At 45.9% G+C, this 56,617-nt stretch carries 57 protein-coding genes and 2 pseudogenes (2 of these 59 only partly in view); 22 read left to right on the forward strand and 37 right to left on the reverse strand.

All coding sequences use genetic code 11. From position 1 onward, the window contains the following. From htpG to rpsF, 6 genes are all read right to left on the reverse strand, one after another. On the reverse strand, window positions 1-199 hold the 5' end (the start) of the coding sequence (htpG, locus tag NC994_RS15405; RefSeq protein ID WP_190439206.1) for a molecular chaperone HtpG. 1,814 nt of this gene lie to the left of the window's left edge; only the first 199 of its 2,013 coding nucleotides appear in the window; the start codon lies at window positions 197-199; the stop codon falls past the left edge of the window. 461 nt (window positions 200-660) lie between these two features. After that, on the reverse strand, window positions 661-1,830 hold the full coding sequence (locus tag NC994_RS15410) for a glycosyltransferase family 4 protein (RefSeq protein WP_190439210.1): 1,170 nt from the start codon (window positions 1,828-1,830) through the stop codon (window positions 661-663). Between the two features lie 52 nt (window positions 1,831-1,882). After that, complete coding sequence (locus NC994_RS15415) at window positions 1,883-3,043, reverse strand: glycosyltransferase (RefSeq protein WP_190439213.1); 1,161 nt, start codon at window positions 3,041-3,043, stop codon at window positions 1,883-1,885. Between the two features lie 188 nt (window positions 3,044-3,231). After that, complete coding sequence (gene hpsE / locus NC994_RS15420) at window positions 3,232-4,242, reverse strand: hormogonium polysaccharide biosynthesis glycosyltransferase HpsE (RefSeq protein ID WP_190439217.1); 1,011 nt, start codon at window positions 4,240-4,242, stop codon at window positions 3,232-3,234. 97 nt (window positions 4,243-4,339) lie between these two features. Beyond that, window positions 4,340-7,003 (reverse strand): ATP-dependent chaperone ClpB, encoded by a 2,664-nt coding sequence (clpB, locus tag NC994_RS15425; protein ID WP_190410637.1) that lies wholly within the window; start codon window positions 7,001-7,003, stop codon window positions 4,340-4,342. A 187-nt stretch (window positions 7,004-7,190) separates the two neighbouring features. Continuing rightward, on the reverse strand, window positions 7,191-7,523 hold the full coding sequence (rpsF, locus tag NC994_RS15430; RefSeq protein WP_190439222.1) for a 30S ribosomal protein S6: 333 nt from the start codon (window positions 7,521-7,523) through the stop codon (window positions 7,191-7,193). Between the two features lie 237 nt (window positions 7,524-7,760). On the opposite strand from rpsF, the gene NC994_RS15435 reads away from it, so the two are divergent. Then, on the forward strand, window positions 7,761-8,552 hold the full coding sequence (locus NC994_RS15435) for a fumarylacetoacetate hydrolase family protein (protein WP_190410635.1): 792 nt from the start codon (window positions 7,761-7,763) through the stop codon (window positions 8,550-8,552). 25 nt (window positions 8,553-8,577) lie between these two features. On the opposite strand, the gene NC994_RS15440 is transcribed toward NC994_RS15435, so the two are convergent. The 3 genes from NC994_RS15440 to NC994_RS15450 all read right to left on the reverse strand — a co-directional run bounded on the left by NC994_RS15440 (window position 8,578) and on the right by NC994_RS15450 (window position 9,812). Further along, window positions 8,578-9,051: a Tic20 family protein gene (locus tag NC994_RS15440; protein ID WP_190410634.1), complete on the reverse strand. Its 474-nt coding sequence runs from the start codon at window positions 9,049-9,051 to the stop codon at window positions 8,578-8,580. Between the two features lie 237 nt (window positions 9,052-9,288). Further along, a complete protein-coding gene (locus NC994_RS15445; RefSeq protein ID WP_190410633.1) occupies window positions 9,289-9,486 on the reverse strand; it encodes a hypothetical protein in 198 nt (65 codons plus the stop codon). 83 nt (window positions 9,487-9,569) lie between these two features. Then, entirely contained in the window at window positions 9,570-9,812 is a 243-nt protein-coding gene (locus NC994_RS15450) for a hypothetical protein (protein WP_190410632.1), read from the reverse strand. A gap of 282 nt (window positions 9,813-10,094) precedes the next feature. Between NC994_RS15450 and glyA the strand changes: the two genes are divergently transcribed. From glyA to aroQ, 4 genes are all read left to right on the forward strand, one after another. Beyond that, window positions 10,095-11,378, forward strand: a complete 1,284-nt coding sequence (gene glyA, locus NC994_RS15455; RefSeq protein WP_190439225.1) for a serine hydroxymethyltransferase — start codon at window positions 10,095-10,097, stop codon at window positions 11,376-11,378. 210 nt (window positions 11,379-11,588) lie between these two features. Continuing rightward, window positions 11,589-12,647, forward strand: a complete 1,059-nt coding sequence (locus tag NC994_RS15460) for an MraY family glycosyltransferase (protein ID WP_190410630.1) — start codon at window positions 11,589-11,591, stop codon at window positions 12,645-12,647. Window positions 12,648-12,683: 36 nt separating this feature from the next. Next, a complete protein-coding gene (locus NC994_RS15465; protein WP_190439228.1) occupies window positions 12,684-13,955 on the forward strand; it encodes a competence/damage-inducible protein A in 1,272 nt (423 codons plus the stop codon). Between the two features lie 334 nt (window positions 13,956-14,289). Further along, window positions 14,290-14,748, forward strand: a complete 459-nt coding sequence (gene aroQ, locus NC994_RS15470; protein ID WP_190410627.1) for a type II 3-dehydroquinate dehydratase — start codon at window positions 14,290-14,292, stop codon at window positions 14,746-14,748. 265 nt (window positions 14,749-15,013) lie between these two features. Here the strand turns inward: aroQ and NC994_RS15475 are convergent, their stop codons facing one another. Further along, window positions 15,014-15,484, reverse strand: a complete 471-nt coding sequence (locus NC994_RS15475; RefSeq protein WP_190439231.1) for a tetratricopeptide repeat protein — start codon at window positions 15,482-15,484, stop codon at window positions 15,014-15,016. On the opposite strand from NC994_RS15475, the gene NC994_RS15480 reads away from it, so the two are divergent. Next, window positions 15,483-15,989 carry a DUF1499 domain-containing protein gene (locus NC994_RS15480; RefSeq protein WP_190439234.1) on the forward strand — a complete coding sequence of 169 codons (507 nt, stop codon included), beginning with the start codon at window positions 15,483-15,485 and terminating at the stop codon, window positions 15,987-15,989. The genes NC994_RS15475 and NC994_RS15480 overlap by 2 nt on opposite strands. Before the next feature lie 129 nt (window positions 15,990-16,118). Beyond that, window positions 16,119-17,630 (forward strand): FAD-dependent oxidoreductase, encoded by a 1,512-nt coding sequence (locus tag NC994_RS15485; RefSeq protein ID WP_190439238.1) that lies wholly within the window; start codon window positions 16,119-16,121, stop codon window positions 17,628-17,630. On the opposite strand, the gene NC994_RS15490 is transcribed toward NC994_RS15485, so the two are convergent. Beyond that, on the reverse strand, window positions 17,611-18,687 hold the full coding sequence (locus NC994_RS15490; protein WP_190439240.1) for an alpha/beta hydrolase: 1,077 nt from the start codon (window positions 18,685-18,687) through the stop codon (window positions 17,611-17,613). The two genes, NC994_RS15485 and NC994_RS15490, sit on opposite strands and share 20 nt — an antisense overlap. A gap of 188 nt (window positions 18,688-18,875) precedes the next feature. Here NC994_RS15490 and NC994_RS15495 point away from each other — a divergent pair, with 188 nt between their 5' ends. The 5 genes from NC994_RS15495 to NC994_RS15515 all read left to right on the forward strand — a co-directional run bounded on the left by NC994_RS15495 (window position 18,876) and on the right by NC994_RS15515 (window position 21,024). Further along, window positions 18,876-19,529 (forward strand): Uma2 family endonuclease, encoded by a 654-nt coding sequence (locus NC994_RS15495; RefSeq protein ID WP_190439243.1) that lies wholly within the window; start codon window positions 18,876-18,878, stop codon window positions 19,527-19,529. A gap of 71 nt (window positions 19,530-19,600) precedes the next feature. Then, window positions 19,601-19,981 (forward strand): calcium-binding protein, encoded by a 381-nt coding sequence (locus NC994_RS15500; RefSeq protein ID WP_190439246.1) that lies wholly within the window; start codon window positions 19,601-19,603, stop codon window positions 19,979-19,981. Between the two features lie 13 nt (window positions 19,982-19,994). Then, window positions 19,995-20,336, forward strand: a complete 342-nt coding sequence (locus NC994_RS15505; protein WP_190410620.1) for a 2Fe-2S iron-sulfur cluster-binding protein — start codon at window positions 19,995-19,997, stop codon at window positions 20,334-20,336. 15 nt (window positions 20,337-20,351) lie between these two features. Beyond that, entirely contained in the window at window positions 20,352-20,528 is a 177-nt protein-coding gene (locus tag NC994_RS15510; protein WP_190439248.1) for a hypothetical protein, read from the forward strand. 58 nt (window positions 20,529-20,586) lie between these two features. Further along, window positions 20,587-21,024: a hypothetical protein gene (locus NC994_RS15515; RefSeq protein ID WP_190439251.1), complete on the forward strand. Its 438-nt coding sequence runs from the start codon at window positions 20,587-20,589 to the stop codon at window positions 21,022-21,024. Between the two features lie 60 nt (window positions 21,025-21,084). Here the strand turns inward: NC994_RS15515 and NC994_RS15520 are convergent, their stop codons facing one another. The 9 genes and pseudogenes from NC994_RS15520 to NC994_RS15560 all read right to left on the reverse strand — a co-directional run bounded on the left by NC994_RS15520 (window position 21,085) and on the right by NC994_RS15560 (window position 27,775). Beyond that, a complete protein-coding gene (locus tag NC994_RS15520; protein ID WP_190410617.1) occupies window positions 21,085-21,369 on the reverse strand; it encodes a DUF2470 domain-containing protein in 285 nt (94 codons plus the stop codon). A 26-nt stretch (window positions 21,370-21,395) separates the two neighbouring features. Next, complete coding sequence (locus NC994_RS15525; RefSeq protein ID WP_190439349.1) at window positions 21,396-22,346, reverse strand: alpha/beta hydrolase; 951 nt, start codon at window positions 22,344-22,346, stop codon at window positions 21,396-21,398. A 215-nt stretch (window positions 22,347-22,561) separates the two neighbouring features. Next, window positions 22,562-23,497, reverse strand: coding sequence for an aldo/keto reductase (locus tag NC994_RS15530; RefSeq protein ID WP_190439253.1), 936 nt, complete (start codon window positions 23,495-23,497; stop codon window positions 22,562-22,564). 70 nt (window positions 23,498-23,567) lie between these two features. Beyond that, entirely contained in the window at window positions 23,568-24,737 is a 1,170-nt protein-coding gene (locus NC994_RS15535; RefSeq protein ID WP_190439256.1) for a pyridoxal phosphate-dependent aminotransferase, read from the reverse strand. 245 nt (window positions 24,738-24,982) lie between these two features. Continuing rightward, window positions 24,983-25,804, reverse strand: a pseudogene (locus NC994_RS15540) (SDR family oxidoreductase). Then, window positions 25,801-26,229, reverse strand: coding sequence for a DUF1824 family protein (locus NC994_RS15545; RefSeq protein ID WP_190439258.1), 429 nt, complete (start codon window positions 26,227-26,229; stop codon window positions 25,801-25,803). Before NC994_RS15545 ends, NC994_RS15540 begins: the two are co-directional and overlap by 4 nt. A gap of 12 nt (window positions 26,230-26,241) precedes the next feature. Then, complete coding sequence (locus NC994_RS15550) at window positions 26,242-26,727, reverse strand: glutathione peroxidase (protein WP_190439260.1); 486 nt, start codon at window positions 26,725-26,727, stop codon at window positions 26,242-26,244. Window positions 26,728-26,768: 41 nt separating this feature from the next. Continuing rightward, the gene (locus NC994_RS15555) at window positions 26,769-27,524 is read right to left on the reverse strand and encodes a phosphatase PAP2 family protein (protein WP_190439261.1); all 756 of its coding nucleotides are present in this window, start codon (window positions 27,522-27,524) and stop codon (window positions 26,769-26,771) included. Between the two features lie 20 nt (window positions 27,525-27,544). Further along, window positions 27,545-27,775 carry a hypothetical protein gene (locus tag NC994_RS15560; protein ID WP_190429539.1) on the reverse strand — a complete coding sequence of 77 codons (231 nt, stop codon included), beginning with the start codon at window positions 27,773-27,775 and terminating at the stop codon, window positions 27,545-27,547. 229 nt (window positions 27,776-28,004) lie between these two features. Here NC994_RS15560 and NC994_RS15565 point away from each other — a divergent pair, with 229 nt between their 5' ends. Continuing rightward, the gene (locus tag NC994_RS15565; protein WP_190439264.1) at window positions 28,005-30,248 is read left to right on the forward strand and encodes a flavin-dependent dehydrogenase; all 2,244 of its coding nucleotides are present in this window, start codon (window positions 28,005-28,007) and stop codon (window positions 30,246-30,248) included. Window positions 30,249-30,417: 169 nt separating this feature from the next. Here NC994_RS15565 and NC994_RS15570 read toward each other — a convergent pair whose 3' ends face one another. Together NC994_RS15570 and csaB are read right to left on the reverse strand one after the other, a co-directional pair. Next, the gene (locus tag NC994_RS15570) at window positions 30,418-31,974 is read right to left on the reverse strand and encodes a hypothetical protein (RefSeq protein WP_190439267.1); all 1,557 of its coding nucleotides are present in this window, start codon (window positions 31,972-31,974) and stop codon (window positions 30,418-30,420) included. Window positions 31,975-32,295: 321 nt separating this feature from the next. After that, window positions 32,296-33,345: a polysaccharide pyruvyl transferase CsaB gene (gene csaB, locus NC994_RS15575; protein ID WP_190439271.1), complete on the reverse strand. Its 1,050-nt coding sequence runs from the start codon at window positions 33,343-33,345 to the stop codon at window positions 32,296-32,298. Window positions 33,346-33,489: 144 nt separating this feature from the next. Between csaB and NC994_RS15580 the strand changes: the two genes are divergently transcribed. Further along, the gene (locus NC994_RS15580) at window positions 33,490-33,831 is read left to right on the forward strand and encodes a DUF2499 domain-containing protein (RefSeq protein ID WP_190439275.1); all 342 of its coding nucleotides are present in this window, start codon (window positions 33,490-33,492) and stop codon (window positions 33,829-33,831) included. Next, the gene (locus NC994_RS15585) at window positions 33,831-34,124 is read left to right on the forward strand and encodes a DUF3593 domain-containing protein (RefSeq protein WP_190410606.1); all 294 of its coding nucleotides are present in this window, start codon (window positions 33,831-33,833) and stop codon (window positions 34,122-34,124) included. Before NC994_RS15580 ends, NC994_RS15585 begins: the two co-directional genes overlap by 1 nt. On the opposite strand, the gene NC994_RS15590 is transcribed toward NC994_RS15585, so the two are convergent. Together NC994_RS15590 and NC994_RS15595 are read right to left on the reverse strand one after the other, a co-directional pair. Further along, window positions 34,117-35,622, reverse strand: a complete 1,506-nt coding sequence (locus NC994_RS15590; protein WP_190439279.1) for an adenylate/guanylate cyclase domain-containing protein — start codon at window positions 35,620-35,622, stop codon at window positions 34,117-34,119. The genes NC994_RS15585 and NC994_RS15590 overlap by 8 nt on opposite strands. Window positions 35,623-36,136: 514 nt before the next feature. Next, window positions 36,137-36,742: a CPBP family glutamic-type intramembrane protease gene (locus NC994_RS15595; protein WP_190439282.1), complete on the reverse strand. Its 606-nt coding sequence runs from the start codon at window positions 36,740-36,742 to the stop codon at window positions 36,137-36,139. Window positions 36,743-37,150: 408 nt separating this feature from the next. Between NC994_RS15595 and NC994_RS15600 the strand changes: the two genes are divergently transcribed. Together NC994_RS15600 and NC994_RS15605 are read left to right on the forward strand one after the other, a co-directional pair. Beyond that, a complete protein-coding gene (locus NC994_RS15600; protein WP_190666646.1) occupies window positions 37,151-37,495 on the forward strand; it encodes a hypothetical protein in 345 nt (114 codons plus the stop codon). Window positions 37,496-37,636: 141 nt separating this feature from the next. After that, the gene (locus tag NC994_RS15605; protein ID WP_190439289.1) at window positions 37,637-37,933 is read left to right on the forward strand and encodes an acylphosphatase; all 297 of its coding nucleotides are present in this window, start codon (window positions 37,637-37,639) and stop codon (window positions 37,931-37,933) included. Between the two features lie 8 nt (window positions 37,934-37,941). On the opposite strand, the gene ggt is transcribed toward NC994_RS15605, so the two are convergent. Then, window positions 37,942-39,498 carry a gamma-glutamyltransferase gene (gene ggt / locus NC994_RS15610; protein ID WP_190439292.1) on the reverse strand — a complete coding sequence of 519 codons (1,557 nt, stop codon included), beginning with the start codon at window positions 39,496-39,498 and terminating at the stop codon, window positions 37,942-37,944. A 591-nt stretch (window positions 39,499-40,089) separates the two neighbouring features. Between ggt and NC994_RS15615 the strand changes: the two genes are divergently transcribed. Further along, window positions 40,090-41,136: a 3-deoxy-7-phosphoheptulonate synthase gene (locus tag NC994_RS15615; RefSeq protein ID WP_190439294.1), complete on the forward strand. Its 1,047-nt coding sequence runs from the start codon at window positions 40,090-40,092 to the stop codon at window positions 41,134-41,136. Window positions 41,137-41,231: 95 nt separating this feature from the next. On the opposite strand, the gene NC994_RS15620 is transcribed toward NC994_RS15615, so the two are convergent. The 4 genes from NC994_RS15620 to NC994_RS15635 all read right to left on the reverse strand — a co-directional run bounded on the left by NC994_RS15620 (window position 41,232) and on the right by NC994_RS15635 (window position 45,742). Further along, entirely contained in the window at window positions 41,232-41,489 is a 258-nt protein-coding gene (locus tag NC994_RS15620) for a hypothetical protein (protein ID WP_190439296.1), read from the reverse strand. Between the two features lie 362 nt (window positions 41,490-41,851). Next, window positions 41,852-43,018 carry a pyridoxal phosphate-dependent aminotransferase gene (locus NC994_RS15625; RefSeq protein ID WP_190439299.1) on the reverse strand — a complete coding sequence of 389 codons (1,167 nt, stop codon included), beginning with the start codon at window positions 43,016-43,018 and terminating at the stop codon, window positions 41,852-41,854. A gap of 317 nt (window positions 43,019-43,335) precedes the next feature. Continuing rightward, the gene (locus NC994_RS15630; protein ID WP_190439302.1) at window positions 43,336-44,418 is read right to left on the reverse strand and encodes a class I fructose-bisphosphate aldolase; all 1,083 of its coding nucleotides are present in this window, start codon (window positions 44,416-44,418) and stop codon (window positions 43,336-43,338) included. A 205-nt stretch (window positions 44,419-44,623) separates the two neighbouring features. Next, complete coding sequence (locus NC994_RS15635) at window positions 44,624-45,742, reverse strand: aldo/keto reductase (RefSeq protein ID WP_190439307.1); 1,119 nt, start codon at window positions 45,740-45,742, stop codon at window positions 44,624-44,626. A gap of 146 nt (window positions 45,743-45,888) precedes the next feature. On the opposite strand from NC994_RS15635, the gene NC994_RS15640 reads away from it, so the two are divergent. Beyond that, a complete protein-coding gene (locus NC994_RS15640; RefSeq protein ID WP_190439310.1) occupies window positions 45,889-46,266 on the forward strand; it encodes a VOC family protein in 378 nt (125 codons plus the stop codon). 114 nt (window positions 46,267-46,380) lie between these two features. Here NC994_RS15640 and NC994_RS15645 read toward each other — a convergent pair whose 3' ends face one another. Further along, on the reverse strand, window positions 46,381-46,680 hold the full coding sequence (locus NC994_RS15645; protein WP_190410594.1) for a hypothetical protein: 300 nt from the start codon (window positions 46,678-46,680) through the stop codon (window positions 46,381-46,383). A 112-nt stretch (window positions 46,681-46,792) separates the two neighbouring features. Then, window positions 46,793-47,509, reverse strand: coding sequence for a phosphoribosyltransferase family protein (locus NC994_RS15650; protein WP_190410593.1), 717 nt, complete (start codon window positions 47,507-47,509; stop codon window positions 46,793-46,795). Between the two features lie 262 nt (window positions 47,510-47,771). Here NC994_RS15650 and NC994_RS15655 point away from each other — a divergent pair, with 262 nt between their 5' ends. Beyond that, window positions 47,772-48,479, forward strand: coding sequence for a uracil-DNA glycosylase (locus NC994_RS15655; protein WP_190439312.1), 708 nt, complete (start codon window positions 47,772-47,774; stop codon window positions 48,477-48,479). Between the two features lie 10 nt (window positions 48,480-48,489). On the opposite strand, the gene NC994_RS15660 is transcribed toward NC994_RS15655, so the two are convergent. Next, window positions 48,490-49,254 (reverse strand): HEAT repeat domain-containing protein, encoded by a 765-nt coding sequence (locus NC994_RS15660; RefSeq protein WP_190439351.1) that lies wholly within the window; start codon window positions 49,252-49,254, stop codon window positions 48,490-48,492. A gap of 1,332 nt (window positions 49,255-50,586) precedes the next feature. On the opposite strand from NC994_RS15660, the pseudogene NC994_RS15665 reads away from it, so the two are divergent. Further along, window positions 50,587-50,685 (forward strand): annotated as a pseudogene (locus NC994_RS15665) (IS1 family transposase); the annotation flags it as partial. 180 nt (window positions 50,686-50,865) lie between these two features. Here NC994_RS15665 and NC994_RS15670 read toward each other — a convergent pair. The 5 genes from NC994_RS15670 to argF all read right to left on the reverse strand — a co-directional run bounded on the left by NC994_RS15670 (window position 50,866) and on the right by argF (window position 54,906). Beyond that, complete coding sequence (locus NC994_RS15670; protein WP_190429519.1) at window positions 50,866-51,405, reverse strand: GNAT family N-acetyltransferase; 540 nt, start codon at window positions 51,403-51,405, stop codon at window positions 50,866-50,868. 1 nt (window position 51,406) lies between these two features. Continuing rightward, the gene (locus NC994_RS15675) at window positions 51,407-51,631 is read right to left on the reverse strand and encodes a hypothetical protein (protein WP_190429526.1); all 225 of its coding nucleotides are present in this window, start codon (window positions 51,629-51,631) and stop codon (window positions 51,407-51,409) included. 57 nt (window positions 51,632-51,688) lie between these two features. Next, window positions 51,689-52,948, reverse strand: a complete 1,260-nt coding sequence (locus NC994_RS15680) for an AmpG family muropeptide MFS transporter (protein WP_190439355.1) — start codon at window positions 52,946-52,948, stop codon at window positions 51,689-51,691. A gap of 262 nt (window positions 52,949-53,210) precedes the next feature. After that, window positions 53,211-53,849, reverse strand: a complete 639-nt coding sequence (gene lexA / locus NC994_RS15685) for a transcriptional repressor LexA (protein WP_190439316.1) — start codon at window positions 53,847-53,849, stop codon at window positions 53,211-53,213. 136 nt (window positions 53,850-53,985) lie between these two features. Next, window positions 53,986-54,906 (reverse strand): ornithine carbamoyltransferase, encoded by a 921-nt coding sequence (gene argF / locus NC994_RS15690; RefSeq protein ID WP_190439317.1) that lies wholly within the window; start codon window positions 54,904-54,906, stop codon window positions 53,986-53,988. Between the two features lie 637 nt (window positions 54,907-55,543). On the opposite strand from argF, the gene NC994_RS15695 reads away from it, so the two are divergent. Further along, window positions 55,544-56,617, forward strand: partial view of a response regulator gene (locus NC994_RS15695; protein ID WP_190439319.1) — the beginning only. The gene runs 1,980 nt beyond the window's last position; only the first 1,074 of its 3,054 coding nucleotides appear in the window; its start codon is at window positions 55,544-55,546; its stop codon lies off the right edge, out of view.

Here is a 56,617-nt window from a genome sequence, read left to right on the forward strand (position 1 = left end):
CAATTGCGATTTTGATTTCTGGTTCGCCCAGTTCGCCGGTGAATTCGCCTGCGAAGGAAACCATCTTGAGTTTCTGGATGGCATCCACAGCGTTTGAAACCAGTTCCCGCAAGAAGATCTCGTGGTCTGTGTAGAGAGATTTCTTGATAATCGGGAAAATATTCTCGGTATGAATTGTGATTGTGCCTTGTTCCAGCATAGTTAGGGATCTCTAATTCGCTTGCTTGGAGTATCTTAAATATTGATTGTGAGCGATCGCTGTTCGTTCTGAGTAGAGGACAAAGCTGCTTAACCCTATGGGATTCCCGCCCATCGAGATGCGGATTTCCCTACTTTCTAGTTTAGTAAGGGAAATTGTAACTGGGCGCGATCGCTCAATCCCCACACAAAATGCTGATTATTCAGTTTTTTTAGTTCCAATTAGTAGTTATAGAGTTTCAAGAGGGGGATATTTTTTCAATTGTCGGACTTAATTTCTTGAGTAAACTTTATAGCTTCATCTGCCAATAGTGTTTATTCAGTCAAAGCGTTTTTGCTCTACAAGAGCTAATAAACTATTTTTTTATGTTCGCTACTAGTCGCTATAGTCATGTTGATGACGGACATCAATGCAGCTAAACTCCCAATAGGCAATATGATTTAAATTTTACTCTCTTTTCTTTAGGAAACTAAGTTTATCAATAATTGTTTAACGCTTTGGCTAACACTTGCCCAATTTAACCGAGATTGATACTCATCAAAAGCTGACATAGCTAGTTTTTTATAATCTGTATAATCTTCCATTATAGACACTATATAGTCGCAGTAATTTGAAACACTAGCATCTATTGAAAAAGTTCTACCATTAACCTTTTCTTTAATAATGGTTTTAATACCGCCTACATCACTTGCCAAACAGGGTACTCCAAAGGAATTTGCTTCAATTAAGACGTGGGGGGAACAATCTGCTAAAGTAGGCAAAATTAAAAAATGGGATTCAGTCATAAGTTTATTCAATTTATTTAATCCTGCTTGGGTAGATTTATCAATGAATCCTTGAACTTCAACAAAATTGGGCAGAGGCTCGTTAAGAGTTGGTTTACACCCAACTACTGTTAATGTTGTATTCAAGCCCATTTGGTTTAATTGCTTCGTTACATCAAGGGCTATATTCCCCCCTTTGCGGAGCCAATCAACACCCACGAATAGTAATTTACATGGACGGGAAATTCTAGATTCCAATATCTTATAAATATCATCTTTTGTCCGATTACACTCTATATTAGCTCCCCAAGGAACGACTTGTACTTTAGACGGATTCATCCCATAGAGTTTAATCGCTGTTTGAGCAGCCCAGTCTGACGAAAATATTATTAAATTGCATCTATCTAATGCGTATTTTTCTAAAATATATATATTATTTCTAGTGTTGTTACATAAATTGCTTAAATAAGGATAAAAATCAATCAATCCTGCCAAAGTTGTATCTATCCATAGCACAATAGGTTGCTCACAGTTAAGATAGGCAACCGGCAGTGCATTTTCTGTACACAACACAATATCTGCGTTTATACCAGATATTTTTTTCGAAATTTGAGTTGCATAATCTCTTACGACTAAGGGTTCTGACCAGCCGTAATAATCTTTCTTAAATAAATATCGATAAAAGCTCCACTTAATTTTGGTTATCAATGTAAACTTTTTTTTCAAAGGGCTAATATAATTTAAGCCGATTGATTGAGATTCTAAATTTTTTGAAATGTAATGAGCTGCTCCCCATATACCTACATGATTTTTGGGAGGCTTAGAATACCTGGTTAATTCAAAGGTTGTTACATAAGCAATTTTCATGAATTTAAGCTAATTTTAGGTTAGATAAAATTAAGTTGATTTATAACTTAAGCTACAGTAATTCTGTTAATAGACTTTTGACAGTTTTTCCGGCTACGCTCCAATTTAATCGAGACTGATACTCATTAAATGAAGAAATTGCTATCCTATCATATTCATAAACTTGCTTAAAGGTTTGTAAAATATAACTACAATAATCTGCCACGCTAGCATCTAATGAAAATATTTTACCATTGAAATTGTCTCGAAGAATGGTTGGTATACCACCAACATTTGTCGATATGGATGGCAATCCAAATGAACTTGCTTCCCGAATAACAGCGGGTGTCCAGTCTTCCCTTGAAGGTAAAATAAGAAAATGTGATTCCATAAATAATTGTTCCAGTACTTGCTGACCCTCCTTTTTCGCTCTATCTATAAAACCAAACGTTCGCACAAATTTGGGTAAAGGTTCATTACTTATAGGTTGACAGCCTGCTATACTTAATTCAGTAGTTAAACCTGATTTATTTAGCTCTTTAGCAATCTCCAGAGCTATATCACCGCCTTTTCTCAACCAATTAACTCCCAAAAAAAGCAATTTACATGTTTTTGAGCTTTTTGATATTAAAATACTTTTAATATCATCTAACGTTCGGTTACATTCTATATTTGCGCCGCTAGGAACTACTTTTATTTTTGATGGATTAACCTCATAAGTTTTTATTACTGCTTGAGCAGCCCGTTCTGATGAAAATATAACTAATTTACATTTTTTTAAAGCTAATAAATCCATATGAGTTAGATTCTTAATCGATTCTCTACAAGGAACTCCATTCGGTAAAGAATTTAGAATTCCAGAGTAAAGAGAGTCAGTCCACAGAATAATATGTTGCTTGCACTCTAGATAAGCAACCAAATTTATGTTTGGAGATACAACTATATCAGCATTGGTATTCAATAGCTTTTGGGAAATTTGATTAGCGTAATTCCTACCAGCAGATGGTTCTGCCCAATACTGATAAGTATCTTTAGTTATAGGTTTATATAGACGATACTTTAACTTTGCTAGCAATGAATGTTTTTCTTTTAAACAACCAATATATTCAAAAGAATCGAATTGTTCTTCTAGTGTTTTATACATATAATAGCTACTTCCAAAGTGACCAAGTAGATGATGAGGAATGTTTGCTTTTTTTGAAAAGTCGTATTGAGTCAAAAATGCTATTTTCATTGCTTTTTTAATATTTATTTTGAGTTCATCTATAGTTATTTTTCAATAAACACCTAAATATTAAGGCAATTAAACTGAAACCTCAAGAAGTATTTCCGAGAATTGTCTTTAATAAACTAGAATTTGCTTATTGACTAAACCCGATATGACTCTATTAAAAATATCATGATAAGTAGTGCATGCTATGTTCATTGACTTTGTTCAAAGTTTGCGTTTACGTTAATAAAATCTTTGACTGGCAATTTTTTATATATTCCTAAAAAAGGGCTATAAAGTTGCCCTAATTGGGACTGAAGTTCACAAGCTTGAACAACATTATTGGGTAAAGAATTTTTATTTTTTAGGTAGTAAATTAATATTTTTAAGCTATTGCGTAATGTAAAAAATGGTATCAAAAAAGGTAGGAAGGGACGCTGCCATCGATAAAACCGAGTGACTCGCGTGAGATGATTGGAAAGGCCATATCCATGAGCCAGTCTGAGTAGATAGGCTTGTTCTAATCGATATGGGGGAATATGATGCCAAATCTCCATTTTGGGATTGTGCCAAACTTCCCACTTACTATTTTGAATATAGAACATTATTTCGGCATCTTCTCCGGCAGCCATTGTTTTCTCGTCTCTGCCAGGTATTAGGAGTTTTTCTGGAGGAGGAACGGCGTCTTGCCATGCCTGCTTCCGGATGACTGAACCGGGTGCAGCAGGAATTCGGCGCGGTTTATCGGAACGCTTGTAGTGAAAAGGCGTTGCACCTCGGTTATAGATAGTAAGATACCCTTTTATTTGCTCAAAGTAGGGGGGTGGTAGTTCATCGAGTTTGGCATGAATAATGCCACCATAGGCTCCCACTTGAGGGCGATCGCAACCAAAGCGATAAGCTTCGGCTATCCAGTTGTCTGCTGGTAGATTATCGTCATCCAAAAATCCAATCAAGTCGCTGCTTCTAGCTTCCTGCACGGCTCGATATCGAGCATAGGTAGCGCCTTGTTTGGCTTCAAAAACATATCTTAACTGGCTATCTTGACGCCAATTGGTTGCATAGCGAGCAACGACAGCAGCAGTATCGTCATTGCTGTTGTTGTCAACAACTAGCACTTCCCATTCAATATCCTCTGTACCAACTTGATGAAGCAGTTGATCTAGAACTTCGGGCAGACGTTCTGCACCGTTATATGTGCAAATGGCTACAGTAAAGTCCACGGATATGTTCTTGGCGTTGTCGCATCAATTTTGGATGTTGTATTGCTTTCAGACTAACAGTAGAGACGTTTAGAGGCAACGTCTCTACTGATGATTGTTAAATGATTTGAGCTTCAAGGAGGCTGAGGGACTGTTTTTTGCTGAAAGTCAGCGTATTGTCCACACAATCAACCAAGATGGTGTCGCCACTCACGAAGGTATTTTCTAGCAGCGCTGTGGCAAGGGTATTTTGCAATTCACGCTGAATGGCGCGTTTCAAAGGACGAGCACCATAGATTGGATCGTAGCCGACTTCTGCCAAGTGGTCTTGGGCAGCTGCCGAGAGTTCGATGGTGATTTTTTGATCGGCTAGCAGCTTCTCAATCTGTTTGATTTGAATACTAACAATCTGGCGCAGTTCCGAGCGTTCCAGCCGGTGGAAGAGAATAATGTCGTCCACGCGGTTGAGGAATTCGGGGCGGAAATGCGATCGCAAAGCATCCGTTACTTTCTTCTGCATCAATTCGTACTGGTCCTCGTTCCCCCCCAGATCGAGAATATGCTCGCTGCCGATGTTGCTTGTCATCACAATCACCGTATTCCGGAAATCTACCGTCCTGCCTTGGGAATCGGTAATTCTTCCATCATCCAGCACTTGCAGCAAGATGTTGAACACATCGCGGTGGGCTTTTTCCACTTCATCCAGCAGCACGACCGAGTAGGGGCGACGGCGAATTGCCTCAGACAGTTGACCGCCTTCTTCGTAACCGACGTACCCTGGAGGGGCACCTACGAGGCGAGAGACAGCGTGTTTTTCCATATACTCGGACATATCAATCCGTACCAGGGCGTCCTCGCTGTCAAACAGGAACTGAGCTAAGGCACGGGCTAGCTCGGTTTTGCCCACCCCTGTTGGCCCCATAAACAGGAAAGAACCGATCGGGCGACTAGGATCTTTCATCCCCGCGCGGGTGCGACGGATAGCAGCAGAAACGGCGGCAACGGCTTCTTGCTGACCGATCACCCGTTCGTGGAGATGAGATTCAAGCTGGAGTAGCTTTTGCCGTTCCGACTCTAGCAGGCGGTTGACTGGGATACCCGTCCATTTAGCGACAATTTCGGCAATGTCGTCTTCGCGTACCTCTTCCCGCAGCAAGGCAGCACCGCGAGATTGCAGTTCCAACAGTTGGGCTTCTTTGGCTTCCCGGTCGCGTCCTAAAACCTCCAACCGTCCATACTTCAGCTGAGCAGCTTTGTTAAGGTCGTAGGCGCGTTCTGCCTGCTCTATTTGCACCCGGAGTTTATCTTCTTCCTCCTTCACTGCGTTAATGTCTTCTAAGAGCTGTTTTTCTGATTGCCACTGGGAACTGAGTTGAACTTGTTTTTCGCTCAGGGAGGCAATCTCTTGTTCAATACGCTCTAAACGCTCTTGAGAAGAACGGAAGGCACCCACAACGGTTGTTAAACCCGTCCGTTGACCTTCTCCTTGCAGGGAGAGCTTTTCCATCTCTAGCTGCATCACCCGTCGGTCAATTGCCTCTAGTTCTACCGGCTTGGACGTAATCTCCATTTTCAGCTTGGCAGCAGCTTCATCGACCAAGTCAATTGCTTTATCTGGCAAAAACCGCTCGGTGATGTAGCGATCGCTCAAGCTGGCGGCGGCAACTAAGGCAGAATCGGTAATCTTCACGCCGTGGTGGACTTCGTAACGTTCTTTCAGCCCCCGCAGAATCGAAACCGTGTCTTCTACGCTGGGCTGATTAACATAGACTTGTTGAAACCGGCGTTCGAGTGCCGCATCTTTTTCAATGTGCTTGCGGTACTCGTCTAGGGTCGTCGCGCCAATGCAACGCAGTTCTCCCCGCGCCAGCATCGGTTTAAGCAAGTTACTCGCATCCATTGCCCCTTGAGTGGCACCCGCACCAACCACCGTGTGCATCTCATCAATAAAGAGGACAATCTGACCGACTGAATCGATGACTTCTTTTAGCACCGATCTGAGGCGGTCTTCAAATTCTCCCCGATATTTGGCTCCCGCAATCAGACTCCCCATATCCAGGGCAATTAGGCGGCGGTTCTTCAAAGATTCAGGTACATCGCCGTTGATGATGCGCTGGGCTAACCCTTCTGCGATCGCTGTCTTACCTACTCCTGGTTCCCCAATCAAAACGGGGTTGTTCTTACTCCGGCGAGATAGCACCTGCACCACGCGGCGAATTTCCTCATCTCGCCCAATTACGGGGTCTAACTTACCGGATTTGGCTGTTTCTGTCAGGTCGCGCCCGTACTTTTCCAAGGCTTCATAGCGAGCCTCGGGATTTTGGTCTTTTACTTTCTGCGTACCCCGAACCTCTTTGATCGTTGCTTCTAGCTTTTGCCGATCGAAGTTGAAGCTTTTAAGCAACCGGCGTCCGATGCGGTCATCTTCGACGAAGCCGACTAATAGATGTTCTACCGAGATGAATTCGTCCTGCAAGGTAGTTCGTGAGGCTTCAGCTCGGTCTAACATGACATCTAAGCCCCTCCCCAGGTACAACTGGTCAACGACAGCGACTTTGGGCTGGCGTTGGGTGAAGGCTTCGAGTTGCGACTTTAACGCCTGGATGTCCACATTGACTCGACTCAAAATCCGATTTGTCAGCCCTTCTTCTTCTTCCAGAAGCGCGATCGTTAAATGCTCTACCTCTAGCTGCTGATTTTTGAATCGACGCGCCACATCTTGAGATTTGATGATGGCTTCCCAGGCTTTCTCAGTAAACTTGGCAGGGTCAGTAGGCTGCATTTTATAAAACGAATCTCAGTCGAATACCGTGTCTCACACGTCAGTATAACAATCTGGAGTCAATGGCTCATTGCCAGATTGCGAATTAAAAAAAATTCCCTCCCTGGTGTGAGGGAAGGAATGGAGGGTGGGATGAAAGTCCACCTTTCGACTCAACAAGGGCGGAGAGACTCCACCCCAATCGCACTTAACTGACTACTTCTGCCTCAACAGGCTCTGGCTTCGGTTCGCGCACTTCCTGCTTGATGGTGAGGTAGCGGATGACTTCTTCCGACAGACGCATTGCCCGTTCCATCGGCGCTATCTGGCTGCCATTGCATTGGTAATTCATCTGGACATAAATGCCTTCCCGATGCTTGCCGATATCTTGAGCTAGACGCCGCCGACCCCGATGCTGGATTTCGATGTCGTGTGCCCCATTGTCGCTCAAAATACCTTGATACTTGGCGATCGCCAAGTTTACTTGTTCCTCGGTCAAATCGGGACGGAGGATGTACATAGTTTCGTAAACGATCTGCATTGCTGTTAATCTCCTTATGGACAAGACGGCTTCTTCTAGCACTGGGACTAGGAAGTTTGGGATTGGGAATGGAAGTCGCACCTTGAAAATCTCAACTCGCTAGCCTATAGCGTCTAAAGATGAAGAAGCAAGGAATTAAAATCTTACTACCAGTCCATCAATTGTACAAAGTTACCAGGGTAAATTCACCTCAACGTCCAGACCACACATCAGCATAATCAAATAGCAGTCAACATTATGGCGCAGCGCTACGTCCGAGTCCGAACCGCAAAAGGACAGACTTACTACGGTTTATTGCAACTAAGCCGAGGCGTTCAGGTGCTTGATGCGCCTCCCTGGTTACACGGGCAACCTACGGATTTGCAGTTAGAACCCGATACTTATCAAATTCTGGCTCCTTGTGCCCCGTCTAAAATTATCGCGGTGGGCAAAAATTATGCCAGCCACGCCGCTGAAATGGGGACGGATGTGCCAAAAGAACCGTTACTATTTCTCAAGCCGCCAACGTGTGTCACCGCAGCGGGGACAGAAATTCACTACCCCCCGCAGTCACAGCGAGTGGACTACGAGGGCGAATTAGCTTTAATCATTGGCGATCGCGTTTATTGCTGTACGCCAGAAGAGGCACAAACTAAAATTTGGGGTTACACCATTGCCAATGATGTTACCGCCCGCGATCTGCAAAAGCAGGATCTTCAATGGACGCGGGCAAAAGGATTTGATACTTTTTGTCCTTTGGGACCGTGGATCGTCCGTGAGTTGAGTCCGGCTGCCCGCTTGCAAACTTTTCTCAATGACGATCCCCAGCCGGTGCAGTCAGCACTGATTAATCAGATGGTATTTGCGCCCGATTTTCTAGTGTCTTACATCTCTCAGGTGATGACACTGTTGCCGGGAGACGTGGTGTTGACTGGAACGCCTCAAGGGATTGGTCCGATGCAGGTGGGCGATCGCGTTCGCATCGAAATTGAAGGCATCGGTCACATGGAAAACACGATTGTGTCACGTCCCACACCAGCCGCGCCCTAACGAGGATTCTGCCTGCGGCAAGAAACTAGGGAACTTGGCTGTAAACTGCCTCTGAAATCCCAGGAATTTCTGCGTAACGTCCTATCACAGACTGAACAACTGAATAGGCGCAGGCAGCAAGCGTTCCTAGAAAAACAACATTAAACAGCGTTTGTCCTACCAAGCCAGTTCCTAGCGCTGGAGTCAAAATTTGCAATGCCATAGTACACAAAAATAGAGCAATGTCTATTAAGAGTGCCTGCATGGTGTTAAAACGAATGAAATGGCTAATCTTTTCGTTTCTAACTACGCCTAAGAACAAGACAAAGAAAATGATTAAACTGGCAAACGGTATACTGTAAATTGCTAGCAACGGTTGTAGCGGCAATAAAATCAGTGCTAAGACAGGAAACTGTCTAAACAGATACGCCCCAAAGGGAAGCACAGAAAGCAAAGGGAGTAAATAAGGAAGGCAAGCGAAAACCCGGTCTTTCGCTGTTGCTGAACCACGCCAAGTCATCGTGCGTTCTCCTGAAATAATATATTTATCGCCAGTTATTACTAAGTTCAGGATAACGCAGATGCGATGTCAACCAGGACACCCCTAGGTCAGACGTGCCTCATCAAAGACAAGGAGCCTGTAGCGTAGGCGCACTCTTGTTTGTCAGAGAAAGTAGCGATCGCCATTAAACCCCAAATCGCAAATAGCACCTCAGCAGGCTTTAAAATTCAGCAAATAAACTTGAGCAAAACGAGATTACTCAATATTGGCAATCCGGAAGCCCATAAGACACTCGTATTGATCGGGTTGATTTTCGGTAAGCTTGTGAATCGCTTGAGCGCAGCGGAGCTGCCCCTGACGCCAGCGGGGTTGACCACTTTGATCGGCAAGTAAACAGGTCTGACAAACTTGTTTGGGGGAGAGTATCTGCTCATCCGTAAGAATGACTAACATTTAATACCTCCACGAGAGCTTTAATTCGCCCGCATCCATTCTAGGTCAGGTTTTCGGCGAAATATGGTAAATTAACATACAGCTTAATGTCCTCTCCTAAAAGTAGGAGTGAGGATGGTTACTAAAGCGACGCTTTGTGCGTGTGGGAAGAGAGGAGGGCAGAAAATAAATTTGGCACCTAACTTTGGGAGCTGAACAGTATGGGCGTCTAATCCCTCTAAAGTCTTGCAGTTTGCGATCGCATCGGTTGCCAAGTGGGTAAGGTTAACATCATGGGCAACTTTTTCTAAACCCCAATTTATCCGGGGTTGGCGATCAAATGTCAAGCAAATTTTTCCAGATCCTCTAGCCCCTTATGAATGGGCGAGAGAAATACAGCAAAATTGCATACTGCGCCAGGTTAGCTAGTTTGGATGAAAGGTTGCCAAAAATTGTTCGCTTCAAGTGTTAACAGAAAAGTTGGGTAGAGACACGACTCCAACAGCGTTAAGATTGAAGACTCCCGAAAATACTGACCTGGGCTAGTAGCGCGGACATGGCGTTGACCGAAAGCGCACCCGAATCAAAGTTTGAAAGGAAGACTGACACTATTTCTAGGGGTTCACTTTGTGAGTAAAACAAACTTAGACTTTCTAGCCGAAACCGATCCTACCGTTGCCAGCTTTGTCCACGAAGAACTCCAGCGCCAACGCGCCCACTTGGAGCTAATTGCCAGTGAAAACTTTACCTCCGCAGCAGTGCTGGCAGCACAAGGCTCGGTATTAACAAATAAGTATGCCGAAGGTTTGCCGGGGAAACGCTATTACGGCGGCTGTGACTTTATCGACAAAATTGAGCAATTGGCGATTGACCGCGCCAAACAGCTATTTGGAGCAGCCCACGCGAACGTGCAACCGCATTCGGGGGCGCAGGCGAATTTTGCTGTTTTCCTGACCCTGTTGCAGCCAGGAGACACGATTATGGGGATGGATTTGTCCCACGGGGGGCATTTAACCCACGGTTCGCCAGTAAATGTGTCGGGGAAGTGGTTTAAGGTTTGCCACTATGGAGTCAGTCAGGAAACCGAGCAGCTAGACTACGAGCAAATCCGGGATTTGGCGCTACAACACCGTCCTAAGTTAATCATTTGCGGCTATTCAGCTTATCCACGCATCATTGACTTTGAGAAATTCCGCGCGATCGCTGATGAAGTCGGAGCTTATCTATTAGCGGATATCGCCCATATTGCGGGTTTAGTTGCCACAGGTCATCACCCCAATCCTCTACCCCACTGCCACGTCGTCACCACCACCACCCACAAGACCCTGCGCGGTCCTAGAGGTGGCTTAATTATGACCAGCGACCCAGAACTCGGCAAGCAACTAGATAAAGCCGTGTTCCCCGGTACTCAAGGGGGTCCCTTAGAACACGTCATTGCCGCTAAGGCGGTGGCATTTGGGGAAGCATTGCAACCCGCGTTTAAAACTTATTCGGCGCAAGTAATTGAAAATGCTCGTGCTTTGGCAACTCAGTTGCAAAAACGCGGCTTCAAGATTGTTTCTAACGGGACTGACAATCACTTGATGCTTGTAGACTTGCGCTCTATCAGCATGACTGGCAAGCGAGCAGATCAGCTAGTGAGCGGAGTGAACATTACCGCGAATAAAAATACCGTACCCTTCGATCCAGAGTCGCCGTTTGTAACCAGCGGCTTGCGGCTGGGTTCGCCAGCAATGACGACGCGCGGGATGTCTACTGGTGAATTTACAGAAATCGGGGATATTATTGCCGAACGGCTCCTGAATCCAGAAGAGGAAGCAGTGGTGGCGGAATGTCGGCGGCGAGTGGCAGCATTATGCGATCGCTTCCCCCTGTACCCCCACCTGACAATTCCCGTACCAGCCTTGGCATAGAAATCTTAGGGGCATAGTAAGGGCGGCTATGCCCCTACTTCCCATTCCCTCGCTTAATTCCCCATCCCCCTCTGCCTCTTCCCGTCTGAAATGTAGTAGACTCTGCCTGACGATTGTTTTGAAGGATGAAAGATCAATAGCGATTAGCAATCAGCTAACAGCTTTTTTTGATTTCTCCCTTCTGATGTCTAGTACCCTACTTAATTTCAGATGCCCCCCCAGCTGTATCACCTGGTTGCCTTTCTCGTATCTGCCTGTGTTGTCCTCTGGGCAACACCCGTTGTGAACAAAATTGGCCTCCAAAAGGGACTGGTTGATTTACCCAGTGAGCGCAAAGTCCATAAGCATCCTATCGTGCGGGTGGGAGGTGTCTCTATCTTTGCAGGCACCATTATTGCCCTACTGATTGTTTGGGGAACCGGGGGATTTGGCGCTTTGAGCGCAGAGAAATCCCTAGAAGTTTGGGGCGTTATCTTGGGTGGTCTTGGTTTTTTCCTGGTTGGCTTAGCCGATGATTTGTTTAGTTTGTCGCCTTTCTTGCGGCTGTTTCTGCAAATTATCATTGCCAGCTGGGCTTGGCACCTCGGCGTCCAAATTGACTTCCTCACCGTTCCCTTCGCTGGACTGGTCACATTGCCAGACACAATTAGCTGGCCGATTACCGTCATTTGGCTGGTCGGTCTGACTAATGCCATCAATTGGATTGATGGTCTAGACGGTCTAGCTGCTGGTGTTTCTGGCATCGCTGCCGTGGTGATGCTGATTGTGAGTTTGTTTATGAACCAACCGGCGGCAGCACTGATTGCCGCAGCGCTTGCCGGTGGCTCATTGGGATTTCTTCGATATAATTTCAACCCCGCTCAGATTTTTATGGGGGATGGGGGAGCCTATTTTATGGGCTTTACCCTTGCTGGTGTCGGCGTAATTGGCTTAGTAAAAAGCACTGCTGTCACTGCGGTATTACTGCCTTACCTGATTCTGGCTGTGCCAATTGTGGATATGTCAGCGGTGATTGTGCAACGGCTGTTGCGAGGCAATTCGCCTTTTATTGGCGATAAATTCCATCTGCATCATCGGCTGCTGCAAGCGGGTCTGCCACAACGTTTAATAGTTTTGTTTATCTACGCTTTGACGCTCTGGGTGGGAAGTTTAGCCCTGGCTCTGGCTAAAATACCAAGCGGACTTGCTTATGCGATGGGTGCAACGTTGTTGTTGGGGTATACCAGCTGGCAAGTTTGGCGAAATTCGCGTATGAGGAGTGAGGAATGAGGAAAAATACAAAATTAAAAAATAAAAAACTTTTGCATGAGTGCTGAAATTATTTGTGTTGGTACAGAACTGCTACTCGGCGATATTCTCAATAGCAACGCCCAATTTTTGGCGCAGCAACTAGCCTCTCTGGGAATCCCCCACTACTATCAAACGGTGGTGGGAGATAATCCTGGCCGTCTCAAGCAGGTGTTGGAGATTGCTGCTGGGAGATCCCATCTGCTGATCTTTACTGGCGGTCTGGGTCCCACTCCCGACGACTTGACCGTGGAAGCGATCGCTGATTTTTTTGGCGTTCCCTTGGTAGAACAACCGGAAATCGTCGAAGACATTACTCGCAAATACGCTATGCGGGGGCGTCAGATGACCCCCAGCAATCGGAAACAAGCGCTCATTCCCCAGGACGCCTCAATTTTACCCAATCCAGGCGGTACAGCCCCCGGCATTATCTGGCAACCCCGCACGGGTCTGACGATTTTGACTTTCCCCGGCGTCCCTTCAGAAATGAAGCGGATGTGGCAGGAAACCGCCGTCCCCTTTCTCAAGAATCAAGGCTGGGGCAAAGAAATCATCTACAGCCGGATGTTAAAGTTCTGGGGAATTGCGGAATCGGCTCTAGCTGAAAAAGTCGCGCCCTTCCTCGACCTCCCTAACCCCACCGTTGCTCCTTACGCCCTTCACGGAGAGGTGCGGCTGCGAGTCTCGGCAAGAGCGGCGTCAGAACCGGAAGCGCTAGGACTAATTGAGCCAGTGGCGCAACAACTGCGGCAGATAGGAGGGCTGGATTATTACGGCACTGACACTGACACCCTTGCTTCTGTTGTCGGCTTTTTGTTGCAAGAAGCAGGGGAAACGCTTTCGGTGGCAGAATCCTGTACGGGTGGAGGATTGGGGCAGATGCTAACCAGTATCGCTGGGAGTTCCAATTATTTTTTGGGCGGTGTCATTTCTTATGACAACTCGGTGAAAATTTCCCTTTTGGGCGTCAATCCAGAAGACTTAGCCCAAGTCGGTGCGGTGAGCGACGCGGTCGCCAAGCAGATGGCAGTGGGTGTAAAGACACGCCTCTCAACCACTTGGGGACTTAGTATCACAGGGATTGCTGGGCCGGGAGGTGGTACGGAAACCAAGCCGGTGGGATTAGTATATATTGGTCTAGCAGGGCCGGATGACACGGTAGAAAGTTTTAAGCACCATCTGGGTCAAAATCGAGAGCGAGACTCGATTCGGTACGCCAGTGCTTCAATTGCCCTTGACCAACTGCGGCGAACAATGTTGAAGAAAAAGTTAACGACGGATGTGTCTTAAGACGGATAGACGCCGCCCGGTCACACACATCCATAGTGAGATTACTCACCTGTTTCTCCATGTGCTAGGGTTAGAATAAATCTTAACCACAATAGGATTCATAAACTCTCACGTTTGCCCTGTTGTTAAGTACTCATCCTGGTTGTATTGCAGGAGTTTTCAATTCAATGGACTATATAGAAAATGTGTTGGAAAAGCTCAAAGAATGGGCACGTAAGCTCATCGAAACGCTCCTGGGACCGGAAGCTGAGCCGGAACCAGAACTGATTCCAATTCCAGTGAATGAGAGATCGTCGCGCCGGCGTAGTTAGTCTATTGAGTTGCTGCTGAAACCTTGGGCATAGTTACTGTTCTGGTGCTGCACGGACCAAACTTAAACCTATTGGGACTCCGAGAACCAGGGATTTATGGCTCTGTGACGTTGGATGAGATTAATCGCCTGTTAGAACAAGAAGGGCAAACGCTCGACTGTAAGGTCTTTACTTTACAGTCAAATCATGAAGGCGTCTTAGTGGATGCAATTCAGAATGCCGTTGGGCAGCACCAAGGAATTTTAATTAACGCTGGGGCATATACTCATACCAGCGTAGCGATACGGGATGCGATCGCGGCTGTTAACCTTCCGACTGTAGAAGTGCATCTGAGTAATATTTACCGACGCGAAGCTTTCCGACATCATTCTTATATCGCACCCATTGCAATTGGACAAATCAGCGGCTTTGGTGCAGAGAGTTACCGCTTGGGGTTAAACGCTCTAGTTCACCACTTGAGACAAAAAAGTGGCGGTGAATAAACTTCGTGGCGAATGATTGTCTTTGTTTGAGGAACAGATGACCGACCCGATTCGGCGTTGCTTCCCGGCGTAACAAGCGATCGCCTGAAAACGAGCTTCATTAAACGCATAGCATCTTGGCTCGGTCGTCTTAGCAGCGACCGGGTTTTTTTTGGAGTTTATTCCCTCCCCGTCAGGGAGCCATTTACTGCCAAACTCCTTATGTATGGGTGTTTTGAGTAACCAGTGCTGTTGCTTGTAGCTGAATCGTTCTTAGCTTAAATTCTTAGCTCAGCTGTGCGGTACATTCAAGAATCAATCTTTGATTTTCTAAGGCGTAAGGCTGAATTTCCAACGCTTGTCGAAAAGCTTGAATAGCAGCACTGTAGTCTTCGAGTGCGATATGGCACAACCCCATCCCATGCAGCGCCCCAAAATGGAACGGGATGAGCTTAACCACCATCTGGCAGTCTTGGAGCGCCTTTTTGTACTCCCTGAGAATATAGTAAAGAACGGCTCGTCTATTCCAGGCTTCCGCGAAATTTGGTTGAGTCTCAATCAGGTCGGTGAGTAACGCCTCTGCTTTGGCAAGCTCTCCTGCCTCCAGCATTGCCTGCGATCGCCCAAGTAGTTCAAACCCGACCACACCCTTCTGATGAAACCAGACGCGCCACAGCTCTGCTGTAGCCTCATAGCGGACGGTTTCATCAGGATTTTTTAAGTCTTCTAGTAACGAATTGATAGAAAATTCATTCATGAATATCACTTCCAATCGGTCGCGTTGGCTTCTAATCTCTCTATCCTTATGTTTAGCAGCTATCTGTTGGATAGGGGCAACTACCGCTTTGTCAGGAGGAACGATCGTGTTTGCCGGAAAACCACCCACTAATCTCGGTGTCCAGTCAGGCCAACTAGCGCCTTGCCCTAGTACGCCCAACTGTGTCAGCAGTCAAAGCCAAAATGCCCAGAATAAAATTGAGCCTTTGACCTACAACTCTTCCCCAACGGAGGCGATCGCTAATCTCAAAACAGTTATCAACTCCCTCCCGAAAACCAAAATTATCACTGAAACTGAGAATTACCTCTACGCGGAATTTACTAGTGCGCTGATGGGGTTTGTCGATGACGTGGAATTTTATCTCGATGAAAGCGCAAAAATCATCCACGTTCGTTCAGCCTCCCGCCTAGGACAGTCGGATTTGGGCGTGAACCGCAAAAGAATAGAGACAATCAGAGCCAAACTCAACGAACTGAGAAGCTAGGTATAAGTAATAAAACCCCTTCAATCGGTTCTCCCCCACAGAAAAGCTCCTCTTCGCCCCCTCCTTGCTTGCGGGGAGGGTTGCGGGTGGGGTTCTTGTCATCCTGAAAACAGAATGGAGATGTGCGTGATGCCAACAGAAACACAAACCCCAAAAATAGTCGTCGTTGGTGCTGGTTGGGCAGGGTTGGGGGCTACCTACCACCTAGCGCGTCAAGGCTATGACGTAACCCTTCTAGAGGCTGGCCCCTATCCGGGTGGCTTGGTGGCGGGCTGGAAGACCGCAGGGGGGCGCTCTGTAGAAGCGGGGATTCATGGTTTCTGGTATCCTTACCGAAATATCTTTTCTTTGGTAAAGGAATTAGGGCTGAGTCCGTTTACGCCTTGGACTCGTTCCTCCCAGTATTCTCCAGCCGGTTTAGAAGTCGAATCTCCCATTTTCCAAGACTTACCGCGACTTCCCACTCCACTTGGAACTTTTCTCTACACGCAATTTAAACGGTTGCCATTAAGCGATCGCCTATCAGCTTTACCGCTACTCTACGCAGTTATTGATTTTGACAATAGCGACGAAGCTTGGCGACGCTATGACTCTGTAACGGCGCGAGAACTCTTCAAAGATTTTGGGGTTTCGGCGCGGCTTTACCGCGATTCCTTTGAGCCGATGCTGCTGGTTGGTTTATTTGCCCCTGGAGAACAATGTTCCGCCGCTGCCGCGCTGGGTATGCTTTATTACTTCATTTTGGCTCACCAACCCGATTTTGATGTCGTCTGGTGTCGCGGAACAGTTGGTGAGATGATCTTTCGCCCTTGGGTGGAACGCATCGAACAAGCAGGGGGAAAATTACTCGCTAACCGACGAGTCAGTGACGTAATTGTTGATAGCAATAATCAAGCGACAGCAGTTGTCTGTGGGGATGAATTTTTTGAGGCAGATGCGGTTATTTTTGCCGTTGGTATCAGCGGTATGAAGAAGATTGTGTCTGGTAGCCCCAGCTTACAAAACCGTAAAGAATTTCGAGATATTCACAACTTGGGCGCGGTTGATGTGTTGGCAACTCGCCTATGGTTTGACCGCAAAATTAATATTCCTCATCCTTCCAATGCCTGTTTTGGTTTTAATGCAACAACTGGATGGACGTTTTTCGATTTAAATGCCATACATGATGAGTACCGCGATGAGCCAGGGACAGTTATTGAAGCAGATTTTTATCACGCCAATCAGTTTCTTCCCTTAAATGATGAAGAAATCGTTTCGCTTGTACAACAAGATTTAGCAACTTGTATCCCGGCTTTTCGAGATGCGAAAGTAATCGATAGTAGTGTAATCCGCTTACCGCGTGCAGTGACTCACTTTTTCCCTGGTAGCTATCAGTATATGTTACCCGGAGAGACAAGTATCAAGAATGTATTTATGAGCGGTGATTGGATTGTGACTCGTCACGGTTCTTGGTCGCAAGAAAAGGCTTATGTCACTGGTTTGGAAGCGGCAAATTTGGTTATTTCTCGCTTTGGGCGTGGGAGTAAGGCTTTGATTCTACCAATAGAGGCGGATGAGCCGCATATTCAAGTTGGTCGGTCAATTAACCAAAGCATACGTAATTTCGGTAAAACATTCTTACCTAATATTTGGCTCCCTTAGAACTATTTAGCTGTGTTTTTTTCTTTAGTCCAAACACTGCACCAAAACCACTTAGCAACATCAATGCAGATGTCAAAGAGGATTCAGGAACTGGCTTTGATTGGCTAGTTACATTCACATTTGCATCGAGAGCATCCCCTGTAGAATACACATAATTAAAAGCATCTTTGTCATCGAGAACGCTGGCACGCAAGAAAAGTGCGCTCCAGCGAGCTACCGTTTCTACTGCTACATCTTGAGTTACTGTCGGAGTGTTGCTGTCTGGTCTTGCACCTATAGGGTTGTTCATATCTGTGATGCCATAGTGGTTAGCACCCAAAATGGTAATCAATGCTTTAGGAGGATTTTGGATCTGATTGTAGGTTTTTTGGGCGTTGACAGGAAGAGCAATACTATCAAGATTTCCCTGTAAGAGAGCAGTGGGAATTTTTGAATTGTTGATGGGAATAAACTCTTGAGTATTGAAGTTCCGTAAATTTGCACCGAAAAACGCTCCTGCTACGAGTTCATTAGGTCGGCTGAAGGAGCCTTCACATAAAATAGGAAGGCAGAGGTTGGCAATAGCAGATAGTCCGACAGCACCCCCTTGGGAATGACCGAGTAAGGCTAGTTTCTGTGTATTGATAACGCCAGCAACAGGTGAAGTAGAGTTAGAGTTTTCTTTCACCATTTGTGCTAGAACGGCGTTTAATTGTGACGTTTCGGGTAGAAGTCCCGTAAATCCTAACTCTGGCAGTGACTTCTGGTGATTGGGTACAACTACTACGAATCCGTAGCTTGCTACTGTACTAGCAAAATTTGTGTAATTTGATTTATCAACATTCGCACCTTGCAAGAGCAGCGCAATGGGAAACGAATAGTTGCCAGTTTTAAGGTTTGATGGGTTTGGAAAGTAAATATCGGCTAAGTCATTATTAGCGGAGATTGTTGTGCTGTAGCTACCTACATCGTTGAATAAAGGAGCATCGCTGAACTTTGCAGCGGCAGTTTCCGCGATACCAGCAACAATAAACACTGCACCAGCAGAAGCGATTGATAACACTTTTAGGGTAGTCACAGAACTTACTCCTTTATCAACTACGTATGCAGAATGAGAGATTATCAAATAATCTTACTGATAATATTGCTGACAGCAACGTTCTTTAGATACAGAATGCGACGCCCAAGAAAGCAGCCGCTTCGCTTCACGCATCCACACTGCCTACTCAACTTGATATCTTGGTAGAAAACGCGGGGTTAAGTCCTATGGTGACGACAACGAAAACCACTCAAGGGCGGGGTGTACTTAGAAACATTAGTTGGCAGACTTTTGAAACAATACTTGCAGAGATGGGGGAAGATCGTAACACTCGGCTGGCTTACGATCGCGGAACGCTGGAAATTATGACTCCTCTGATGCCTCATGAGCATAATAATAGGCTGCTAGAACACTTGGTTTTCGCTTTAGCTGAGGAACTGAACCTCAATCTCAGAAGCGCTGGATCTCTCACTTGTAAGCGTCCAGACCTTCAGCGGGGTGTTGAACCAGATTCTTGCTTTTATATTCAAAATGAACCGCTAATCAGACAGAAAAGGGATATTGACTTAACAATTGACCCACCTCCTGACTTAGCAGTGGAGGTGGACTATACCAGCGCTTCGGTTGACAGACTTTCAATTTATCTGGCTTTAGGTGTTCCGGAAGTTTGGCGTTATGACGAACCAGTGATGCAAATTTATAAATTGCGAGATGGAGTGTATGTTCCTGGCGCAGGTTCTCCTACTTTTGCAAATTTACCCTTAACAACAGAAATTCCAGGGTTTTTGGAAGAAAGCCTAAGAATTGGGGAAATCCCCATGATTCGGTCTTTTCGCGCTTGGGTAAGACAGCAAATAGAGCATCGTGACGACAATTGTTGAGGAGAATTGAGAACGCGATCGCTCGAAAGATTTATTATATTCAAAGTTTAATTATCCGGAGCTAATGTCTTATGCCTAACGTTGAGGAAGACGAAATCCGAGAGAATCGCATTGCAATGGAAATAATCGTCGATGCCTATGACGAAGAAGAACAGGCGATGGGATGGTACTACTACCTTAACGATAATCTCAACTTCCCCTTTAAAGCTAAGTGGGTGAGAAAGGGAGGCAAATCATCCTCACCTGAAGGCAAAGAAGTTGAGGTAGTGGAAATGTCATCAGAAGATGAATGCTTGCACGATATGTTTGTGGAAGTGCTTTACAAAGATGCTACAGGTGAAGATACGTTCTCGGCTCGTTTATCAGAAATAGAACCGATTGATGCTGATAGCGAAACCTTGGAAGCAATCGCAGACTGGCACTATTGGCTTGACAGAGGATACGAGTTTTAAAGGAGTCGTTTTAATGGCAGTTTATCAAGTCCGGCTGGTAAATCCAGCGATCGCGCTTGACCGTACCATCTCAGTTCCAGACGATCAGTATATTCTAGATATGGCTGAAGACGCGGGCATTCGATTACCTTCTGGGTGTAAGCAAGGGGAATGTTCGGCTTGTATCGCCAAGTTGGTGAGTGGTGAAGTAGACCAAAGCGAACAAAAGTTTCTACGTCCAAAAGAACTAGAGGCTGGGTACACTGTTACCTGTGTGGCTTATCCGCTGTCGGATTGCACTTTAGAAACCCACCAAGAACAAGTGTTATATAAATCAGCTCTTTACTTTCAGCCAGATACTGCTAAATCTGAATAATTTTTGTGCGAATGCTTGCAATATTTCGGAACTAGCAATCAGTCAGTTTTAACTAAAGATACAGATGGTTTTGTTGCCATGTTTTTAGGTGGCAATTTGGTTAAACTTGCCGCTACAAAAGTATTTACAGGGAAGATTATTGAGTGCGATCGCGTGACGTATATGAAAAAGCCGAAAAATAAAATTTTTTAAAAAAGAATACATTGTTTTGAAGAAATGAAGAGTGAAATAGCCAGTACGGAGGATAAAAATGAGCCGGTTACTCTACGAAAATTCAGTCTCTTATAAAGGATATCTGATCATCCCATTTGTTTTTGGGATAGCGGATGGTCAAAATATTTACTCTTATAGTTTACTTTCTGAATTAGGGCATAAAGGTAGATTTCATAAATTGGAAAATCCGGCTGGTATTTATTCAAGTTGCATTGATACGATTATTGAGGCAGCCAAAGAACATCTAGATGAGAATTCAGATGTTGTTAGCCAAAACGATTATTTTAAAAATAGATACATTTATCAAGATAATTTGATTATTGTTTATCAATTAGCAAGTAAATATTTTTACGATCATTATAAATCTGATAACTTAAATAATGTTGCCGCGCCAAAAATATTTGGAACTGAACAAGAGTGCATTACCTGGATAAAAGAGGGACTAGATAAGTCACAGATTAATCAACAAGTTTAAATTTTACGAGCATAGAAGTAAGGTGGGCATTGTCCACCTTACTCAACGTTCTTTTTGGTACTATTTTGAATGAGAACGCGCTTGTTTCACCATTGCAATGAGCGTATGGTGAGCATCTTCGGCATCTTTGAGAATATGATCGAAGTGAATGCGTATCGGCACATCCGAACCTTTGACTTGTGCCATGAGATTCATACCTTCTGGATCTACTGAAACCATTTCTGCCTTTGCAGCATCGGGAGAATTACCATAAGTTTGGGCGTAAAGAACGACAGCATCAGCATGATCGTCGTTCATGTGAGCGCAAATGCGATCGCTTATTTCAGACGTTATTGCATCGGACATTAGATAGCATCCTCTGATGTAATTAATTAAGAATGTTTAGCGACAAAATTGGTAACTACATTGACAAATTCAACCGTTGACTCATAGGGTAGAACATTACGACCTAACATTTTGATACCCTCAGCGTTGGGTAAAGACTTCTGATAGTCAGCCAAGCGTTCATCGGGAGTTTCACCTTTGCCAGCTTGACTAATGCTGGATGCCGTGTCGCCGACAACTACTAGAGTGGGTTGAGAGATAGATGCGATCGCGTCTCGATAATCTTGCCGCCAAAACCCTGCTAGGAAGGAAAAAACAGCATGGCGAGTCTTTGGATCTGTCGCACCTTTCTCCAAAGTTTGCAGCCACTCCCGATCGACTGAATCAGCCTTTTCAAAGAGTTGTTTAGTTGAGAAAGAACGTAGGAACTGTTCGCGCCGCGCATAGCGATAAAAGGCACTCCCAAAAGGAGAGTCTAACAGATTCCAGGTAAGTTTTTGCCGCCAATTTGCTCTAGGTTTAGCAAGCAATGTCAAAGCGGGAGGGCCAGCCAGCACCAAGCCTCGAATAAAATTAGAATTCGTTTCTAGACGAACTAACTCAATTGCTACCGGCAGCAAAGCCCCTTGTACCACTACAATCACAGGTTTTTTGACTACAGTCTGCAAAAAATGTTGCAATTGCTGTGCCCAATCAAGAGGACTATAAGCCACATGAGGCATATCGCTCTCACCACATCCCAGTAAGTCTGGATTATAAATTGGATTCCGGCGACCCGCTTCATACCATTCTCGACAGAATCGCTGCCAAAACTTTCGGGATAATCCTACACCAATGGGATGAATTAATAGGAGGGGAGTCCCATTATTTGTATTTGGATTAATTGCGGTATGAACTTCGTAGGCGCAGCGATAATTTTTCCAAGTGTAAAACTGCGTAGGAGTTACAGTTTCAGTTGCAGAAATTTGTAGATTTTGAGTTGAAGACAAGGGTTGCATAATTATCCAGAAAGCAATTAGGGTTAGAAGCATCCCAATCAGAGTAAAAACTCCTGATGGCTAAAATCGCGGATATACAAACGAAGCCTGATGAAAGCAGGTTTCAGCTTGTAGGCTTGTTTTTAGAAAAATGGGATGCACTTTGCTCATTTTTTGGGTTGATGAGCTAAATTTTGAGTTAACTTAACAGTGCCTCCTGGCAAAGCTCAGCTCATCTATCGCTCGTAAGAATAAATATCTCCCGGTTGTTTGAATAGGGTAGATGAACGATCGGAAAGCAATTGGAGATCGTCCTTATCTAGTTGAAGACTCAAAGCTTCTACATTCTTTTGAATCTGCTGACGATCTTGAGTAAAGCCTGAGATGACAGCCGCAACACCCGGCTGCTGCTTAACCCAGTTTAAAGCTACTTGAGAAATTGTTTTCTCATATTTTTTTGCCACCTCTGCCAAAGTGTCCAACATCTCTAAGACAGGTTGCCAGCCGCCGTGGGCGCGGATCATACTGTTGTAGTAGAAGCCACGGGCATGAGAGCCTTCGCTGGGGGGTGACGAGATGCCCCGGAACTTATCCGACAAGAAGCCGCCTGCTAGAGAACCGTAGGACAACAAAGCAATATTATGCTGGAGGCATAGACTTTGCATTGAGTTTTCTACGCGTCGGTCAATTAAGCTGTATTGCACTTGATGAGTGCTAATTGTGGCGTATTGCAAAGCTTTTTCTAACATTGGCGTATTGAAATTAGTAACGCCAAGTTTGCGAATCTTACCTTGTTCTAAAAGTTCTGCGAACACCCTAAAAGTAGAGGCAAAATCTAATTCTGGATTGTGCCAGTGGATTTGTACGCAATCGAGAGTATCGCGCTGCAAATTGCGGAGAGAATTCTCAATTTTGCTGCGAATTTGTGTTGGATTCGGAATATTGTCGAAAAAGACGGCTTTGGTCAAAATGGTGCAGTCGCTTCCTTTGAGCAAGCGACCGAGAACACTTTCGCTGCGTCCGTAGATGTCTGCGGTATCAAAATGAGTAGTACCCAGCGCTAAGTAAATATCCAAAGCACGGGCAATATCGGTTTCTGGAATTCGTTTCCAACTGCGATCGTCGAGTTGCCAGCAGCCGACAATTAAAGAGGATTTTTCTTGACTATTCATGCTTTCCGTCAATATTCCTTGCAATTCATGGCAAAAAGGTGTAATTCTTCGCTAAATGCCCCCTTGACGATTATGCGCTTAAAATCGCTGACAAACCCCTCACGAATCGCCCAATCCCCTCGGCTGCGGTTTCTTTTTGCAGGGCACCATAGGCAACGCGCAGATAACACCCGTCTTCCATGCCAAAGGTTGTACCTGGAATAACCGCGACACCATGTTCGCGGATCAGTCTTTCTACCAAGTCCATTGCAGGTAATTTTGTATGGACTCTCAGCAGAAAATAAAAAGCTCCATCTGCTGGGGGAATGGTGCATAAATGTTGGATGCGATCGCATTCGTTGAGGACAATTTCTCGCACAGAGGCGATCGCTTCTAGCTTTTCCTTGCAGTAGCCTACTCCCGCTTGTAATGCCCCGAATGCGGCATACTGGGAAATCACCGGGGGACAAATCAAAATCGTATCCTGAATCTTCTTGACGGCGATGAGGAGGTGTTTCGGCATCACCATATACCCGATGCGCCAGGATGCGAAACCGTAAGCTTTAGACAGCGAGAAGAGGGAAATTGTATGGGGGTGGCTGTCTGGAATCGCTGCTGGGGAAAAATGCTGCACGCCGTTGTAAGTAAAGTATTCATAGGCTTCATCGCTGATGTGATAGATGCCGCGATCGCGACAAATTTGATTCACTTCCCGCAATGCAGCTTCCGAATACACGGCTCCCGTGGGATTATTAGGTGAAATTGTGACAACTGCCCGCGTTTTTTCGGTAATTGCTTGCCGAATCGCCTCCGGACGGAGTTGATAATTCTCATCCGTCGCGACCAGAACCGGACGACAACCCGCCATTGTAATTGCCATCTCTTGGTTGAAGTAATAAGGCGTTTGAAGAATAATCTCGTCGCCGGGATTTGCGATCGCTAACACCACGTTCACGAACGCCATATTACTGCCAGCCGTGACTACAATGCAGTTCTCAGCATTCAGGTCAATCGCGTTCTCAAATTTTAATTTTTGAGCGATCGCCTCCAGCAACGGCGAGATACCTTGTACGGGTTTGTACTTGTGATTCTCTGGATCTGCCAGGAAATGGGACAGTTGCGCGATCGCTTCTGGCGGCGGACTATAATAAGCAACGCCTTGTCCCAAGGAAATCGTTCCCGGACAGCTACGAATCAATTCCCCAACAACGGGAATAATTGGCGACTGCACCACCTGCATTCGAGAAGATTCGGTAAGCATACAAAACTCATCGTTCAGGGTTTATTGTGCGTATTTCATATTATTTAAAATTTAACAATTACCTTTTTCTTGTTCTCCTTTTTAAAGGGGTTTAGGAATCAAAGGGTGAATTGTACAAGCTTAAATCCCTTAGCCCACTTTAAACGGGAAAGCTGGAAATTTGCATACAGTGAAGCCGAGATTCCCGACTTCTTAGAGAAGTCGGGAATCTGAACCGATGGCATCTCATAACTCCAATAAGATTGCTATATTGTTTCTGGATGGCTTAATTGAAACCCAGCGGCTTTTAGCTTCTGAGTTGACACTCGCGCATTCTAAGGTCGAACACTTTTCTGGGATTCATCCCAAGAAACTTTGGGTAGATTATGTTGGTTGCACACTCGCTCAAGAAGTTCTCGATAGGTCAAATGTGCATCATCCACCAAATTGTAAATACCTTGCAATTGATGCTTGCGGGCAAACTCGATAGCAGCAACAATGTCCTTTAGGTGAATCCAATTTGTTGTGTCTTCGCCGTTTCCTGGGCGAGTTGTACCAACAACTCGACTAAATATTTTGGATAATTCACGACCTGGCCCATGAATTCCCCCTAGACGAAGGATACAAACGCCTAACTTTTCAGTGGAAGCTGAGAGCAATATTTGCTCAGTATCACAGAGAACTCGACCATTTTGGTTAGCAGGTGTAACGGGTGATTCTTCATCCACCCACTCCCCATTTTTATCCCCGTAGACCGCATAACTTCCGGTGTAAATTAGCTGTCGCACCGAAGGAGTTTGTTTCAAGGCTGAGACTAAGCTATGGGCAGTTTTTAAATAAGTTTCTTCGTAAACATCGGCATTTTTTGCTCCAATACTTAGCAGTACAGTATCCCGATCTTCCAACACCGATTGTAGCCCTGCCAAATCATCACCTTTTACAAGGACGACTCGTTGGGCAACTGCTTCTAATTCTGAAACTCGTTCGGGAGAAGTTGTAGTTGCGGTGACAGTAAATCCTAACTCCTGACGCCAATATTGGGCAACTGCCTTACCCACATAACCACAGCCAATGATTGCAGCGTTCATGAAGATCCCGATGTAAATAAATCTAGGGGTAAATGACCGTACATCTCGTTAATTCCGTCTTCATTCGCAGACTGGCAGGATACCAAAACTCCGCGATGTTCTCCTATGTACGGATTGAGATAACACAAGTTAGTCTTAGGGTTAAACTTAATATAAACAGAGCCATCAATCGGCACTAAATTTTTATTGACTTCATAACCTAAAGCCGTTGCATAGGTTTTTAAAGCTTTAATCCCTTGCTCTGTTGTATCGGCACAAACCCCTAGTATTTGGTTATCAGAAAGCTCACTTACCAAAAGTAGCGCTTGGCGAATTGAATCTTTATCCGGTGCATCTTCACTGGAATCTATCCTTAAGCAGTCGAAAACTTTGAGGATTTTATGTGCTTCTTGAACGGTTAAGTTTGACAAATTCTGGACAGACATAAATTCCTTGACTTACTGGGCTAATTCCCGCTCAATCGCTGCAATCAATTCTGGTGAATCTGGCTTCACACTGCTATTAAATCGAGCCACGACTTCACCTTGCTTACTGACTAAGAATTTCTCAAAGTTCCAAGAAACATTTCCCGTAGGCTGTACTGCACTGGTAAGCCGAGCATACAGCGGATGCTGTTCTTGACCTTTGGCATGAACTTTGTCAAACATCTCAAAGCTGATGCCGTAGTTGGTCGTGCAGAAATTCATAATCTCTTCATTGCTACCGGGTTCTTGCGCTCCAAAGTCGTTGCAAGGGAATCCTAGAACGCGCAATCCCTGATCCTGGTACTTTTGGTTTAACTGCTCTAATCCTTTGTACTGAGGCGTGTAGCCGCACTGGGAAGCGACATTCACGATTAAAAGTACCTTTCCGCCGTACTCGGAAAGTTGCTTATCTTCACCGTTGATAGTTTTTACTGCGATATCAGAGACTGTACTGCTCATTAATTTCATTCCTATACACCCTGATTGAGCTGTGCTTTCCCTTATCTGCGGTTAGCGATATTGGATTCTTCTTCGTTAGGGATGGGCGTTTTTTGAGGGGCTGGCTTGTAATATTCTTGCCAAATTTCTAGGCTGAGGATACAGGTCATCAACCACACAATCCCTGCTGCATAGCCAGCGACGACATCCGTAGGCCAATGGACGCCAAGATAAAGCCGACTCAGACCAATACCCGTAACCAATAGCAGTGTCCCGCTAGCGATCGCTATATGCCATTTACTCAACTGCTTGACCAGTAAATAGCCAAGTGCGCCGTAAACAACCATTGAAATCATCGCATGACCGCTAGGAAAGCTGTATTGACCCACATCAATGACCCGATCCCAAAGCGCCGGACGGGCGCGACCAAATACCACTTTGAGTAAATAGTTTAAGCCAACCGCACCCACTCCAGCGATCGCAAGTGTTATGGCTTGCCCTCGCCGACCGTCTCGGTACAGCCAAATCCCGAAGCCCAAGCAAATGACCAGCAACACCGTGGGTTCTCCCACAAATGTGAATCCCAGCATTAGCCGATCGAGCAGCGGCGCGTGCAGGCTTTTGATAACCACTAGAATTGCCGTATCAATGGCTTGGGTTTCTTTGTCTAAAACTTCGTCAGCAATTTGGGCAAATCCCCACAGCCCTAGGGCAGCAACGAATAGACCCGCTGCTGGAATCGTAAATAACAAGGGCAATATGTGCGATCGCCACCACTGCGGCAACGCGGAGATAACTCGCTTGGCAATTTCGCGCATGATCTGGCGGTTCTAATTTGCTAGAGGCTAGCCCAAGCTTGGGCAACGATGTCGCTAAGCCAGTGTCTTTGTGCCTGATCCAGCAGACTATCTTCTTCTAGCACTTGAGCGGTTAATTCGTCTAAAGACTGCCCCTCTTGACGGGCAATTTGAACGACTCCAGCGATCGCTGCTGCCACTAATTCTTCATCAACGGGCTTTTGCCGCAAGGCGACAATTTCTTGAGGACTGGCTGGGATGGGATAATTCATGGCGTAGGTCATAGTCTATGGGCGGGTTTAAAGGATTCATCGCTCAGGGCTTTCGTCGTGAGCGGTTCCCCGCCCGTCCAACAGTTGCACCCCTGTACATTAAGAAAATGAGAATTGTGTAAAGTTTTTTAATCGATTCTAAGCAATTCGTATCCGGAAGTTTAGCGCACTTTGACCCCGGTTCACTCTGTCTTTCTCAGGAATAGGTTCCCTAATGCAGATCGCCAATATGAGAGAAATACTTTACTTAGAAGTTCCTACCCCGGATATAGCCGCCGTCCGCGCCTGGTTGCAACAAGAGTACGATCCAGGAGCAGGGGAGAAAATGTTCACGCCTGACGGTATCAGACTGCAATTTCCCAATCCTGAGAGTCTTAAAAAAACGGATACAACCCAAAATCCCGCGATTCCGCAACCCGAACTCTCAATTTTTATTTGGTCGGTGCAGCGAACCACGTATCTGAAGGTCTTCCGTTGGGCACAGCAGGCTATCCCCGGTGAAAGAGAGATCCTGAAACAACTTACCTCGAATCTGAGAAGCCGGTTTCCCCAACAATATCCAGAACCACCGGCGATTGATTTGTCAAAGCAATCTATCTTTGAAGCTTTGGCTCACGATTACCCGGAAACCGTCCGCTTCTTTCAAAAAATGCCGAACGGGGAATATGACCTGAATCGCGTCTATTGGTGGGAGAAACGTTGGCGCGAGAGCGTTCGCAATCCGAAACAGCCAGCGCAGGTTATCTTCCGAAGAGACAGGGCAATCAGGAATCAAAAGGGAGATGAAGCCTTCACTGACTCCTCCTCCCTCCCCTCTGAGTCCATCCTTCGGGAAGGCGAAGCGCCCTCAGCCCTCAGCCCTCAGCCCTCAGTCCTCAGTCCTCAGTCCTCAGTCCTCTCCCGTCAGTCCTCTTCCTACGACCTGATTTATGTAGGTGGTGCCTTGGGCGTCATCCACGCTGCTGTCATGGCTCAACTCGGCTACCGGGTGCTATTGCTGGAACGGCTCCCTTTCGGGCGCATGAACCGGGAGTGGAACATTTCCCGCGATGAATTTCAAAGCTTGATTGATTTAGGCTTATTTACCCCGGCGGAATTTGAAAGCATTATTGCCGCGGAGTATGTAGACGGGTTTCACAAATTCTTCGATGCCAATAATCCGCCCAAGCTCAAAGCACAGGTATTGCATACCCCAACCGTGCTGAATGTGGGATTGGACGCCGAGAAACTGCTGCGTCTGTGTGGGGAAAAACTCACCAAAGCCGGTGGGGAAATTTGGGATGAGACGGAGTTTATCCGGGCTGATATTGAGCGATCGCAAGTTACCGTGCAAGCGAAACATCTGCCCAGCCAAGCTCAGCGCCAAGCCAGCGGACGCCTGCTAGTAGATGCGATGGGCACTGCTTCGCCGATTGCGTGGCAGTTGAATGGGGGTCGCACTTTTGATAGTGTTTGCCCAACCGTTGGGGCTGTGATTGCCAGCGGGTTTGAGCCGGGGGTGTGGGATGCCCAATACGGGGATGTGCTGAACAGTCACGGCGATATTTCGCGGGGACGGCAGCTGATTTGGGAGTTATTCCCCGCTGAAGGTGAAGAAGTGACCTTCTACTTATTCCACTATCATCAAGTGCATCCCGATAACCCCGGCTCGTTATTAGAAATGTATGAAGATTTTTTCAACATTTTGCCGGAGTATCGCCGCTGCGATATGGAGAAGCTGGTGTGGAAAAAACCGACATTTGGGTATATTCCGGGTCACTTTAGTGTTGGAAGTCGCGATCGCAGGGTTGCTTTCGATCGGCTAATTAGCATTGGCGATGCCGCCTCTCTCCAATCTCCCCTCGTTTTTACTGGGTTTGGTTCCCTGGTTCGCAATCTCTCCCGTTTAACCAACCTTCTAGATACCGCCCTGAAACATGACTTGCTCCAAGCCCATCACTTAAACCAGATTCGCGCTTATCAAAGCAACGTCTCCGTTACCTGGCTCTTTTCTAAAGGCATGATGGTTCCCACCGGCACCTACTTACCGCCGCAGCGAATTAACTCGATGCTGAATACCTTTTTCGGGCTTTTGGCGACAGAACCCCCAGAGGTGGCAGACACGTTTATTAAAGACCGAGTGAATTGGCTAACCTTCAATCGACTGGCGCTAAAAGCCGCTTGGATCAATCCAGCTTTGCTGTTATGGATTTGGCAACTCGCCGGTGCTAAAGATATCTTCCGCTGGCTGGGCAGCTATTTCAGCTTTACACTTCATGCCCTAGTTGTTTGGTTGCTGGGGGGTTGGTTTCCGGGTGCCCTCCGGCGTCTACAACCTTCACTAGAAGAACACTATCCTGCTTTGTGGTTATGGCTGCTGGCTCAGAGCTATGCCCTCACTGCTGGGATGGGGCGTCCTCAAAAGAACCATCAGCTTTCTACGCGGAAAGAGCAGAGGCAAACGTCTTCCGAGCGAGTCGCGATTAAAAATTAAAAATGCAAAATTAAAAAGAACAATGTTTAATTTTGTATTTTTAGGACTTACGCCGAGATCCCCCTTGCATCTCCCTTAAAAAGGGGGAACCGGAAAAGCCCCCTTAAAAAAGGGGGCTAGGGGGATCTAGATTTCAAGCTTTCAATGCGTAAGTCCTGATTTTTAATTTCTACGCGCCAGTTTTTCTGGGAAACGTTGGCAATTCTATCGACGCCAAGGATTTCCGCCCTTTCGGGGGACGTGTCGGATAAAGCAGAGGGGACGGCCAGTTTGGTTGGGAGAGGATGGCATCAGGGCGCTGGGTGGGCACAGCAGCCGGAAATTCTCTGCGGGATATTACCTCCTCTTCTTGCTCAGCATTGTCTCCACTCGCATCTTCTGACCAGATTGCCTCTGGTTCAGAAGGCTCAAAGATGTACGAGGAAGGAGAAGCTGATTCGGTATTTTCTAGGGCATAGATCGTTCCAGCTTCATCGTTCTCATCTGGCTCGAAACTGACAGCCAGCAGCAGGTCTTCCAGTTCGTTCTCAATCGCGATACTTTCCTGGGTAGAAGCGATCGCTAATTCATCGCTGAAATCATCGTTACCAGAGATTTCCAGCTCAGGGGGCATGAGAAAATCATCCATGAGCGGATCGGAGTCTGAGTCTAGCATTCCCCATTGCCATATCTCCTCTTCATCGGTGGCTTCGAGGCTCTCAGAGGCGGGTATTTCTTCTAACGGCTCCCATTCCCTCGAAACGAAGGCAGTTGCCTCTGTAATCGGTGCATAAGCCGGAGATACTGAAATCTCCCAATCTTCCTCATTCTGGGCGGGGTCTTCCTGAAATGCCGGTTGCGCTGACCAAGGTTGAATAGGCGGCGCTTTGGGGAGCAGAGATTGAGAATCGTGGGCGTTTTTAAGATGGCGATGCGCCCAAGTGGGAGAAGGTCTGGTATCTGGTTCGATTTGGGTGGGGGGAGGCATTTCCAGACACTTTTCTAACGCCGACTTGAATTGCAGGGTTTGGCGCTGCTGGCGTTGCAAACGGGTACGGAGTTCGCGGATTGTATTTTCGCTTTGCAACAGCGCGTGAGATTGTTCGTTATAGCGTTGCTGGGTGAAGGCACATTCCCGTTCTAGCTGGGCGATGCGTTCTTGGCTGTTTTCCAGCTGTTCTGTTACGGTTTCAATTAAGATTTGTTGGCGCTGGGCAGCTTGATGAGACGATTCTAGTTCTCGGAACATCCGGGTGACTTGTTCTTGCGTCCCGTTGAGTTCCTGGGTTGTAGAGGTGAGGATATTTTCTTGAGCTTGCGATCGCTGTCTTTGCAATTGCAACGCCTCCTGACAATCCCCCAGTGCCTTCTCTAGGTGATTCACTCGGCTGACTAAGTCCCGATTGCGCTGACGCAACTCAGCCAACAGTGGAAACAAATTTCCCGCCTCTGCTGGCAATGACTGCGGCTCAGACTTTTCCCGATGCACCCCATCCCCATCATCAGTTGTCTTTGCGGCATTCGCCTCATCGTCTACTAGCGCGGGTGAACGATGCACTAAGCTGACGACTTCTATTACTTCCACGATAGTCTCGTCCTGTGCCGGTGCTGTCTCCTGTACAGGATCAAGGTTAGGATCTGTTTCATCCTTCACCGGATCTTCCAAAGGATCGTCCATTGGAGGATCGGTTGATTCGGGGAAGGACTGGGACTGGTTAGCTTCTTGGGGGGTGTCAGCTTCACTCATTGCTCTGATTTAAGAGAAGGTCATGGGTGCTTGAAATGGACTGGCTGTCGCTCGATCAATTCACAGCTTTAGAAAGCGCCTAGATTGCAATAATTCTAATTAAGATTATTCCACGACGCTCTCGGAGTCACTCTACCATTTTCAAATTTCGCATCGCCGAGGAAATCGAACTCAAATTGCTTAAGGTGCGACATCTAGAAGAAGTGTATGCCTTGATTGATTCTTGCCGCACCTTCCCTCGGTAATGGCTTTTTTGAGTTGATGGATCGAAAAGTCTTGAAGATACCAAGTTTTTCATTTAGGGTGTTGTATCCCGACAGGCTATTCTGCCGTTAAAGCGTCATTCAACAAATCCCGATGCATCAATGCCCGGTCAACTAAGGACTGTATTTGATGGGGTGAGAGTGGGTCGCCGTTGACGTAGTGTTCTAACCAAGTTTGACTAATCAAGTTGGGGTCGTCAGGCAATTGCGTTAAGTCCCACCCTGGCATATTGAGTTCTTCCATCAGCAAGCTAACTTTGGGGTCATAGCTGAGGGCGAAACAACGGCATTCTTGTGCTGCCGCCATAATTAAGCTGTGGTAGCGCATCCCGATTGCCATCTCGACACCCTGAAATAATCCTTTCAATTCTCTAGGGTCTTGAAGAGAAAAAATATGGCTGGCACCCGTTAATTGCGGTTGAATTGACTGAGCGATCGCTAGATCCTGACTTGCTTGAAATGGCACCAGTAAAATGCAGGTCTGAGTAGCTTTTTGAAAGTCAATCAAGGCGCGAGTTAAGTTATCAAGTCGGGCGGGAGTCAGATGGGGATGCGATCGCAAGGTGACGGCGACTCTGGGTGCTGGTAAATCCCACAGTCCCTTCACTGGCTTCGCGTCTAACGCCCAAACCGGGTCTGGGGCTTGGATATAGGGGATTTTCCAATCCATCAGCAGGGCAGCAGAGGCGCGATCGCGCACGCTGACGGCATGGCAACCCGCGATCGCTTTTCGCGTTATCCAGCGAGTCAAATTGCGGTTTAAAGGGCCAATTCCCTGCGCCCAAGCAATGGTTTTTAAGCCCCGCTTCTGGGCTAATCCCATTAATCCCGCGTAGTAGAGGGGACTTAGGGCACTGGTGGCGTCTTGCATCAGACTCCCGCCGCCCCAGATGAAAACATCCGATTTACGGAGTGCTTGCTGGACTGGCAAGAAAGCTTTGCGCGAGCAACTTTCTACGCCATAGCGATCGCGCGTCTTTTTCGGATTCCCAGAAAGCACAATCGGCGGCACATCAGCCGGTAACATTTGCAGCAACGATGCCAGCAATGCTTCATCGCCTGCATTGCCCTGCCCATAATATCCACACAAAACCGCTCGAATTCCCATGCTCAAACTTTACCAGCAAAACTGAGCGGTACTATAAGAAAAAGAGTGATGAGTTTTGAATTTTGTTAGCGAAGCGGTGCCTAGCACGGGTTGAGTTAAGACTTCTAATTCAAAACTTCCAACTCAACCCTCAAAAACTTCTTTATGCACGCACTCTCAATTCCTACCTGGATTATTCACGTTTCCAGCGTCATCGAGTGGATTGCCGCCATTTGGTTAATCTGGATCTACGGCGAAGTGACTCGCAATCGGGCTTGGTGGGGATTATCCTTTGCCATGCTACCCGCATTAGTTAGTGCCATGTGTGCCTGCACTTGGCACTATTTTGACAACCCAGAATCCTTAGAATGGCTGGTTACGCTTCAGGCGGCAATGACTTTGCTGGGTAACTTCACCCTTTTGGCGGCTGCTTGGTGGATTTGGCGTTCATCACCCGTGGCTAATCAAAAAGACGATGCGCCAATTATCTCTCCAAAATCACGGTAATGTCTAAAGAAACCCTTTTTGCACTCTCTCTATTCCCCTATTTAGGCTTTCTCTGGTTTCTGACGCGAAGCGGGCAGATGCCGCGTTTAGCTTTAATTGGTTTCTACATGACCTTGGTTTTTGTGGGCGTCACAATTCCGGCTGGAATTTATGCCCAAGTTGCCTATGGGGAATCCTTAGCAAATGTCGATTGGCTGCACGGTGGCGCAGAGGTTTTTCTGACGCTTTCTAATATTCTGATTGTGTTGGGATTTCGGCAGGCAGTGATTCAAAAACGCCAAGTCATTAAGTAAGGGAAACCTCACGCTTTCTCCCTTTTAGAAGGTAAGTTTCCATTTCTCCTTTGCCTTTGACATGAATCGAGCCTCTCTGCTCCAACGCATATCGATTCTGTAAGTATTCGTAAGTTGTAGCCGTTACTTGAATTTCACCTGGCAATCCGTGGGATTCCATCCGGCTGGCGATGTTCACGGTATCCCCCCAAAGGTCATAGATGAACTTTTTAGTGCCGATAACTCCAGCAACTACCGGGCCAGTATTAATGCCAATGCGGATACTGAGTGTTTGATGATGTTTGGCGTTGAATTGGTCAATTTCTTTTTGCATATCGATTGCCATTTGGGCGATCGCTTCTGCATGATCGGGTCGGGGTTCGGGAAGACCTCCTACCACCATGTAGGCATCGCCAATTGTCTTGATTTTCTCCAAGTTATGCCGTTCGGTGAGGCGATCGAACCCGGAGAAAATTTCGTTCAGCAACCAGACAAGTTCTTTCGGTGATATCTTTTCTGAAAGCTGAGTAAAGTTAACCAGATCGGCAAATAAAATCGTCACTTCAGCAAATCCATCGGCAATGTTACTTTGCCCGTCTTTGAGTTGTCTGGCAATCGGCTCTGGCAAGATATTAAGTAACAAGTTGTCAGACTTCTCCTGTTCTACCGTCAGTTGCTGATTTGACTCTCGCAATTGCGCCGTGCGTTCGATGACGCGCAACTCTAGCTCCTTGGAAGTTTGGCGCAGCCTGCCGATCACCAGAGCAATTCCTAACAGCCCCAATAGAGATAGGAGCGCTAACATTACGAAAGTTCCTCGCAGTCCTGCATGAGTTTTTGCCATGAACTCATCCAGAGGACTGGAGATTTCCAAAATCCCTCGAACATCCCCTACTTTCCAGTCTTTTTTAGGGCTATCTGGGTGAGTATTGTGGCAAGCAACGCAGCTAGCCTTCATGAGATCGGCTTGTGCATATCGCAATGACAAACGCCCTTGAAACTTCTCCAAGCGAACAAAGGGTCGATCGGGATGTTGCCTCAAGGCGCGAAGCGCTTCCCACTCAAAATTGTCTTTGGGGCCACCTGTCGCTTGCCGCTGGCGAAAGGGATACTCACTATAAAGTCGGACTGACATCCCAGGGTTTTTTTGAACGAGGCGGTGACTGAGTTCTATCAAGAATGTCGCTGGTACGGGAATTGCCTTTTCTAGAGCAGTGTAGTTGTCGGTAATGGTGATTTCAGGAACTGCTTCTATCCGCTTCAGGATCTCGGAGCTGTAGAGAGTGCGTGCTTCCTCTATCGCTTGGGCATACAAGGCTGCATTCTGAAGTGCTTGTGATTGAATTAGGTTTGACGAGAGATGGGACATATTCCACAAAGCTCCCGCTACTCCAGCACACAATAGGAGTGTCAAGACCAGAATTGTCTGTTTATTTAGCAGTTGAATGATTTTTGCTAGACTTTTCGCAATTGACTGGCGAATTGTACGCCTATCTACACGGGAGCCTTGCAGCGTCATCGAATCTCTCCTACTGTTTCATATAGCGATACCTTATATTCCAAGCAGAACACCCTTTAGCTTCTGTTTTAAGCTACGACAAGCCTAACTAGACTACCGCAGTCAGGCTAAATTTCCGGAGACTTTGCAAAAGAGCAAAAGTTTGAGGCTTGTTCTAGCGCCACGCTGAAAAAATGCCTTATGTCAAGGTTTTACACCCATTTTTTTATCTATCTTTTATCTAAATTAGGATTAGATTTTACTGACTAAACGTTGGCACGCTTTGAATTGACTTAAATAATATAAATTTTCAATACTATTATTAGTAGACGAGTTCTTCTTTATTAAATATATTGTATCACAAAAACTTTATTAAAATCTAAAAACTAGCAATAATAATTTGAATATCGCCATAAACAAACAATTTTAAAAGTTCGTATAAAATACCTAAGATTAACGAACATTATTATAAGCGCTCGCCCATTAAATCTACATACTGTTTGAAGAATTTTGATAAATATTCAAGACAAAAATGTTACGAGTTTAAGGTTTTATATCCTCCCAATAGAAGTAGCCAAACCACCACAATTAGCCAATGAATTGCCACGGACATCCATAGAGAGCCACTTTGAAAATAGGCAAGAGTACAAATAACACCTAGAAGTGCTGCCAAGAATAGAAAAACTGGATTAAAAAAAGTTCGGAGTCCATCGGGATAGAAAGTTACGGCATTTAGCGGATGGTAGATGATAAACATTGCTAAACTAATACCTCCCCAAAGCCATAGAGTAGTAGGGGTAGCTTTTTCTGTAGGGTGAGGAAGTAGTAAGATCCGAAAAAATAACTCTTCAGATATGGCGGGAGACAACAGACAACGCGCCATTACACCAATAATCATTTCCCAGGATGTTTCTACATCAAGTTTTAAAAAACCAAATTTGAATCCAATAGGTAGTGAAATTAAGGTATATATCAGTACCAAAGCAGCAGAATATAGCCACGCTTTGGCATCAGGAGTTGTAGAGGCGGCTGTAATTAAGCGAGAGACAATTCCCAGGCTTGGCGTAAGCGCGATCGCATCTAGCGAAAGCTCAAACGTGGCTGCGATCGCTGGTACATTACTAATATACGCATCAACCATTAAAATACTTCCTTTAATAGGTGTTTCCTCAAAATAAAATTCTGTTATCAATAGCCTTTTTCGTTAAGTGAAGTAATCTGCCAGTATCCTATACTATAGGCTTAATGAATATCCCTCGGAAAAGAAAAATTCGGTAATAGTATAAACAAAGTTATCTGTGTAAAAAGGGTAGATTAAGAGGTACATACGGGTAAGTTTAAACTCTGCGTACCTCTGAGTAAACCATTTCACCCTTAATGTTGAAAAACATACTGTTAAGCAAGTTTGCGAAGCTTTCTCTTAATGAGAATCTCTACCTGTCGGAAGAGATAATGGTCAAATTTGTGTAACAAACTTGAAGAATTAGTACGGCTTTAATAATAAAAATTCTCAACTTAACTTTGGAGGGACATTATGGGAATCGGCGATATGTTCAGAAACATACCCGGTTTGAATAGGGAAGGAGGCGATCGAGATCAGGAGTACCGCGATCGCAATGAAGATCGGGAGTATAGCGATCGCAATGAAGATCGGGAGTACCGCGATCGCAATGAAGATCGGGAGTACCGCGATCGAAATCGGGAGTATAGCGATCGCAATGAAGATCGGGAATACCGCGATCGCGATAGGTATCGTGACGGAAATGATGATGACGATGATGACGATCGCAAAGATAGATATCGTAGTGAACATCGCGATGATGATGACGACGATGATGACGAACATAAGCACAGCCATCGCCGCAAACACCATGACGATGATGACGACGACTAAAATGGTCGGGTTGGATTAACCATCCACACAATCTGCCAAAGAATTAAATGGCGTTAGCTCAATAGCTGACGCCATTCCTGCTTAAAATGAACCCAGGCAATACTTTTAAGCTTAAAATCTGTCGTAGACAGGAAAAAATAAATGCAGAATTCATCAGCCTCGACGGGGCAAATCCGCGCCCACGTAATCGTTTCAGGAACCGTTCAGGGAGTTGGTTTTCGGTTCTCAACGTTGGATGAAGCGATCCAGCTAGGCGTCAGCGGCTGGGTGCAAAATCTCCCCGATGGGCGTGTAGAAGCTGTTTTTGAAGGAAGCAAGGCAGATGTTGAAGAGGTAATTCAATGGTGTCACAAAGGGCCACCTGCTGCTGTGGTGAAAGCGGTGGCGGTTGAGTACGAAACGCCAGAAGGATTGCGCGGATTTGAAATGTGGCGATAGAGGCAATTTTAGCAGGTCGCGATGACTCCACTTCTACGGCGATCGCCAGCGCCGGTTATTAATCCTTCCGAATTTTCCATGACACTATGAACGCCACCAAAAAACATATTCTTCTGTTTCCAAAAAATCAATTCATTACTACCTGGAAGCATCAGATTTTTAAGTTCTTCTTCGCTAAAGCCAGGTTCAAGATTAAAAATATCACTTTCCCAATGAACGCGAGGATGATTTACTGCTGCATCAACGTCCATTTTAAAATCAATAATATTAGAAATAACTTGTAAAATTGCAGTTCTAATTCGATTCGAGCCACCAGAACCTAAAACAATCTCTGGTTGATTATTCTTAAGTACAATAGTCGGAGCCATCATTGAAGAAATCCGCGTATTTTCTTCCCAGTTATGAAATCCATGCGGATTTAAATCGGCTTCTCCTAGCATATTATTCAGCATAATCCCAGTTCCCGGAATCACATAAGAAGAACCCTCTCCGTTGGAAGTGGTAACACTCGCCGCATTCCCTTCGCTATCAACCACACTGATATGAGTAGTGCTTCCCCATTTATTGACAACTTCAGTTAATTGATCTTCATAAATAGCCAAATGTTCAGATGATAAGAAAGTTTGGGCAATCTCTTCTGTATGAGTATAAGCGTCATATCTATCCGTTCTGGCTTCATTGGTTAGGCGCATCACATGAGCTAATATTCCTAAATGGCCAGAACTGCCAAACTCTATATTAGTTAAATCAACTTTTGAAAGCAGTTCTAAAGCAAAAGCAATCAGAATGCCGCCAGAACTGGGTGGAGGATTGGTTAAGAAGGTGTTCCCCCGGTAATTCATCACCAGAGGCTTTCTCTCGATTACTCGATAATTCTTAAGGTCTTCTAAGGTTAAATAACCTCCATAATCTTGGCAATCCTTGACTAAGCGTTGGGCAATTTCACCCTCGTAAAATTCTCTGATTCCACTTTCAGATAAATAAGTTAACGTATCAGCAAAATCACTCATCAAAACTGTTCCTCCAGGCTGAACAAGTTTCCCCTCTGGGGCAAAAACCTGCTGCATCTCTTTAGAGCCAAGCAGCATGGGGCTGAGGATTGTCAAACAGTAATAGGTAAAATCGTTTAGTTCGACACCCGTTTTTGCATAACGGATTGCCGGTTCAGCAACCACATTAAAAGGTAATCTCCCTAATTTCTGATGAACGTGAAAAACGCCCTTGAGGTTTCCAGGAACAGCCATTGAACCAAGCCCAATATGGAACTCTTGGACTGCATCGCCAAAATTAATTGCAACTGGATAAAAATTAAGCTGTTCCTGACTTTTTTTCTGTCGTGGTGTTTGAGAAAAGAAGTCAAACAAAATATTTTGATTATCCTGAGTATGGGCTAAAAGAAACCCACCACCCCCCGCAGATGTCAGCGCAGTTTCGGTAACGCAAGAGGCTAGGATTGCAGCCGCCGCTGCATCAAATGCGTTCCCCCCTAATTGGAGCATCTCAATTCCAGCTTCGGCTGTTTTTTGATGTCCAGCAGCAATAACACCGTGAGTTTTTTTATACATAAATATTGAGTACGAAAAGCTAGAGTGAATAGAAGCTAGGTTGTCAGTATGTAGGGCAATCGCGCTTTCTTATATTTGCATGATGAGAGTGCCACGAGCGCCGGAGCGCGATTGAATATAATAAAATTGGCAGGACAAACGAAATGATATTACCGACTTTACTAGAGATCGAGGATTCTATCTGTGCCTTATGCCTCGAAAAACAACAGTGGTTGCTGAAAGGTATCCCTTGGTAAGGGCAAAACAGGAAATCTACACAAGATAAACTCGTTGATTTAAAACACATGAAAAACTACCTGAGAGGGCTAGCACTCCAAGCATCTCAGCGGAAATCGATGAGGAGTTGCCGTTGCTGAAATAGATGGTTTAGCAACCCGGAGAGATTCAGAGAAGCGATCGCTCTCAGCTTGGATGAGGGTGCATCCAGGTAGCGATCGCTTCCCTAAGATGTGCTTCGGGGAATCCTTGCAGCTAGGGTTTAGCGTTTTTATTAATTTTTTTATCTAAGTTAGATGAATTTTTTCACCCTGTCTATAACATTACACTTGGACTTCAATCCCTAACGCATACAAAAACCAGGAATTATACCCGATGGAAACTCAATTATTCAACACTCATATTGAAGAATCGCATATTCTCTTAACTCCAAATGAAGTTAAATCAAAATTACCTTTAACAGATGAGGCAGAAAAAACCGTTTTAAACTTTAGAAATGAAATAGAGGATATCCTAGATGGGAAAGATAGTCGAAAATTTATTGTAGTTGGTCCTTGTTCTATCCATGATATAAAGTCGGCTGAAGAATACGCCTATAGGCTAAAAAATCTCTCCGATCGAGTAAACGATAAGCTGCTGCTGATCATGAGAGTGTATTTTGAAAAACCAAGGACTACCGTGGGATGGAAAGGATTAATTAACGATCCGGATATGGATGATTCTTTCCACATAGAAAAGGGTTTATTAACTGCACGGAGTTTATTAATTAAAATAACTGAATTGGGATTACCTGCTGCTACAGAAGCTCTCGATCCTATAGTCCCACAATATATTGGCGAATTGATTGCATGGTCGGCGATTGGGGCACGCACAACCGAATCGCAAACTCACCGCGAAATGGCAAGCGGACTTTCAATGCCAGTAGGTTTTAAAAATGGTACTGATGGTAGCGTTCAAGTCGCTTTAAATGCTCTGGAGTCAGCTAGAAAACCTCACCATTTTCTAGGGATTAATGCAACGGGACAGGTGAGCATTTTTAAAACGAAAGGAAATGCTTACGGTCATATTATTCTACGGGGCGGTGCCAAACAGCCTAACTTTGATGCTGCGAACGTAAAAATTGCGGAGGAGAAATTAAAAGCAGCTAATTTACCTCCAAAAATTGTCATTGACTGTAGTCACGGAAATTCAAATAAAGACTATAAAAAACAGTCGGCAGTTTTTGAAAATGTTATTCAACAAATAGTAGAAGGAAATTCATCTATTGTTGGCATGATGCTGGAATCAAATTTGTACGAAGGCAATCAACCCATTCCTAGCCAATTAAAAGAATTAAAATACGGTGTTTCGGTAACAGATAAATGTATTAATTGGGAGGAAACAGAAAGGATTATTTTAGCTGCCTACGAGAAGCTAAAGTAAAAAAGCAGTTTTTTAAAAGTGAGAACTGACAAGTCAGCGCAACGCTCTCACCTGTGCTTGTAGTATCGGTGAAGGTAGTTTCACCGATACTACAACTAAGTGTTTTCTTCTTCTACTTGGAATGGATATTCGCCTACACCTAGCTGCTTTTTTGAAGCTTCTAACTGTTTCCAAAGCATTTCAAGGTCTTGGAAAGCTTTCTCTAGAGGAATTTTACCATTGCTTGCCAAACAACTGATATAAGTTGCTTTTTGAGCAAATTCTTGTAGATTTGCATTAAAAACTAAATTCTCTGGTTTTACATCACCATAGTAACGGCTGTGAGAATATAAAAAATTGGAAGTTACTAACATTTTATTTATCTCCGCTTGTGAAATTCTGTATCTTAATTCTTACTATGCACTGCAATCTCTGTCGGGATAAGTGATAGCTGTCTACAAAAAAAGTGACGCATATCAACCTTATGAGTGATGAAACTAATCAATAAGAGTTAAAGTCGCATTCGATTGAGTGACAGCAATCTCAATAAATGCGATCGCTATCTTCCACTTATGTGATGCAAATCACAAAAAGCAGCTTCTTTGTATTTTGCTCGTGGCCAATTTTAGACAAAGCGATCGCAAAGTAGCATCCCAGAAACCCTAAGAATCGCGGGTGCTACTTTACCAATTTTGTTCAGTTAGTGAGTGACGAGATCGTTTTCCCCAGCTCTGGACTAAACTAGCGATCGCACAAACTTATCTAATCTGTCCATGCCTTTCTCAATCGAGGTCATATCCGTCGCGTAAGATAAACGGATGTGGTCATCGGCACCAAAAGCAATCCCTGGAATGGCAGCAACTTGCTGAGATTCTAGTAAAGCATCACAGAATTCTAGAGAAGTTAAACCCGTCTTGCCGATATTAATGAACAAATAGAAAGCACCGTCAGGCTTGGCACAACTGAGTCCAGAAATGGCGTTGAGACGCTCTAACATTACCTGTCGCCGTTCGGCAAAGGCGAGGCGCATTTGTTCCACGCACTCTTGAGAACTTTCCAAGGCAGCGATCGCGCCAAATTGTGCAAAAGTACACACATTCGAGGTGCTGTGCCCTTGGATGGTACTCATTGTTTTAATCAATTTTACGGGACCCGCGAGATAACCAATTCGCCAACCCGTCATTGAGTAAGCTTTTGCAAACCCATTGCTAATGAGGGTGCGCTCAAAAATCTCTGGTCCCAGCGAACCAATACTAATCTGTTGCACTCCATCATAGATAATCTTTTCGTAAATCTCATCGGAGACAACCAGAATATCTTTCTCTACCACCACCTCTGCCAATGCTGCCAACTCTGCTGGCGTATAGACGATGCCGGTGGGATTAGAAGGGGAATTGAGGACAAAGAGCTTCGTCCGTTCGGTACAAGATGAGCGGAGTTGCTCCGGCGTAATTTTATAGCCGGTGGAGGCATCTGTCTGCACAATCACCGGAGTCCCACCCGCTAGAACCACCATATCCGGATAACTGAGCCAGTAGGGAGCGGGGATAATCACCTCATCCCCCGCCTCAATCAGCGCCATGTGCAGGTTATAGAGGGAATGTTTGCCACCGTTGGTAACGATGACATTTTCAGCCATGTAGCTGAGTCCATTATCAGTTTGTAGCTTGTGAGCGATCGCTTGCCTTAACTTCGGTTCCCCCGCCGCTGGCCCGTACTTGGTCTTGCCCTCGTCTAGCGCTTTTTGGGCAGCGACTTTGATATGCGTCGGGGTATCGAAATCCGGTTCCCCAGCACTCAAACTACAAACATCCATTCCTTCTGCCTTCATCGCCTTGGCTTTAGCTGCGATCGCCAATGTTAAAGAAGGCTGTACTTGCTCCACTCGTGCTGCCAGCTTCATCCTTACCCCACTCTTGAGACTAACTTAGAGAGCCGTTGCCAAAGTAACTTAGCTTGTGCGATCGCGTTGCGCTGACTTGCCAGTTCGCTCTTGGTAACTCTCTAGTCTTTCAGAGTAGCCTGCAATCAGGCTCCAGGTTGGCATTTTTTTTACTTTTTAAACGAATTCCTTGTTTTTACCTGCATCCTGACAATTAACCACTAAGGCACAAAGACACTCAGGAAACACAAAGTTTTCCATTTTAGTGTCGTTGTACCTTAGAGGTTCTTTGAAAACACGCTTTGGCGCTTATGGATCTGGATAAACAGACCCCGCGCTCAAGCAATGGTTACATCTGGTGACAGATAAACATCTTGGATGGCGTTAAATAGCTTCACTCCTTCCTCAAACGGACGCTGGAAGGTTTTACGACCGGAAATTAATCCAGTACCTCCAGCCCGTTTGTTAATGACGGCGGTGCGGATTGCTTCGGCAAAGTCGTTTTTACCTGACGCACCTCCGGAATTAATCAATCCAGCGCGACCAGAGTAGCAATTCAGCACCTGGTAGCGAGTGAGGTCAATCGGATGGTCGGTCGTTAGGTCGGTGTAAACTCGATCGTGGGTTTTGCCGTAACTTTGACCTGCGGCTTTGGCAACCGCAGCATATCCGTTGTTGCATTCAGGCAGCTTTTGTTTAATGATGTCTGCTTGAATGGTCACGCCCAAGTGGTTCGCCTGAGCCGTGAGATCTCCTGCCAGGTGATAGTCTTTGTCTTGCTTAAAAGCGTTGTTCCGGAGATAGCACCAAAGGATCGTTGCCATCCCATATTCGTGGGCGAGTTCAAAAGCTTGGCTGACTTCCTGAATTTGGCGGGTAGATTGATCTGAACCAAAGTAAATCGTTGCCCCGACCGCAGTTGCCCCCAAATTCCATGCTTGCTCGATAGAGGCAAACATTATCTGGTCGAATTGATTGGGGTAAGTGAGCAGTTCGTTGTGGTTAATCTTGAGAATGAAGGGGATTTTGTGGGCATACTTGCGAGAAACCATGCCCAAAACGCCCAGCGTGGTAGCAACGGCATTGCAACCGGCAGCGACCGCGAGTTTGACGATATTCTCAGGATCGAAATACATCGGGTTGGGTGCAAAAGAAGCACCCGCTGAGTGTTCGATGCCTTGGTCTACTGGCAGGATGGAAAGATAGCCAGTATTGGCTAAACGCCCGGTTGAATAGAGTTGCTGGAGACTCCGCAGCACTTGCGGGTTGCGATCGCTAGCAGCAAAAATTCGGTCTACGAAATCAGGCCCTGGCAGATGCAGTAAATCTTTAGAAATCTTCGCTTTGTGAGTCAGAAGGTCTTCTGCTTCTTGACCAAGATTCGACTCTAGAAAACTGGGCATAGATAGCGTAGTAGTCATAGCCGTTTTCCTAAAAACTTGAGTTTTGGTGGGCAGTACTGATGCAGGGAAGAGGGGTAATCAATCAAAAGTTTTGTTAGAGTAGCGCGTGTTTAATTCTGAGTTTTGAGTTTAAAATGCTTTATTCAAAACTCATCACTCCAATTCCAATTACCACCCGTCTTTAATCAACGAGAGAACTATCCTTAAAAGCTAGCGTACCGCTTCAAGTTTCAACTTGCTCTTTTGGTGGAAATCCGTGCTGTTCTCTACCCGGTGGCCCGTCGTACTTCTTTGATGTTTTGTAAAGTTCAAAGCGCCCATCAGCAGCATAGGTTGCATACCGCGATCGCACTGCTTGCATTTCCTCTGGAGTCATCGGCGTGAAACCCCTGGCAATATTCAAGTTTTGGCGCAGCACTTGTAGCGAGTCAATCCCACTCACCGTCGTTGCCACGGGAAGACTCATAGCATAGCGTAGCGCTTCTTGAACGGTGACAACGCCTGCTTTAATCGGTTCGCCCTCACCGCCGAGACTTTTCATGCCAATGGCGGCAATCCCGCGCTTGTTGAGTTCTGGGAGAACTTGCTTCTCAAAGCTGCGAAAACTGGCATCAAAACAATTCAGTGGCAGTTGCACCGTATCAAAGGGGTAATCATAGGAAAGCATTTTCAGGTGAATTGCCGGATCTTTGTGACCTGTGAAGCCGACAAACCGAACTTTACCCTGCTGCTTGGCTTCATCTAAAGCCTCGATAACACCCCCTTTGGAGAAATGCCTTTCCGGGTCGTTGTCGTAAACAACTTCGTGAACTTGCCATAAGTCGATATAATCCGTCTTCAGACGCCGCAAAGATTGCTCTAGTTGCTGCATGGCGACTTTGCGATCGCGTCCGTGGGTACAAACTTTGGTCATCACAAAAGCTTTATCCCGCCGCCCTTGCAGCGCCTTCCCCAGCCGTTGTTCGCTGACACCTTCGTTATATTCCCAGGCGTTGTCCATAAAGGTGACACCCGCATCCAGCGCTTCTTGAACAATCCGAATCGCTTCGGGTTCGTTCGGAACTCCCAAGTGAAAGCCGCCGAGTGTCAGCGCGGAAACTTCTACGCCAGTGCGTCCGAGTTTTCGGCGGGGAATCTCGCCTGCTTTGATGGGCGTCGCCTGGGAAGTTGGCGATAGATTCGTTTCAGCATTGACTTGTTGGTGGGGGTGTAGCAAAATCCGATCGGCGATCGCGACTCCAGCTCCCAAAACGCCGAGTCGTTGCAGAAACTGCCTGCGCTTCCAGTTCAGAATTTCTTGGCGACGATTCTGGGCTGCGGTATCATCATGTGCATCTGGCATGAACTGACCCTGCTGATTTCTTTTATTTCTTCCTAGAATTAATAGTTTTGTTAGTGTATTTCACCCGTCTCTAGATAGGTTATTCACTTCTCTTAAAAATCCAATTTATTAAGGCTTAACCTTTTTTCAGGTGATTCCTAACAAATATGCTTTTCCAATGCACCGCCGCACTCGTCACTTTAGCAACCGTTGACCTTGAAGTTCTAGTGCTTTTCTATACCAATCTGCTCAACCAAAACCCAAATCCCTACATCCCGAATATTTACGCTGAATTTCAGTTGCCTGGATTTCGCTTAGGAATTTTCAGACCTAAAGAAACGCACTTATCAGAGTTTGAATCAGCTAAAAGTGGAATGAGCTTGTGTTTAGAAGTGACTGACTTAGAAGGGGCAATTTCTCACCTAACTGCCCTCGGATACCCACCCCCAGGAGAAATTTTTATCGCTTCTCATGGCAGAGAAGTCTATGCTTACGATCCCGTAGGAAATCGGTTAATTCTTCACCAAGTATTTGCTATTTGTTAAAATTTTTACTTATTTTTGAAGAAAAGGTGTCGCTTGATAATTTTAAATTTGCATGATTTAAAATTATCCAATAGCGTGTGAAATTAGATTTTGAAATCTAAATTTGAAACAGGATTACTTGAGGTAAACGGCTAAGTCAGAAAAGCTACAAAAACTATAGATTAGTAACAGGATGGCGAGAATCTGCATCACGCGCAAATGGGGCGAGGGCATGAGAGTTTCGCGTACCCACATTGACATCGCAGCTCCAATGGCATAGCTTGAACTTAAAAGCAGATAAGGCCAGTCTTTGGTAATTTCCCAGCTCATCAGTAAGCCGATAGCTAACCCGGTCATCAGCAACTCAACGAACCAAGGTGGATTGTACTGGCTAGAAAAAACTAAAGTGCGCCACCAAAATTGTATAGGTCTCATCGATCGGTTGTTATTTTTTAAAAGAGCCATTAACGATTAACTAACGGTTAATCGTTAATAAAAAAATCAATCTAGGACTACTAGTTAAGATAATCAAAATTAAACAGTTTGGCTATCTGCTTAGAGGTGCATCTGGAGGAGTTCCAGGGAAAATCTGCTGATTGTGCTGTTGTAAGTCAGCGATCGCTTCTTGTGTCTCAACTTGGGGAAATGCCTCATAGAAGCGACTGACACTAAGGAAAGGATCGGGAGTCTGGAGGATAATCACGCGATCGCTCCAAGATAATAGCCAATCGCCCAATCCTATCGGTGCCACCGGACTACAAACCCAAACCGCAGCAGGTTCTTGGGCTTTCAAAGCGTAAGCGGCGGCTGCCATTGTCATGCCGGTAGCAATGCCATCGTCAATCAAAATAGCGATCGCACCGCGAGGATTCACGGACAAGCAGCTAGGAGAAAGCTGACTGTAGAGCGCCGCAGCTTTTTCTTGGGCTTGGTGCAACGCCGCTTCCCGTAGCTGATTATTTTCGGGATCTTTACGCGATCGCTTTGCCTGGTACCAAATAACGTGCCCATCTGACGTAACGGCACCAATCGCCAGTTCTGGATTTTCAGGACGGGTAATTTTTTTAGCGACAACGATATCCACCGGGCAACCCAGACAGCGTGCTACCGGCACAGCTACCGGAATGCCGCCGCGAGGCAGTGCATAAACGATCGGCTGAACGCTCAAGCCTTGAGCCTGGAGCTGCTTAATCTCTGCCAGAATAGGCTGAGCTAGCTGCTCGCCAGCAGTAATGCGATCGCGGAAAATTGGGGCTGATGACATGGCACCCTCCAGAAGTTGGCAGTGCGCTCGCCTCTATAATGGCTGATTTTCGCCAGATAAGGCAGAAATCGAGAGTCCATCCAAAGTATGAACTATCAAAGGGCAAGTGTGAACCCACCTTCAGCCTAAGAGTAACCGGAAGCTCAGAGAACCTAAGCCTCACGCTGACCTAAGTCGGAAGAGTGAGCTTCCGACTTAGGTCAGCGGAGTGTCAATATTGTTAGGATTATTTCGGAAAAACCATAGACTATCCGCCAAATTCATGCCAAGCGAAGACCAACTCAGCCTTTTTGACACCTCAGGGATTAGCGAATCTACCACAGCCCAGCCTCAAGCACTAGAACTGATTCCGACAAGTGCCAAAATTCCTATTCCTGCTGGCACCTATCAAACAATGGCTCAGATGGCTGAGCATTGCAACCAATGCTATCGCTGTCAATTGGGCGAAACCCGCACAAACGCTGTAGTTGGACGCGGCAATCTCCAGGCACCCATTATGGTTGTGGGGGAAGCGCCCGGTCAAAATGAAGACGAAACTGGCTTGCCATTTGTCGGTAAAGCGGGACAGTTGCTAGAGAAAATACTCGCTTCGGTGCAGCTAAATACCGAACAGGACGTCTACATCGCCAATATTAATAAGTGCCGTCCCCCCGCCAATCGGGTTCCCACCCCCGATGAAATCGCTGCTTGCAAACCCTATCTGTTGGAACAGATCCGCATGGTAGACCCGAAAATTATCCTATTGACGGGCGCTACAGCAGTGAAAGGATTGACTGGCGATAAAAGAGGCATTACTAAGATTCGCGGCACTTGGATCGAGTGGGAAGGACGCCTGTGTATGCCGATTCTCCATCCAGCCTACCTGCTGCGGAATCCTGCCCGTGAAGCGGGCAGCCCCAAATGGTTAATGTGGCAGGATATTCAAGCAGTACGGGCAAAGTTGGATGAAATCCGCAGTTCTCCAGCGTAATGTTGTCGGTTTACACGAGTCCTTCCTGTTCTAAGGTTTCAATCAACTGAAGACCTCTAGGATCGCCGACTCTCAAAAGCGCAGCTTTTGCATCTTCTCGGACACCCATCTCTTCATCTTCTGCAAATGCTTCAATTAATCCATCAATGGCACCAGCGTAGACGGCATTAGAAGGCATTTCGCGGCAGAGTTGTCCTAACGACCAAGCACAGTTGCTACGGACTGCGGCGATCGGGTCTTGCCTTAGAGCTTCAATCAGGGGTGGAATTGATGCCACAATGGCTTCGTAGCCCAGTTCAGCCATTTGAGCTAACCCACTGGCTGCCCACAGACGCACGGCAGAAATATCGGTTTTTAAGGCGTCGGTGAGAGGTTCTAGCGAGCGGCGATCGCGGCAGTTTCCCAAAGCCCAAACAACGCCTTTGCGGACGTAGCCATTCCAATCGTTGTTGAGTTGGGTAATCAACGGCACTACGGCGGTAGAACTGGGATTGCGCCCCAGTCCATAAGCAGCACTCACCCGCAGCAACGGGCAGGAGTCACTCAGCAAGTGAATTAAATGAGGAATCGCTCGTTCATCCTGGAGTTCGCAGAAAGCTCGTGCTGCTAGCATCCGTTGCTGCGTTCCGGGAGCCGTTAACAGTGCCAGCATCGCATCTGGATCTGGTTTAGGCTGGCTCTCTGCGTCGGCATCAAGCGGCTCTATTTGATCCAGAGGGCTTTCTAGCTCTATCTCTGGATCGAGTAAGCTCAAATCGTCATCGTCGTCATACATATTTGAATAAAGTACCACTACCGCTCCCATTCCTCTAGTCTCTACTGGCAATGCCTGCTTGAGAGAGGCACGAAAGTTAAGAAAACTAACATTATGAGTTGCTAGACCCGATCAAAAAGTTGAATTTGGTATAGTACACGACACCAAGAGCCTTCTATTGTGATCCTTGATAACAGGGGGAGTAATGTGACAGACCACCTAGAGCCATATCGCCGGATGGTTCGTTCCATTCGATTCGTTCCCGCCTTGGGACCTACCCACCAATTTCAGCAGCCGGTGATGCCATTGCCGCAGGTCAATTTATCACCGTCAGTGCCATCTACCCCTCAACCTGCCCCTCAACCTGCCCTCGATCCGTCCGAACACGTTAGCGGCTTGGTGCGAGAGGCAGTCTCGAAACCGACGGTGCTTCCCGTGACCTATGCGATCGCGGAAAATCTCGGCGATCGCATCAGCCGACTGACTGCTGCCAAACCAACGCGATCGCAACCGCCGGAAATTATAGCATTCAAAATTCCCCAGCCTGACCCCAACTGGAAGCCTGCCCCTCCAGTACCTGGTTGGGAGCAGCCAGTAGACGCGAGTTCTACGGCTCCCTCAGATGTCGCGGCACCGGAAGTAGAGTCACCATCCAGCTCAGTGCCAGGGACAGAAGCCCAAACTCCAGTCGCGGCACCGGAAGTTGAGTCATCACCCAGTTCAGTGCCAGAGACGGAAGCAGCACCCATTCCCGAACCCGTTAAGGAGACGCCCAGCGCCCTTCCAGAAGCAATATCTGAAACTCCAACGGCGGCACCGGAAGTGTCAGTTCAACCGACAGAGGAGACGACTGCTGCTGAGGCTGAGTCGCCAGAGGCGATCGCTCCGATAGAGGAACCAAAAGATACCCAACAACCCTCTTTATTAGACAGGGCGGCGGCGGCGCTTCAGGCAGTGGTATCTGTTTTCGACAAGCCAGATGCCGACCAAAAAGAGCCTGCTGTAGAACCAGCACCTCCAGTCGAAGCCGAAATATCAGCGGCTACATCCGTTCCAGTCGAAGAGATCCCCAGCGAATCGGAAGTCGAAACCGAAACACCAACCGCCGAAGCTCCAGTGTCAGTTCAACCAGACGAGGAGACGGCTGCTGAGTCTTCGAAGGAAGCGATCGCTCCCAATGATGAACCAGACGCCCCTCAACCAACTTTATTAGATAGAGCTGCATCAGCGCTTGAGGCAGTGGTATCTGTTTTCAATCAGCAACCAGAAGCAGACGACCAGAACGAACCCGCGGTAGAATCAGCACCCGCAGCCGTCCCAGAAGCCCAAGCAATAGAAACACCTCAGATTAACTGTCCAAAATGCGGCGCTACTGAGGTTCGGAAAAATGGGCACTATAAAAACAAGCAAAGATATGTTTGTAAAGACTGTGGGAAACAGTTTGTTGCCGCTGATGCTGGTGAAGAAGCCGAGCCACAAACGCAGACAAAGCCTGCTGTAACATCTGAAGCTCAGGCATTGCCTAAGACGCACAGCGTTCCTGCCGTACCGGAAAAAACTTCTAAGGGCAAAGGGAAGAAACAGGCAAAAGGTTTTGGACGACCCAAAACAAAATAGCTTGCTTGGTCTTCCTTATGGCTGCGGTGTCTCAGGAAACAGCGGTTTCAGCATCCACAAAGACTGGGTTTGGTAGCCGAGGCTGCGGTAAAGATTCAACGCGGGTTGATTGGTTTGAAAGACTTGCAGACCCATTTGGCGATCGCCTCTTGCCCGCGCCCAGTCTTCGGCATGATTGACCAAAGCTTTTCCTATGCCACGTCGGCGGTGTTCTGGCAAGACATAGAGTAAAAAAATGTGGGCATGGCGATCGCCTGTCACCTGATCCACGGCATTTCCCAACCAAAGACAAGCTACTTGGGAAGGATGATGAACGGATGAGCCAGGAATTGAAGAATCTGTTTCTTCCTTTTTTCTTCCTTCTTCCTTTAGTTCGACCCACCACAAAGGCGTTTTTTTAGAAAAGTATTGCTCAACCGTTTCCGCTAGATGAGAAAAATCTTTTTGTTCTGGAAAAAGCTCCTGGTAAGTCAGCTGCATGAATTTCACGAGACTTGCTCGATTCAGACTCGATCCTTCGCGCAGCTGATACCCCGGCAATAACAGACAAGGCATTTTAGACTATCGATTTTAGATTGGAGATCAATCCTAAATCCATCATTTCTAAGCCAAAATCAGATGTCGGTGCCTGAGCGTGTTCCCCAGGAGGATTGACTTCCTCAATAGGTGCGGGTGCTGCCATGTCAGAGGGTAAAAAGATGCGGGCGCTAACTGCCACCAGCGCCACAAAAAAGATCAACACCACGATCAATGGAACAATGTACTGACGAAAGATAGCCATAGAGAAAGACTTTTCTAAGAATTGTGTTTAAGATTTGTTAAGCTCTCTGTTTCTATCCTACAACTGTTGAGAGTCATCGTCTTCATCATCTAGTACCTCTCTAGGCATTTCTGGCACGGAACGCGAATTCCAGGGAGCAAAAATAGGCAGCAGCAGTAATCCAGGCAAGGCAGCGGCGATGCTAATTAGGAAAAAGGAAGGCCAACCAGTGGCTTCTGCGATTCGACCCGCTGGGGCAACTAAAATATCGCGGCTGACTGCCATTAAGCTGGAGAGTAAAGCATACTGGGTTGCCGAGAAGCGCTGGTTACAAAGACTCATCAAAAAGGCTACAAAAGCGGCGTTTCCGAGTCCAGCACAAAAGTTTTCAATATTAATAGTCAGTACAAGTAACTGATAGTTTTTCCCGACTTGTGCAAGGAGAAAATAAGCAAAATTACTCACTGCTTGCAAAGCACCAAATACCCAAAGTGAGCGATTAATACCGATTTTGCTGAGAATTGCACCGCCTGAAAGAGCGCCAACAATGCTTGCCAGTAATCCCATGCCGCCCTGAATTGCACCAACTTCTGAGGAAGAGAAGTTTAAGCCGGTCTTCTCCAACAAAAAGGGCGTGGACATATTATTAACAAGCGCGTCACCCAGTTTGTAGAGAACAATGAAAACTAGAATCAAAAATCCTTGGCTCTGACCATTGCGTTGAAAGAATTCAATAAATGGCAAAGACACCGCTTCTGATAAGGAATCGGGTGGGCGATCGCGCTGTATGGGTTCCGGTGCCCAAATTGAACTCACGAACCCAATTGCCATCAACAGCGACATCAACAAGTAAACTGTAGGCCAAGACAATTTTTCCGCTAAAATCAGCGCCAAACCACCCGTAATCAGCAAGGCAACGCGATATCCTAAAACAAAAATCGCTGCCCCGGCTCCCATTTCCCGTTCTTCCAGGACATCTGTGCGATAGGCGTCAACGGCGATGTCTTGAGTCGCGCTGAAAAAGGCAATCAGTAAAGCATTGGCGGCTAACAGTTGCAAAGCTTGGGAGGGCTTTTGGAGCGCCATTGCTGCGATCGCTAACAACAATGCCGCTTGCGTCAGAACTAGCCAGCCACGACGACGCCCCAGAAACGGCGGCACAAAGCGGTCGAGTAAGGGCGACCAAATAAACTTGAGCGAGTAGGGCAAACCTACCAAGCTGAACAACCCAATCGCACTTAAATTCACGTTCTCGACTGTCATCCAGGCTTGCAACGTCTTACTCGTCAAGAACAAGGGCAAACCTGACGCAAAGCCCAGAAACAAAAGAGCCGCCATCTTGCGGCTTTGAAAAACTTGAAAAAAAGATTGGGTTGCTTTCACGACTGACAAAGGCTCCTTACGAACTTTGAGTCATTAGTTTGCTGTCCTTGGTAGTGGGTAATCGGTAATCGGTAATGCCTTGTATGAATTACCAATTACCAATTACCGTTTCTCCAATTCCTAATGACTCAGGAGAATGGCTCTTTTGGTCTTGAGATATCATCCCATAGAGAGAAACCTTTTCCCGGAGACTTTGATAAGAGGAACGCGAAGAATGCTATCGCCTTCGAGATCCCGATTTCATGGAAGCAAATTCATAGCCGCGCCAGACGCCGACCAACACACCTTGCACCTCCACTTGGTTCGCCTTTACCTTAATGGGGTCGTATTTGGTATTGGCTGGTTTGAGCGTAATTTGCTCTCCCTGCCGGTGATAGCGTTTCAAGGTCGTTCCGTGTCCTTCGACTCGTGCTGCCACAATCGTGCCATTTTTCACGCGATCCGGTTCGGGTACGGGTCGCATGATGACCATATCGCCTTCAGCAATTTGGTCATCAATCATGCTGTCTCCGACCACCCGAAGGGCATAATAATCCGGCTGACGAAACAGGGCAGCCAAATCCAGCTGTTCGACCGTATCGGTGAAAGGTTCGACAAGACCACCGGCAGCGATCGCTCCTAAAACCGGCACTCCACTCGCACCAGCGCGCACAATCCTAATCGTGCGGGCTTTTCCTTCCGTCCAGTCAATATAGCCTTTCGCACGCAAGTGTTCCAGGCGGCTCTGAACCGGCGCAGGCGACTTCAGTTCCATTGCCCGCATCATCTGCCGAATTGAAGGCGCGTGTTGATATTGACTGATATATTCCACCAGCCAATTATAAAGTTGCTGCTGAGCATCAGTTAGGGGTTCCATAAAACAATAGGGGAATACTAATCTACGTCCTATAGAACATTCGTACTACTAAAATCCACGTCTGTCCAGTGGTTAATGGCTAATGTTTTTTAAACAATTAGCCATTTGCCATTCGCGATTAGGGATTAGCAAATTATCAATCTGCTCCCAAAAGACTCACCAACAAAGCCTTCTGCGCGTGCATTCGGTTTTCTGCCTGATCCCAAACCCGCGACTGAGAACCTTCGATAACAGCATCGGTAATTTCTTCCTCTCGATGAGCAGGTAAACAATGCAGCACAATTGCATCAGGATCGGCAATACTCAACAGATGCTCATTCACTTGGTAAGGTTGAAAAATTGGAATTCTGGCATCTGCTTGTTCCTCTTGACCCATACTTGCCCAAACATCGGTATAAAGCACATGGGCACCTTTGGCGGCAGCTTCAGGGTCGTTAGTAATTGTCACCTCAGAGTTAGCCTGTGCAATCTTTTTCGCTTGCTCGACAATTGCCGCATCGGGTTGATACTCCGTAGGTGTAGCAATTCTCACATTTATCCCCATCAACGCGCAGCCCAAAAGCAGGGAGTTTGCCATATTATTGCCATCTCCCAGATAAGTCAAAGTCAGCCCATCTGGCGTTCCAAAGCATTCTTGAACAGTTAATAAATCAGCTAAAACCTGACAGGGATGTTCTAAATCCGACAGCGCATTGATAATCGGAATCTTGGCATAGTTCGCAAAAGTTTGCAGATCCTCCTGCTCAAATGTCCGAATCGCTAAGATGTCTAGATAGCGATCCAACACTCGTGCTGTATCGGCTAACGGTTCTCCCCGGCTCACCTGGGTAACATTAGGATTCAGGTCTATCACCTGACCGCCTAGTTGGTACATTGCCACTGAAAAGCTGACGCGAGTCCGTGTAGACGCTTTATAAAACAACAGCCCTAACACCTTATTGCAGCGCAAATTTAGCTGATGCGTCTTCAGCTGAGCTGCCAAATCCAAAAGTTCTTTCATTTCCTCAGCACTGAGGTCTGCCAGACTTAGGAGATCTCGTCCTTTCAATGCTTCCATTTTTATCCCCGATGAGTGAAGTAAAATGCGTTCCCGCAGCGTGAGTCTTAACGGAGCGAGTCGTTTAGACTCTACTTGGCTCTTGTTATACCGTTTTAAAACCCTACCAGATTTTTATCAACTTAGCTGTGGCAGAGAATTGTAAGGACAAGTTCATGAGTAACCAGAAGTGTTTCCAGGTACATCCAGGGTAAAACTTTCGGGATAGCAACCCATTTTTGCAGAATTTAACGGGTTTGAAGGGAAAATGTTTTTTCTGTTCCAGCAGCTTAATAGAGAGTTATTCATCCCAAATTTAGGCTTCTCCAGTCTCTTTCAACCCTAGTCCTCGAAAATATCTTTTCAACCGAGAAATAAACCACTATAAAGTCAAAATAAACCTTAAAAAAGGTATTGATATGGTAAAAGTTCCTTTTGTATCCTTTCAGCAAAAAAAGTAAGCAAAAGCTCAGCCTGTTTCCCCTACCTAGAAAATAGGTTGCAAGAATTAACAAACTGATGTATACCGCTTAGGGGGGTTAGACTTAAAATTTTTAGTATAACTTTAAGCCATTTAAGGATATTTACTAAGATAATCATTGATTCATAAAAATAATTAGAAATATCACAGAAATATAACTTTTACAGAATCCCGAATATGAAATTTCCCTTCGCGGTGAAAATAGGGCTGGCTATCTCGCTTCTTTCAGTTGGAGTCACCAGCACTAGCGTTTATTTTTTCTACTCAAAAACAAATCAAATTGTTTTAAACCAGATGTCAGAGCGGCTTAAAGATGTAGGTCGTCAAGGAGCATCTTCGTTAGAGCAAGACGAAAAACAAACAATTCAGCAGCTTCGTCAGTCTCTTGAAAAAAATTCTCTGCCTGTCAGCGAAAAAATTAAAACCCTAGAACCTGGAGAAATCACGGCTTCTTTACCACCTAAAATTGCTCAAGAATATATAAAATCCCCGGAGTATCAAGCTCTTGTAAAAATTTTGATAAAAATTAGAAATAGCAGCCGGAGAAAAGTATTTCCTGTGAGATTTTTGAGGCAAACCTCGGAAGCAAAAGACAAGATTCCCCTCATTCGCTCAACCTATCTTATTGTCAGCATTCCAGAATCGCCGAGATATCGAATTGTCAAGTTTCTGGCTCATGACGATTCTCAAAAAATACTAGCTCAGAAAGAAAAATTGATTGGGGATTTATACGCAACTGAGCAAAATGAACTACAGCAAGCTTTTGAGGGGGAAGCACAAGCTGGCAAGAAATTTTATACAGATAAAATTGGCACTTTTCTCAAAGCAGCCATTCCCATTAAAGATGAAAAAGATAATGTCATTGCTGTTTTAGTTTTAGAGTACGACGGCACCAACGAAATCAACCAAATTCATAAATTACAATACATTTGCATCAGTATTATTAGTATTAGTTTATTCCTATCGCTGCTCGTCGCATTTTTGCTGGCGCGTTGGTTGGGAAACCCTATCGAAAAATTATTAGAAGGTGCCCAAAAAGTATGCGATCGCAACTTTGACATCTTTATAGATGTTAAAAGCAAAGATGAGTTGGGACTGTTGGCAGATGCCTTTAATTCGATGGTAGCGGAAATACGAGACTATGCCCAAAACCTAGAATCCAAAAATAAAGATTTATTACAAATCAATCAACTAAAAGATGAATTTTTAGCTAATACTTCCCAAGAGCTACAAACTCCTTTAAATGAAATA

Source organism: Trichocoleus sp. AS-A1, from assembly GCF_039962015.1.
Lineage (GTDB): Bacteria > Cyanobacteriota > Cyanobacteriia > Cyanobacteriales > FACHB-T130 > FACHB-T130.

What these genes read in the sequence shown, in the direction of transcription:
- NC994_RS15525 (WP_190439349.1), bottom strand. Translation starts at nt 22,346, where the DNA reads ATGCAACCCTTGTCTTCAACTCAAAATCTACAAATTTCTGCAACTGAA.
- NC994_RS15495 (WP_190439243.1), top strand. Translation starts at nt 18,876, where the DNA reads ATGGTGACGACAACGAAAACCACTCAAGGGCGGGGTGTACTTAGAAAC.
- NC994_RS15590 (WP_190439279.1), bottom strand. Translation starts at nt 35,622, where the DNA reads ATGACGCTGCAAGGCTCCCGTGTAGATAGGCGTACAATTCGCCAGTCA.
- NC994_RS15620 (WP_190439296.1), bottom strand. Translation starts at nt 41,489, where the DNA reads ATGTTAGTAACTTCCAATTTTTTATATTCTCACAGCCGTTACTATGGT.
- NC994_RS15675 (WP_190429526.1), bottom strand. Translation starts at nt 51,631, where the DNA reads ATGGCTATCTTTCGTCAGTACATTGTTCCATTGATCGTGGTGTTGATC.
- NC994_RS15465 (WP_190439228.1), top strand. Translation starts at nt 12,684, where the DNA reads ATGAGTGCTGAAATTATTTGTGTTGGTACAGAACTGCTACTCGGCGAT.
- ggt (WP_190439292.1), bottom strand. Translation starts at nt 39,498, where the DNA reads ATGTATAAAAAAACTCACGGTGTTATTGCTGCTGGACATCAAAAAACA.
- NC994_RS15635 (WP_190439307.1), bottom strand. Translation starts at nt 45,742, where the DNA reads ATGCCAGATGCACATGATGATACCGCAGCCCAGAATCGTCGCCAAGAA.
- NC994_RS15520 (WP_190410617.1), bottom strand. Translation starts at nt 21,369, where the DNA reads ATGTCCGATGCAATAACGTCTGAAATAAGCGATCGCATTTGCGCTCAC.
- NC994_RS15630 (WP_190439302.1), bottom strand. Translation starts at nt 44,418, where the DNA reads ATGACTACTACGCTATCTATGCCCAGTTTTCTAGAGTCGAATCTTGGT.
- NC994_RS15460 (WP_190410630.1), top strand. Translation starts at nt 11,589, where the DNA reads ATGCCCCCCCAGCTGTATCACCTGGTTGCCTTTCTCGTATCTGCCTGT.
- csaB (WP_190439271.1), bottom strand. Translation starts at nt 33,345, where the DNA reads ATGGGAATTCGAGCGGTTTTGTGTGGATATTATGGGCAGGGCAATGCA.
- NC994_RS15570 (WP_190439267.1), bottom strand. Translation starts at nt 31,974, where the DNA reads ATGAGTGAAGCTGACACCCCCCAAGAAGCTAACCAGTCCCAGTCCTTC.
- NC994_RS15545 (WP_190439258.1), bottom strand. Translation starts at nt 26,229, where the DNA reads ATGTCTGTCCAGAATTTGTCAAACTTAACCGTTCAAGAAGCACATAAA.
- NC994_RS15480 (WP_190439234.1), top strand. Translation starts at nt 15,483, where the DNA reads ATGAATATCACTTCCAATCGGTCGCGTTGGCTTCTAATCTCTCTATCC.
- NC994_RS15555 (WP_190439261.1), bottom strand. Translation starts at nt 27,524, where the DNA reads ATGCGCGAAATTGCCAAGCGAGTTATCTCCGCGTTGCCGCAGTGGTGG.
- NC994_RS15440 (WP_190410634.1), bottom strand. Translation starts at nt 9,051, where the DNA reads ATGACTTGGCGTGGTTCAGCAACAGCGAAAGACCGGGTTTTCGCTTGC.
- argF (WP_190439317.1), bottom strand. Translation starts at nt 54,906, where the DNA reads ATGGAAGCATTGAAAGGACGAGATCTCCTAAGTCTGGCAGACCTCAGT.
- NC994_RS15600 (WP_190666646.1), top strand. Translation starts at nt 37,151, where the DNA reads ATGTTCAGAAACATACCCGGTTTGAATAGGGAAGGAGGCGATCGAGAT.
- NC994_RS15595 (WP_190439282.1), bottom strand. Translation starts at nt 36,742, where the DNA reads ATGGTTGATGCGTATATTAGTAATGTACCAGCGATCGCAGCCACGTTT.
- NC994_RS15655 (WP_190439312.1), top strand. Translation starts at nt 47,772, where the DNA reads ATGCCAAGCGAAGACCAACTCAGCCTTTTTGACACCTCAGGGATTAGC.
- NC994_RS15410 (WP_190439210.1), bottom strand. Translation starts at nt 1,830, where the DNA reads ATGAAAATTGCTTATGTAACAACCTTTGAATTAACCAGGTATTCTAAG.
- NC994_RS15550 (WP_190439260.1), bottom strand. Translation starts at nt 26,727, where the DNA reads ATGAGCAGTACAGTCTCTGATATCGCAGTAAAAACTATCAACGGTGAA.
- NC994_RS15505 (WP_190410620.1), top strand. Translation starts at nt 19,995, where the DNA reads ATGGCAGTTTATCAAGTCCGGCTGGTAAATCCAGCGATCGCGCTTGAC.
- NC994_RS15625 (WP_190439299.1), bottom strand. Translation starts at nt 43,018, where the DNA reads ATGAAGCTGGCAGCACGAGTGGAGCAAGTACAGCCTTCTTTAACATTG.
- clpB (WP_190410637.1), bottom strand. Translation starts at nt 7,003, where the DNA reads ATGCAGCCTACTGACCCTGCCAAGTTTACTGAGAAAGCCTGGGAAGCC.
- NC994_RS15565 (WP_190439264.1), top strand. Translation starts at nt 28,005, where the DNA reads ATGAGAGAAATACTTTACTTAGAAGTTCCTACCCCGGATATAGCCGCC.
- NC994_RS15445 (WP_190410633.1), bottom strand. Translation starts at nt 9,486, where the DNA reads ATGTTAGTCATTCTTACGGATGAGCAGATACTCTCCCCCAAACAAGTT.
- NC994_RS15435 (WP_190410635.1), top strand. Translation starts at nt 7,761, where the DNA reads ATGGCGCAGCGCTACGTCCGAGTCCGAACCGCAAAAGGACAGACTTAC.
- NC994_RS15475 (WP_190439231.1), bottom strand. Translation starts at nt 15,484, where the DNA reads ATGAATGAATTTTCTATCAATTCGTTACTAGAAGACTTAAAAAATCCT.
- NC994_RS15560 (WP_190429539.1), bottom strand. Translation starts at nt 27,775, where the DNA reads ATGAATTATCCCATCCCAGCCAGTCCTCAAGAAATTGTCGCCTTGCGG.
- NC994_RS15660 (WP_190439351.1), bottom strand. Translation starts at nt 49,254, where the DNA reads ATGTATGACGACGATGACGATTTGAGCTTACTCGATCCAGAGATAGAG.
- NC994_RS15415 (WP_190439213.1), bottom strand. Translation starts at nt 3,043, where the DNA reads ATGAAAATAGCATTTTTGACTCAATACGACTTTTCAAAAAAAGCAAAC.
- NC994_RS15530 (WP_190439253.1), bottom strand. Translation starts at nt 23,497, where the DNA reads ATGAATAGTCAAGAAAAATCCTCTTTAATTGTCGGCTGCTGGCAACTC.
- NC994_RS15485 (WP_190439238.1), top strand. Translation starts at nt 16,119, where the DNA reads ATGCCAACAGAAACACAAACCCCAAAAATAGTCGTCGTTGGTGCTGGT.
- lexA (WP_190439316.1), bottom strand. Translation starts at nt 53,849, where the DNA reads ATGGAACCCCTAACTGATGCTCAGCAGCAACTTTATAATTGGCTGGTG.
- NC994_RS15640 (WP_190439310.1), top strand. Translation starts at nt 45,889, where the DNA reads ATGCTTTTCCAATGCACCGCCGCACTCGTCACTTTAGCAACCGTTGAC.
- NC994_RS15680 (WP_190439355.1), bottom strand. Translation starts at nt 52,948, where the DNA reads ATGGCGGCTCTTTTGTTTCTGGGCTTTGCGTCAGGTTTGCCCTTGTTC.
- NC994_RS15650 (WP_190410593.1), bottom strand. Translation starts at nt 47,509, where the DNA reads ATGTCATCAGCCCCAATTTTCCGCGATCGCATTACTGCTGGCGAGCAG.
- NC994_RS15535 (WP_190439256.1), bottom strand. Translation starts at nt 24,737, where the DNA reads ATGCTTACCGAATCTTCTCGAATGCAGGTGGTGCAGTCGCCAATTATT.
- NC994_RS15615 (WP_190439294.1), top strand. Translation starts at nt 40,090, where the DNA reads ATGGAAACTCAATTATTCAACACTCATATTGAAGAATCGCATATTCTC.
- NC994_RS15580 (WP_190439275.1), top strand. Translation starts at nt 33,490, where the DNA reads ATGCACGCACTCTCAATTCCTACCTGGATTATTCACGTTTCCAGCGTC.
- NC994_RS15645 (WP_190410594.1), bottom strand. Translation starts at nt 46,680, where the DNA reads ATGAGACCTATACAATTTTGGTGGCGCACTTTAGTTTTTTCTAGCCAG.
- rpsF (WP_190439222.1), bottom strand. Translation starts at nt 7,523, where the DNA reads ATGCAGATCGTTTACGAAACTATGTACATCCTCCGTCCCGATTTGACC.
- NC994_RS15515 (WP_190439251.1), top strand. Translation starts at nt 20,587, where the DNA reads ATGAGCCGGTTACTCTACGAAAATTCAGTCTCTTATAAAGGATATCTG.
- NC994_RS15605 (WP_190439289.1), top strand. Translation starts at nt 37,637, where the DNA reads ATGCAGAATTCATCAGCCTCGACGGGGCAAATCCGCGCCCACGTAATC.
- NC994_RS15585 (WP_190410606.1), top strand. Translation starts at nt 33,831, where the DNA reads ATGTCTAAAGAAACCCTTTTTGCACTCTCTCTATTCCCCTATTTAGGC.
- NC994_RS15670 (WP_190429519.1), bottom strand. Translation starts at nt 51,405, where the DNA reads ATGCCTTGTCTGTTATTGCCGGGGTATCAGCTGCGCGAAGGATCGAGT.
- NC994_RS15500 (WP_190439246.1), top strand. Translation starts at nt 19,601, where the DNA reads ATGCCTAACGTTGAGGAAGACGAAATCCGAGAGAATCGCATTGCAATG.